This is a genomic window from Curtobacterium sp. MCLR17_055 (assembly GCF_003234305.1).
Lineage (GTDB): Bacteria > Actinomycetota > Actinomycetes > Actinomycetales > Microbacteriaceae > Curtobacterium > Curtobacterium flaccumfaciens.
This window is the reverse complement of sequence record NZ_QKSX01000023.1, coordinates 1-46,496: the sequence shown is the minus strand read 5'-3', so window position 1 is coordinate 46,496 and position 46,496 is coordinate 1. Positions and strand designations below refer to the sequence as shown.

General features: G+C 70.9%; 43 protein-coding genes. 27 read left to right on the top strand and 16 right to left on the bottom strand.

What is annotated here, in order from left to right; all coding sequences use genetic code 11:
- Nucleotides 1-187 precede the first annotated feature (187 nt).
- From DEJ09_RS16560 to DEJ09_RS16540, 5 genes are all read left to right on the top strand, one after another.
- A complete protein-coding gene (locus DEJ09_RS16560; protein ID WP_111089285.1) occupies nucleotides 188-1,744 on the top strand; it encodes a hydantoinase/oxoprolinase N-terminal domain-containing protein in 1,557 nt (518 codons plus the stop codon).
- Nucleotides 1,741-2,925: a DUF917 domain-containing protein gene (locus DEJ09_RS16555; RefSeq protein WP_258373935.1), complete on the top strand. Its 1,185-nt coding sequence runs from the start codon at nucleotides 1,741-1,743 to the stop codon at nucleotides 2,923-2,925. Before DEJ09_RS16560 ends, DEJ09_RS16555 begins: the two co-directional genes overlap by 4 nt.
- A complete protein-coding gene (locus DEJ09_RS16550) occupies nucleotides 2,922-4,046 on the top strand; it encodes a DUF917 domain-containing protein (protein ID WP_111089284.1) in 1,125 nt (374 codons plus the stop codon). Before DEJ09_RS16555 ends, DEJ09_RS16550 begins: the two co-directional genes overlap by 4 nt.
- 91 nt (nucleotides 4,047-4,137) lie before the next feature.
- A complete protein-coding gene (locus DEJ09_RS16545) occupies nucleotides 4,138-5,232 on the top strand; it encodes a DUF917 domain-containing protein (RefSeq protein ID WP_111055261.1) in 1,095 nt (364 codons plus the stop codon).
- Nucleotides 5,229-6,752 (top strand): helix-turn-helix domain-containing protein, encoded by a 1,524-nt coding sequence (locus DEJ09_RS16540; protein ID WP_111089283.1) that lies wholly within the window; start codon nucleotides 5,229-5,231, stop codon nucleotides 6,750-6,752. The genes DEJ09_RS16545 and DEJ09_RS16540 overlap by 4 nt, the downstream gene beginning before the upstream one ends.
- Before the next feature lie 12 nt (nucleotides 6,753-6,764).
- Here the strand turns inward: DEJ09_RS16540 and DEJ09_RS16535 are convergent, their stop codons facing one another.
- Nucleotides 6,765-8,072: an MFS transporter gene (locus DEJ09_RS16535; RefSeq protein WP_111089282.1), complete on the bottom strand. Its 1,308-nt coding sequence runs from the start codon at nucleotides 8,070-8,072 to the stop codon at nucleotides 6,765-6,767.
- Between the two features lie 115 nt (nucleotides 8,073-8,187).
- On the opposite strand from DEJ09_RS16535, the gene DEJ09_RS16530 reads away from it, so the two are divergent.
- The 3 genes from DEJ09_RS16530 (at nucleotide 8,188) to DEJ09_RS16520 (ending at nucleotide 11,569) form a co-directional block, all read left to right on the top strand.
- Nucleotides 8,188-9,321 carry a substrate-binding domain-containing protein gene (locus DEJ09_RS16530; RefSeq protein WP_111089281.1) on the top strand — a complete coding sequence of 378 codons (1,134 nt, stop codon included), beginning with the start codon at nucleotides 8,188-8,190 and terminating at the stop codon, nucleotides 9,319-9,321.
- A 193-nt stretch (nucleotides 9,322-9,514) separates the two neighbouring features.
- Entirely contained in the window at nucleotides 9,515-10,750 is a 1,236-nt protein-coding gene (locus tag DEJ09_RS16525; protein WP_181433396.1) for a toll/interleukin-1 receptor domain-containing protein, read from the top strand.
- A 219-nt stretch (nucleotides 10,751-10,969) separates the two neighbouring features.
- Nucleotides 10,970-11,569 (top strand): hypothetical protein, encoded by a 600-nt coding sequence (locus tag DEJ09_RS16520; RefSeq protein ID WP_181433395.1) that lies wholly within the window; start codon nucleotides 10,970-10,972, stop codon nucleotides 11,567-11,569.
- 39 nt (nucleotides 11,570-11,608) lie between these two features.
- Here DEJ09_RS16520 and DEJ09_RS17975 read toward each other — a convergent pair whose 3' ends face one another.
- The 3 genes from DEJ09_RS17975 to DEJ09_RS16505 all read right to left on the bottom strand — a co-directional run bounded on the left by DEJ09_RS17975 (nucleotide 11,609) and on the right by DEJ09_RS16505 (nucleotide 15,174).
- Complete coding sequence (locus DEJ09_RS17975; RefSeq protein WP_146245760.1) at nucleotides 11,609-12,376, bottom strand: DUF5677 domain-containing protein; 768 nt, start codon at nucleotides 12,374-12,376, stop codon at nucleotides 11,609-11,611.
- 264 nt (nucleotides 12,377-12,640) lie between these two features.
- A complete protein-coding gene (locus DEJ09_RS16510; RefSeq protein WP_111089277.1) occupies nucleotides 12,641-13,828 on the bottom strand; it encodes a lipopolysaccharide biosynthesis protein in 1,188 nt (395 codons plus the stop codon).
- Between the two features lie 35 nt (nucleotides 13,829-13,863).
- The gene (locus DEJ09_RS16505; RefSeq protein WP_111032456.1) at nucleotides 13,864-15,174 is read right to left on the bottom strand and encodes an MATE family efflux transporter; all 1,311 of its coding nucleotides are present in this window, start codon (nucleotides 15,172-15,174) and stop codon (nucleotides 13,864-13,866) included.
- A gap of 161 nt (nucleotides 15,175-15,335) precedes the next feature.
- Between DEJ09_RS16505 and DEJ09_RS16500 the strand changes: the two genes are divergently transcribed.
- Together DEJ09_RS16500 and DEJ09_RS16495 are read left to right on the top strand one after the other, a co-directional pair.
- Nucleotides 15,336-15,926, top strand: coding sequence for a hypothetical protein (locus DEJ09_RS16500; RefSeq protein ID WP_111089276.1), 591 nt, complete (start codon nucleotides 15,336-15,338; stop codon nucleotides 15,924-15,926).
- A 136-nt stretch (nucleotides 15,927-16,062) separates the two neighbouring features.
- A complete protein-coding gene (locus DEJ09_RS16495) occupies nucleotides 16,063-17,139 on the top strand; it encodes a hypothetical protein (RefSeq protein ID WP_111089275.1) in 1,077 nt (358 codons plus the stop codon).
- Nucleotides 17,140-17,570: 431 nt separating this feature from the next.
- Here the strand turns inward: DEJ09_RS16495 and DEJ09_RS16490 are convergent, their stop codons facing one another.
- Nucleotides 17,571-18,908 (bottom strand): uracil-xanthine permease family protein, encoded by a 1,338-nt coding sequence (locus DEJ09_RS16490; protein ID WP_111089274.1) that lies wholly within the window; start codon nucleotides 18,906-18,908, stop codon nucleotides 17,571-17,573.
- Nucleotides 18,909-18,989: 81 nt separating this feature from the next.
- Here DEJ09_RS16490 and DEJ09_RS16485 point away from each other — a divergent pair, with 81 nt between their 5' ends.
- The gene (locus DEJ09_RS16485) at nucleotides 18,990-20,954 is read left to right on the top strand and encodes a M13 family metallopeptidase (RefSeq protein WP_111089290.1); all 1,965 of its coding nucleotides are present in this window, start codon (nucleotides 18,990-18,992) and stop codon (nucleotides 20,952-20,954) included.
- Nucleotides 20,954-21,892: a serine hydrolase gene (locus DEJ09_RS16480; protein ID WP_071404465.1), complete on the top strand. Its 939-nt coding sequence runs from the start codon at nucleotides 20,954-20,956 to the stop codon at nucleotides 21,890-21,892. The genes DEJ09_RS16485 and DEJ09_RS16480 overlap by 1 nt, the downstream gene beginning before the upstream one ends.
- Before the next feature lie 41 nt (nucleotides 21,893-21,933).
- Here DEJ09_RS16480 and DEJ09_RS16475 read toward each other — a convergent pair whose 3' ends face one another.
- From DEJ09_RS16475 to DEJ09_RS16465, 3 genes are all read right to left on the bottom strand, one after another.
- Nucleotides 21,934-23,259 carry a hypothetical protein gene (locus DEJ09_RS16475; protein ID WP_111089273.1) on the bottom strand — a complete coding sequence of 442 codons (1,326 nt, stop codon included), beginning with the start codon at nucleotides 23,257-23,259 and terminating at the stop codon, nucleotides 21,934-21,936.
- A 60-nt stretch (nucleotides 23,260-23,319) separates the two neighbouring features.
- Nucleotides 23,320-23,739 carry a GNAT family N-acetyltransferase gene (locus DEJ09_RS16470; protein WP_111089289.1) on the bottom strand — a complete coding sequence of 140 codons (420 nt, stop codon included), beginning with the start codon at nucleotides 23,737-23,739 and terminating at the stop codon, nucleotides 23,320-23,322.
- Nucleotides 23,740-23,913: 174 nt separating this feature from the next.
- On the bottom strand, nucleotides 23,914-24,108 hold the full coding sequence (locus DEJ09_RS16465) for a hypothetical protein (protein ID WP_111055248.1): 195 nt from the start codon (nucleotides 24,106-24,108) through the stop codon (nucleotides 23,914-23,916).
- Nucleotides 24,109-24,243: 135 nt separating this feature from the next.
- Between DEJ09_RS16465 and DEJ09_RS16460 the strand changes: the two genes are divergently transcribed.
- The 3 genes from DEJ09_RS16460 (at nucleotide 24,244) to DEJ09_RS16450 (ending at nucleotide 28,412) form a co-directional block, all read left to right on the top strand.
- A complete protein-coding gene (locus tag DEJ09_RS16460; RefSeq protein WP_111040031.1) occupies nucleotides 24,244-25,410 on the top strand; it encodes a sensor histidine kinase in 1,167 nt (388 codons plus the stop codon).
- The gene (locus DEJ09_RS16455) at nucleotides 25,407-26,066 is read left to right on the top strand and encodes a response regulator transcription factor (RefSeq protein WP_111022404.1); all 660 of its coding nucleotides are present in this window, start codon (nucleotides 25,407-25,409) and stop codon (nucleotides 26,064-26,066) included. The genes DEJ09_RS16460 and DEJ09_RS16455 overlap by 4 nt, the downstream gene beginning before the upstream one ends.
- A gap of 135 nt (nucleotides 26,067-26,201) precedes the next feature.
- The gene (locus DEJ09_RS16450) at nucleotides 26,202-28,412 is read left to right on the top strand and encodes an MMPL family transporter (protein ID WP_111089272.1); all 2,211 of its coding nucleotides are present in this window, start codon (nucleotides 26,202-26,204) and stop codon (nucleotides 28,410-28,412) included.
- A gap of 104 nt (nucleotides 28,413-28,516) precedes the next feature.
- Here the strand turns inward: DEJ09_RS16450 and DEJ09_RS16445 are convergent, their stop codons facing one another.
- Nucleotides 28,517-29,188: a DUF4232 domain-containing protein gene (locus DEJ09_RS16445; RefSeq protein ID WP_111089271.1), complete on the bottom strand. Its 672-nt coding sequence runs from the start codon at nucleotides 29,186-29,188 to the stop codon at nucleotides 28,517-28,519.
- A 99-nt stretch (nucleotides 29,189-29,287) separates the two neighbouring features.
- Between DEJ09_RS16445 and DEJ09_RS16440 the strand changes: the two genes are divergently transcribed.
- Nucleotides 29,288-29,563: a hypothetical protein gene (locus DEJ09_RS16440; RefSeq protein ID WP_071404469.1), complete on the top strand. Its 276-nt coding sequence runs from the start codon at nucleotides 29,288-29,290 to the stop codon at nucleotides 29,561-29,563.
- Nucleotides 29,564-29,652: 89 nt separating this feature from the next.
- On the opposite strand, the gene DEJ09_RS16435 is transcribed toward DEJ09_RS16440, so the two are convergent.
- Together DEJ09_RS16435 and DEJ09_RS16430 are read right to left on the bottom strand one after the other, a co-directional pair.
- Nucleotides 29,653-30,051, bottom strand: coding sequence for an NUDIX domain-containing protein (locus DEJ09_RS16435; RefSeq protein WP_111089270.1), 399 nt, complete (start codon nucleotides 30,049-30,051; stop codon nucleotides 29,653-29,655).
- A gap of 35 nt (nucleotides 30,052-30,086) precedes the next feature.
- Nucleotides 30,087-31,409 carry a glutamyl-tRNA reductase gene (locus tag DEJ09_RS16430; protein WP_111089269.1) on the bottom strand — a complete coding sequence of 441 codons (1,323 nt, stop codon included), beginning with the start codon at nucleotides 31,407-31,409 and terminating at the stop codon, nucleotides 30,087-30,089.
- Nucleotides 31,410-31,447: 38 nt separating this feature from the next.
- On the opposite strand from DEJ09_RS16430, the gene hemE reads away from it, so the two are divergent.
- The 11 genes from hemE to hemL all read left to right on the top strand — a co-directional run bounded on the left by hemE (nucleotide 31,448) and on the right by hemL (nucleotide 41,313).
- A complete protein-coding gene (gene hemE / locus DEJ09_RS16425; protein WP_111089268.1) occupies nucleotides 31,448-32,584 on the top strand; it encodes a uroporphyrinogen decarboxylase in 1,137 nt (378 codons plus the stop codon).
- Nucleotides 32,581-33,897: an NAD(P)/FAD-dependent oxidoreductase gene (locus tag DEJ09_RS16420; RefSeq protein WP_258373934.1), complete on the top strand. Its 1,317-nt coding sequence runs from the start codon at nucleotides 32,581-32,583 to the stop codon at nucleotides 33,895-33,897. Before hemE ends, DEJ09_RS16420 begins: the two co-directional genes overlap by 4 nt.
- 100 nt (nucleotides 33,898-33,997) lie before the next feature.
- Nucleotides 33,998-34,252: a hypothetical protein gene (locus tag DEJ09_RS16415; RefSeq protein ID WP_017887727.1), complete on the top strand. Its 255-nt coding sequence runs from the start codon at nucleotides 33,998-34,000 to the stop codon at nucleotides 34,250-34,252.
- On the top strand, nucleotides 34,249-34,707 hold the full coding sequence (locus DEJ09_RS16410; RefSeq protein ID WP_071404474.1) for a phage holin family protein: 459 nt from the start codon (nucleotides 34,249-34,251) through the stop codon (nucleotides 34,705-34,707). Before DEJ09_RS16415 ends, DEJ09_RS16410 begins: the two co-directional genes overlap by 4 nt.
- Before the next feature lie 41 nt (nucleotides 34,708-34,748).
- Nucleotides 34,749-34,979 (top strand): DUF3618 domain-containing protein, encoded by a 231-nt coding sequence (locus DEJ09_RS16405; RefSeq protein ID WP_071404475.1) that lies wholly within the window; start codon nucleotides 34,749-34,751, stop codon nucleotides 34,977-34,979.
- A 68-nt stretch (nucleotides 34,980-35,047) separates the two neighbouring features.
- Nucleotides 35,048-35,815 carry a hydrogen peroxide-dependent heme synthase gene (gene hemQ / locus DEJ09_RS16400; protein WP_181433393.1) on the top strand — a complete coding sequence of 256 codons (768 nt, stop codon included), beginning with the start codon at nucleotides 35,048-35,050 and terminating at the stop codon, nucleotides 35,813-35,815.
- Nucleotides 35,812-37,044 (top strand): ferrochelatase, encoded by a 1,233-nt coding sequence (locus DEJ09_RS16395; protein WP_027467028.1) that lies wholly within the window; start codon nucleotides 35,812-35,814, stop codon nucleotides 37,042-37,044. The genes hemQ and DEJ09_RS16395 overlap by 4 nt, the downstream gene beginning before the upstream one ends.
- Nucleotides 37,041-38,093 (top strand): hydroxymethylbilane synthase, encoded by a 1,053-nt coding sequence (gene hemC / locus DEJ09_RS16390; RefSeq protein WP_258373933.1) that lies wholly within the window; start codon nucleotides 37,041-37,043, stop codon nucleotides 38,091-38,093. Before DEJ09_RS16395 ends, hemC begins: the two co-directional genes overlap by 4 nt.
- A 258-nt stretch (nucleotides 38,094-38,351) precedes the next feature.
- Complete coding sequence (locus DEJ09_RS16385) at nucleotides 38,352-38,933, top strand: uroporphyrinogen-III synthase (RefSeq protein WP_258373932.1); 582 nt, start codon at nucleotides 38,352-38,354, stop codon at nucleotides 38,931-38,933.
- Entirely contained in the window at nucleotides 38,930-39,985 is a 1,056-nt protein-coding gene (gene hemB / locus DEJ09_RS16380; RefSeq protein WP_258371260.1) for a porphobilinogen synthase, read from the top strand. Before DEJ09_RS16385 ends, hemB begins: the two co-directional genes overlap by 4 nt.
- The gene (hemL, locus tag DEJ09_RS16375) at nucleotides 39,982-41,313 is read left to right on the top strand and encodes a glutamate-1-semialdehyde 2,1-aminomutase (RefSeq protein ID WP_111089266.1); all 1,332 of its coding nucleotides are present in this window, start codon (nucleotides 39,982-39,984) and stop codon (nucleotides 41,311-41,313) included. Before hemB ends, hemL begins: the two co-directional genes overlap by 4 nt.
- A 48-nt stretch (nucleotides 41,314-41,361) precedes the next feature.
- Here hemL and DEJ09_RS16370 read toward each other — a convergent pair whose 3' ends face one another.
- From DEJ09_RS16370 to DEJ09_RS16350, 5 genes are all read right to left on the bottom strand, one after another.
- The gene (locus tag DEJ09_RS16370; RefSeq protein ID WP_111089265.1) at nucleotides 41,362-42,051 is read right to left on the bottom strand and encodes a hypothetical protein; all 690 of its coding nucleotides are present in this window, start codon (nucleotides 42,049-42,051) and stop codon (nucleotides 41,362-41,364) included.
- Nucleotides 42,052-42,150: 99 nt separating this feature from the next.
- The gene (locus DEJ09_RS16365) at nucleotides 42,151-42,948 is read right to left on the bottom strand and encodes an ABC transporter ATP-binding protein (RefSeq protein WP_111089264.1); all 798 of its coding nucleotides are present in this window, start codon (nucleotides 42,946-42,948) and stop codon (nucleotides 42,151-42,153) included.
- Nucleotides 42,945-44,267: a hypothetical protein gene (locus tag DEJ09_RS16360; protein ID WP_111089263.1), complete on the bottom strand. Its 1,323-nt coding sequence runs from the start codon at nucleotides 44,265-44,267 to the stop codon at nucleotides 42,945-42,947. Before DEJ09_RS16360 ends, DEJ09_RS16365 begins: the two co-directional genes overlap by 4 nt.
- A 3-nt stretch (nucleotides 44,268-44,270) precedes the next feature.
- Complete coding sequence (locus DEJ09_RS16355) at nucleotides 44,271-44,939, bottom strand: GntR family transcriptional regulator (protein WP_111089262.1); 669 nt, start codon at nucleotides 44,937-44,939, stop codon at nucleotides 44,271-44,273.
- Between the two features lie 92 nt (nucleotides 44,940-45,031).
- The gene (locus DEJ09_RS16350; protein ID WP_111028749.1) at nucleotides 45,032-46,009 is read right to left on the bottom strand and encodes an MDR family oxidoreductase; all 978 of its coding nucleotides are present in this window, start codon (nucleotides 46,007-46,009) and stop codon (nucleotides 45,032-45,034) included.
- Nucleotides 46,010-46,496: the final 487 nt, after the last annotated feature.

Below are 46,496 nucleotides of genomic sequence, written 5' to 3'. Positions count from 1 at the left end.
GTGCTGGTTCGTGGAGTGGGGACCGGCCACCCCCGCCGCCTGACCCGGGCGCTCCCCGAACGGCCGGTCGCGTCGCCGCACCCCTGATCCGCGCGACGGCGCGGCCGGTCCCCACTCCACGAACCAGCACCCCCCGCGAAGACCCCGCACCCGCACAACCGCACCCGCACCACCGAAGGGAACCCCCATGCGCATCGGCATCGACGTCGGCGGCACCAACACGGACGCCGTCCTGATGGACGGCAGCACCGTCCGTGCGGCGGTCAAGCGGTCCACCACCCCGGACGTCACCTCGGGCATCGTCGCCGCGCTCGACGGCCTGCGCGAGCAGCACGCCTTCGGCCCCACGGACATCGACGGCGTGATGATCGGCACCACCCACTTCATCAACGCCCTGGTCGAGGCACGCGGCCTCGCCCCCACCGCCGCGGTCCGCCTGGGCCTGCCGGCGACGGCGTCGCTGCCGCCCTTCACGGACTGGCCCGCTCACCTGGTGTCGGCCGTGCACGCGCAGCCGTTCCTGGCCCACGGCGGCCACGAGTTCGACGGCCGCGTCATCTCGGAGCTCGATCCCGAGGAGCTCAAGCGGCACGCCGGTGCCATCGCCGCCGCGGGCATCCGCTCCGTCGCGATCTCGTCGGTGTTCTCCCCGATCAACGACGAGTTCGAGCAGCGCGCGCAGGAGATCATGGCCGCCGAGCTCGGGCCGGACGTGGCGTTCTCGCTGTCGTCCGAGATCGGTCGCATCGGCCTGCTCGAGCGCGAGAACGCGACGATCATCAACGCGGCGCTGCGCGAGCTCGCCGACCGCATCGTCGACGGCCTGTCCGGGTCGGTCACGGGCAGCGGCATCGACGCACCGCTCTTCCTGAGCCAGAACGACGGCACGCTGATGGACGTCGAGTACGCCCGTCGCTACCCGGTCGCGACGTTCGCCTCCGGCCCGACCAACTCGATGCGCGGCGCAGCGGTGCTGTCCGGCTTCGACACCTGCGCGGTCGTCGACGTCGGCGGCACGACGAGCGACGTCGGCGTCCTGACCGCGGGCTTCCCGCGTGAGGCCACCGGCGAGGTCGCCGTCGCCGGCATCCGCACGAACTTCCGGATGCCCGACGTCCTGTCCGTCGGCATCGGCGGCGGCTCCCGCATCCGCGAGGACGGCAGCGTCGTCGGCCCGGACTCCGTCGGGTACCGCCTGACCGAGGAGGGCCTGGTCTTCGGCGGCTCCACCCTGACCGCCACCGACGTGGCCGTCCGCGGTGGCCGTGGTGCGATCGGGGACCCGTCGCTCGTCGCCGGGGTGCCCGCCGAGGTCGCCGCCCGCGCGCTCGACGTCATCGCGGAGCGCGTCGCCGACATCGTCGAGCGGATGCGCACCTCGTCCGACCCGCTGCCCGTCGTGGCGGTCGGTGGCGGTTCGGTGCTGCTGCCGGACACCCTGCCCGGACTCGGCACCGTGCACCGCCCGGAGCACTACTCGGTCGCCAACGCCATCGGCGCGGCGATCGCGCAGGTCAGCGGCGAGGTCGACAAGGTCTACGCGATCAGCGACGGCCGCCGGTCCGCCGTGGTCGACGAGGCCCGGCAAGAGGCCGTCGACCGTGCCATCGCGGCCGGCGCCGACCCCGGCTCGGTGGACATCGTCGACTTCGACGAGGTCCCGATCCCGTACCTGCCGGGCAACGCGACGCGGATCCGCGCCAAGGCCGTCGGCGACCTGGCACTCGGGGCGCTGGTCCGATGAGCGCCACGCAAGCCGCGCCGCGCGCCGCAGCCGCGCAAGCCGCAGCCACACAAGCCGCCCTCACAGCACCCCACCTCACCGCCATCGGCGCCGACTGCTCCGCCCTCGCCCGCGGCGCCGCGATCCTCGGCACCGGCGGTGGCGGTGACCCCTACATCGGACGCCTGCTCGCCGAGGCCGCCGTCCGCGCCCACGGCCCGGTCGAGATCGTCCAGGTCGAGGACCTGCCCGACGACGCCGTGGTGCTCTCGGTCGCGATGATCGGCGCTCCCACGGTGATGGTCGAGAAGCTGCCGTCCGCCGGCCAGTTCGCCGAGGCCATCCGCAGCCTGTCGGCGTTCCTCGGGGTCACCCCCACCCACCTGGCCTGCATCGAGGTCGGCGGCGTGAACTCGACGACACCGATCGTCGCCGCTGCCGAGCTCGGCCTGCCCCTGGTCGACGGCGACGGCATGGGCCGTGCCTTCCCCGAGGTGCAGATGGTGCTGCCGACCCTGTCCGGGGTCAGCGCGACACCGATGGCCCTGGCCGACGAGAAGGGCAACACCGTCGTCTTCGACACGGTGGACAACCGGTGGGCGGAACGGCTCGCCCGCACGGCGACGGTCGAGATGGGCTGCTCCGCGATCACGGCGCAGTACGCCATGTCCGGCGCGCAGGTGAAGGAGTCGTTCGTCCGCGGCAGCCTGTCGCTGAGCGTCCGGCTCGGCGAGACGCTGGTCCGCGCACGCAGCGAGAACGCGGACCCCGTCACGGCGGTCACCGAGGTGCTCGGCGGCACGGTCGTGTTCGAGGGCAAGGTCGCCGACATCGAGCGCAAGACCGTCACCGGGTTCGCCCGTGGCACGGCCCGCATCGCCGGTTCCGGCAGCGACACCGGCCTGGAGGCGGTGCTCCGGTTCCAGAACGAGCACCTGCTGGTCGAGGTGGCCGGCCAGGTCCGCACCACGGCTCCCGACCTCATCATCACCCTGGACGCCGAGACCGGCGAGCCGATCACCACCGAGGCCCTGCGCTTCGGCGCCCGCATCCGGATCGTCACCGCACCGGCCGACGAGCGCTGGCACTCCCCGGACGGCCTGCGCCTGGCCGGCCCGCGGTACTTCGGCTACGACACCCCCGCGGTCCGCCACGACGGCACCACGAGCGCGGGCGAGACGAACACGGGAGCGCACCGATGAGCTGGATCCTCGACGTCGACGACCTGCCCGACCTGGCCCGCGGCGCCGCGCTGCTCGGTACCGGCGGCGGAGGCGACCCCACCATCGGGATGCTCCTGGTCCGTGCCGCGATCGAACAGCACGGCCCCGTCACGATCCTCGACCCGTCCGAGGTGCCCGACGACGCCCTCGTCATCCCCACCGCGCAGATGGGCGCACCGACCGTGGTGCTCGAACGCATCCCCGCCGGACCGGAACCCCTCGGCGCCCTCCGTCGGCTCGAAGCCCACCTGGGCCGGACGGCGACCGCGACGATGCCCATCGAGTGCGGCGGCATCAACTCGATGATCCCGCTGCTCGTCGGCGCCACCGGCGGCCTGCCCGTCGTCGACGCGGACGGCATGGGCCGCGCGTTCCCCGAGCTGCAGATGGAGACGTTCTCGGTCTACGGGGTCCCCGGCAGTCCGCTCGCGATCAGCGACGAGAACGGCCACGGCGTCATCATCGAGACCGGCACGGACAACAAGAAGATGGAGTGGCTCGCCCGCGGGGTCACCATCCGGCTCGGCGGCGTCGCCTACATCGCCGAGTACGCCATGTCCGGCCGCCAGGTGAAGGAGACCGCCGTCCCGCGCACGCTCTCCCTGGCACTCGCCGTCGGTCGGGCCATCCGGGTCGCCCGCGAAGCCCACCGTGACCCCATCGACGCGCTCGCCGAGGCCCTCGGCACGACGATCTACACGCACCTGCGCGAGCTGTTCGACGGCAAGGTCGTCGACGTCGAGCGCCGCACGGTCGACGGGTTCGCCCGCGGTCGTGCCACCGTGCAGGGGACCGACGGCTCCGAGCTCGAACTCCGGTTCCAGAACGAGAACCTCGTCGCCCGGCGCGACGGCCGCCTCGTCGCCGTCGTGCCCGACCTGATCTGCGTCCTCGACGCCGAGACCGCCGAACCGATCACCACCGAGCGCCTGCGCTTCGGGCAGCGCGTCCGGGTCATCGGCATCTCGACCCCCGACCTGATGCGGACCCCGGAGGCGCTCGCCGTGTTCGGGCCGTCGTGCTTCGGGCTCGACGAGCCGTTCGTCCCGGTCGAGGACCTGCACGAGCACGTCCGCCCGGCCGCCCCGGCGGTCGGCTGACGAACGGCCGTGCGCCGGCCCCGGCGCCCGGCCCACGCACCCGACCCCGGGCTCCGGCCCCGGGACGCGACCACGGCAGCAGAATGGACCCATGGACCAGGGTGAGCGGCGGGGCGGCGGTGTGGCGGGCCTCCAGGCCGACGACGCGACCGTCTTCGGACGCGGCACCGCCCTGCTCGGCTGCGGCGGTGGCGGCCGCGTCGACCACATGGTCAGCGCACTCCGCTTCGCGCTCGGCGACCGCAGCGTGCCGGTCGTCGACCTCGACGACCCCGCGCTCGGATCGGTGGTGGCCGTCGGGCTGATCGGGTCGACGACCGTGCTCGAGGAGAAGATGCCGAGCGGCGAGGAGCTGCCGGCCGCCCTCGCGGCGGTCGAACGCTGGACGGGCACCCGTGCCGACGCCGTCGTCGCCGCGCAGATCGGCGGCGTGACCGGACCGGCCGCGGCCCTCACCGCACACGCCGCCGGACTGCCGCTCGTCGACGCGGACCTGGTCGGCCGCGCGGTCCCGCGCATCGACCAGCTGTCGGTCTTCGTCGGCCCGACCACGACGGTCACGGCCGCGGCGGCCACCACGAGCGGGCTGCGGATCGTCGTCGACGCCCGGCACCCCCACGACGTCGAGACCGTCTGGCGCGAGGCCGTCTCGCACAGCGGCGGCTGGGCCGCCTTCGCGATCGGCCCGGTCCCGGTGGCGCTGCTGCGGGAGCGGGCCGTCGTCGGCAGCGTGCAGCGCGCCCTCCGGATCGGACGTGCCGCTGGTGGCGCACGCGACGCGGCGGAACTCGCCGCACTCATCGGCGGCCGGGTCGTCGCGCAGGGCCGGGTCATCGACGTGCAGCGCGAGGGGGACGCGCTCGCGTTCGTGCGCAGCAGCCTGGCCATCCGCGACGCCGGCACCGGCGCGGTCGCCCGGGTCGAGGCGGGCAGCGAGTACGTGCACTGCCTGGTCGACGGCCTGCCGGTCGCCAGCACCCCGAGCGTCATCACGGTCGTCGACGCGCGCTCGCTCGCGCCGGTGGCGACCGACCGCACGCGGGTCGGCAACGAGCTCGCGGTGCTCGTGCTGCCGTCGGCGCCGTGGTGGTGGGCGGACCCCGACCGCACCGCGCGCATGGGGCCGCGGGCGTTCGGCATCGACGCGGACGTCGTCCCCGAGGCCGTGGGCCAGGTGCTCGCGTGAACGCCGTCGGCGACCTGTTCCCGCTCCTGCCGGCCGGCACCCGCCTGCTCGTCGGCCCCGGCAGCACCGCGGTCCGGAGGGTCCGCGGGGTCGTGGGGACCCCGGACCAGGTCGGCCGGTCCCTGTCGCAGGGCGACGACGTCGTCGTGCTGCTCACCCCCGTCGACCGCGCGGACGCGCGCTTCGACGTGCTGCTGCGCCGGGCGTCCGCGGCCGGCACCACCCTGCTCGTCGTCGACGGGGCACTGGAACTCGGCCCCGGCACCACGACGCTCGCCGACCGGCTCGGCGTCGCCGTGCTCGCCACCCCGGACCCGTGGGCGACCTCGGTCCGCCTGCACGAACTCATCGGCACCGGGATGGGGCCGGCGGCCCGGGCAGCCCTCGACGCCTCCCGCGTCGCGCTCGACGCCGGCCCCGAACTCGACGACCTGTTCGCCCGGCTCGACCGCTCGCTCGGCCACCCGGTGCGGTTCCTCGACGCCTCGGGCCTGGCACTCCGCGGAGCCGCCGTCGACGACGCGGCCCGCGCCGTGCTCGTCCGCCGCGCCGGCACCAGCGACGTGCTGACCGCCGAGGGCGTCGACGAGACGCTCGTGGCGATCCCGGTCGGTACCGGCATCGGACCGCGCGCCTGGCTGGCCGTCGGCCTGCCCGTCCCGATCGCCGCCGAACATCAGGTGGTCGCGAGTGCCCTGCAGGTCGCCGCCGTGGCCGTCGGGCACCGGCTGCTGCTCACCCGGCTCGACGACGAGCGCGACGCCCGCTACCGGATGGCGATGCTCGACGAACTCCGCGCGGCCGATGGAGCACCGGCCCCGCAGCTCGTGCAGCGGACCATCGCCGCCGGGTGGCGGCTGGACGCCTGGCACGTCGGTGCGCGGGTGGTCGCTCGGCAGGGCGTCGACCTGGTCGCGCTCCGCCAGCAGGTCGACGCCGCGGTGCGCGCCGAGGGACTCGACGCGGTCGTCGTCGAACAGGCGGACGGCTGGGTCTTGTGGCTGTCGGAACCCGACGAACCCGGCCGGGAGGCAGTGGCCGACATCGCCGGTCGGCTGCGGCGCGCGCAGAACACGCTCCGCACCACCGTGGAGACCAACGTGGGCGTCGGCAGTCTGCAGGCGGGCCCTGCCGGGCTGGTCCGGACGCTCGGCGAGGCCGGCGACGCCGCCCGTCTGGCGGCGAGCCGTCCGGAGTCGGGGCACTTCGTGCACGTCGACCGGCTCGGGCTCGCGCAGCTGCTGCTCGCGTGGACGCAGACGGACACGTTCCTGCCGGCCTCGCGGCAGTTGCTCGCACCGCTCGAACGCGGTGGCGGGGCGCTCCTGACGACGCTCGCCGCGTACCTGGACGCGGAGTCGTCGATCGCCGAGACCGCCGCGGTGCTCGGGGTGCACCGGAACACCGTCTCCGACCGCATCGCGCGGGTGGAGCGGCTGCTCGGGGTGGACCTGTCCGACCCCGAGACCCGGCTCGCCCTGCACCTGGCGACGCGGGCGCGGGCGGGCGACGGCGGCTGAGCGCGGGGTGCGTCAGTTGCGGCTGGTCTCGCTCGTCTTGTCGGTCTGGCTGGCCTGCTCGGTCTCGCGCTTCGTCGTCCCGCTGGTCTTGGCGGTCCCGCGGGCGGGCCGGGCGGCGGCGCCGGTCTCGCGCGCTGCTCCCGAGGCCAGGCCGGCCGCGATGATGAACACGAAGACGATCAGCAGCGCCCCGAGCAGGCCGATCTCCTCACCGAGGAACCCGATCAGCGGCGGCCCGGCCAGGAACGCCACGTAGCCGATCGTCGCGACGGCGCTGACCTTGGCGGCCGCGGTGCGGGGGTCGTCGGCCGCGGCGGACATGCCCATCGGGAAGCCGAGGCTGGCTCCGAGGCCCCAGAGCACGACCCCTACGATCGCGAGCGGCACGCTGTCGATGAAGATGAGCATGCCGAGGCCGACCACCGCGACGGCGGCGCTGATGCGCAGGATCGGCACGCGGCCGAACTTGTCGATCAGTGGGCTGCCGGCGACGCGGCCGGCGGTCATCGCGGCGAGGAACACCGTCAGCACGGCAGCACCGCCGGCGTTGTCGAGCCCGTGGCCGTCGATCATCGCGAGGGGCAGCCAGTCGTTCGCGGATCCCTCGGCCAGCGCCATGCCGAGCACGATCACGCCGATGAGCAGCGTCGAGGGCTGTGCCCAGACCTGCCAGCGGGTGAGCGGCGTCGCGACCGGGCTGGTGTCGGTCGACACCGGCTGCTCGAAGCGGTGCTCGTCCTGGAACTTCGCGACGGCGACGAGCATGGCGGCGCTCGTGATGACGACGAGCACGATGAAGTGCCACGACACCGGGATCTCGAGCTTCTCGGCCAGCGCACCGAGGCCTGCGCCGGCGAGCGTGCCGAGGCTGAACGCGGCGTGGAACAGCGGCATGATCGTGCGTCCGCCGGCCTTCTCGGCGGCGGCGCCGGAGACGTTCATCGACACGTCGCACAGGCCGTTGCCGAAGCCGAACGCGATGAGCGAGATCCAGATGGCGGCGAAGCCCCACCCGAGCGTGACCGCGACGCCGGCGAAGATCATCCCGACCGCCAGGCACGCCGCAGCCACCTGCACGCCCCGCCTCGCACCGAGCTTCGCGACGATGTGCCCGGCGAAGGTCAGACCGCCGATCGAGCCGACGGCCATGCCGAGCACGAGCAGGCCCATCTCGAACGTGCTCGCCCCGAGGGAGTCGCGAACGCTCGGGATCCGGCCCAGCCACGTCGCGATGTCGAGCCCGGACAGGGTGAACACCACGAACACCGCGATGATCCAGGCCTTGGTGGTCGGGACGGTGCGGGTGGACGGCGTCGTCATGGTGGTTCCCATCGTGCTGCGGCGCGCGCGGTGCTGCGCGTTCTGGTGCGTGTCGGTGCTGGTCTTGCGACTGTCGAATCGATTCGACTGCTCGTTCCGGCTACGCTAACGGGCGATGGACGAACCGGCAACAGGACCCGGCGCGTCGCCTTCCCGCGGCGGCGTCACCCGTTCGTCGCGCCCGACGCTGGCAGCGGTCGCCCGTGCTGCCGGGGTCGCGCCGTCGACGGCCTCGCTCGCGTTCAGTGGTCTCGGCCCGGTGTCCGAGGACGCCAAGGCCCGCGTGCTCGCCGCTGCCGCCGACCTCGGTTACGGCGGTCCCGATCCCCGTGCCCGTTCGCTGCGCCGCGGTCGTTCCGGTGTCATCGGCGTCGTGATGGACGAGCGCCTGAGTGACGCCTTCCGTGACCCGGTGAACGTCCTGACGCTCGACGGCATCGCCGAGGTCGCCGGTGCTGCCGGTGCCTCACTGCTGCTCGTGCGGAGTCCGCTCGACGACGAGCAGGGTGCCGGTCCGCTGGTGGATGCCCCGATGGATGCCGTGGTGCTCGTCGGGTGCAACGTCCGGATCGACCCGGCCGTCGCCGTACTGCGGCGTCGGCAGATCCCCGTCGTCGCGATCGAGGCGGACGAGATCGAGGGTGCTGTCCCCGTCCAGCTCGACAACCGGGATGCCTCACGCCGTGCTGCGGAGTACCTGCAGGGGCTCGGCCACGGGGACGTGACCGTCGTGACCCTGCCCCTCGATGCCGCACGCCGCCGCGGCGCGATCGACGCGGCCCGGCAGGACGAGGGCATCGCCTTCACCACCCTCGAGCGACTGCGTGGTGTGCGCCAGGTCTACCCGGACGCCGTCGCGATCGAGACCGCCGGCAGCTCGGTGGAAGAGGGACGTCTCGCCGGTACCGAGCTCTTCGCGCCGGACGGCCCCCGCCCCACCGCCGTCATCGCGCAGAGCGACCTGATCGCTGTCGGGGTGATCTCGGCCGCGCTCGACGCCGGACTCCGTGTCCCCGAGGACGTCAGCGTCGTCGGCTTCGACGGCATCACGGTGGACGACAGCCTGCTCCACCGCACCCCGATCCGGCACCTGACCACCCTGGTGCAGCCCTTCGTGCAGAAGGGCCAAGCTGCAGCCCGTGCCGCCCTGGCCATGCTCGAGGGGGCGGAGCCGCAACCAGCGTCCTTCACCTCGGAGTTGCGGGTGGGGGACACGACGGGGCCGCCGCCGGGGTCACGCGTCAGCTGAGCGGATCATTGTTCTTCCCGCAGCGTGTGTGGGGCAGAGATCGATGTGCGCTCCCGATGTCGGTGGCCCGAGTCGGACTGCCCGAACAACCTGGTTGCGCAACCCGCCCAACGTTGAATTTGCCGGTAGCCCAGAACCGCGGTTTGCCGAGCAGCCATTGACTGAAGTAGGGCAAGACGACCTACCCTCACCTATGGACTACGAGCTGGACAACGCAGTTGGCTTTCTAAGCTACGCGCACGTCGACGACGAGGCTGACGGCGGACGCATCCGACGTCTGGCGAAAGCAATTCAGATGGAGTATCGGGTTCTCACTGGCGAGACCCTAGAGATATTCGTGGATCGCTCTGATATTCGCTGGGGACAAAAGTGGAAAGAGCGCATCGATGGCGCTTTGCAGTCCACGACCTTCTTCATTCCCGTTCTAAGCCCATCCTTCTTCGCCAGCGATGAGTGCCGCCGGGAGTTCTTTGAGTTCTATAACACCACCCGTGCACTTGGTGTTTCAAAATATCTCTTGGCCATCAGATATGCGGCGGTTGAGGACCTAGTGGCGACCAGCCCCAACCAGGCGAAGGCTATCGCTGCCGAAACGCAGTATAAAGACTGGGAGCACCTACGACTCGTCGACGAAGCTGGCGCGGAACACCGACAGGCAGTCAATGATCTTGCTAAGGAGCTTCGTGGCCTGATGCAGGAAGTTCAGCGACAGCCAGCCCACGACTCCGCACCCGGTACCCGGGTACCGGAGGGGGGGAGTAAGGAGGGAGCCGCGCTCGCCGAATCTGAAGGCGAAGACTTGGGCGACCCTTACGGAGACTCGCCCTCTCCCTTAGAGCTAGTCGCGGAGTTCCCGGAGCGAACGCAGGCGTGGACCGTCGCGATGAAGGCGTTTCAGGATGCCGCGGAAGATTTCAACGAGATCCTTCAAGCTGGGACGGCTGACTTGAATCAGAGGTCGACTGACAGCTTCGCTGCGAAGGTCGTCGTCCTCAAGCGCGTGGCTAATGAGCTCGAGTCGCCTACGCAACGCATCGTTGAAGCTGGTGACGAGTACATGCGGACGCTGCTTGGCATCGACCCTTCGTTCAGAGCGCTGGCCGAGATTGGGCATGCGCAGACGACAGCCACCTTGGAGGACCGTGCCGCGCTCACCCAAGCCCAGGAAGCGGTTCGGGGCATGGTGCAGGCGGGAGCGCAAGCTACGGAACAAGTGCGGTCTGCAATCTATAGCGGGCGTAATCTGGCTAGGCTCTCACGCGACATGCGTCCCGCGTTGAAGCGGTACGAAACGGGATCTCAAAACATCATCGACGGCCAAGCAGTGATGCAAGAGTGGGCCGATCTGCTTGATGCGGTTCAATTTCCCGAGGACCAGGCGCCCGCTCGGGAGGCTCTGACGAGTTCTGATAGCGCCGATCCGAAGTAAGACGCTGGCGGCGGCGTCAGGGCTCGGTGCTTGAGCCTTTACGCTCGGCTCGGGGACGGGAGTTCGGGGGCGGCATGGGGCAACTCGCCCTGCCAGGAACTCGCCCTCGCCCTCCTGGTCCTGCTCGGGAGGGTAATTGTGGGATAGCTCGGAGCCCGTCTTTCGCCGATGAAGCGTGTCTCCTCGCATAGGCATAAGGAAGGGTCCTAGTCTCTATCCATGGACCTTGGGTGGCTTGCTGCGAGCGTCGCGGCGGTTAGTGGCGCAGTAGTGACTATCTGGGTGCACCACGCCACGACGCGTTCATCGGAACGGCTAGCGCAAAGTGTGGCCAAGCGCGAGGATACGCGGCGGACGGATGACCTTCTTCGTGAGCGCCGAGTACTAGAGCGCAACGCTGTTTTGGGTCTTGTCGCCGAGTTTCGAGCCGCCCACCGCTACCAGCAGCGTTTCGTGTTCACCGCTTTCCCGGTGCGGATGGATGTCCCGGGTCACGGCTCGGTGACTGAGGTCGTCGAGACAGACAAGCTTGAAGAAGCGTTTCCACTGTGGTGGGAAACGCGCCACGATGGCCTGTCGGTTGACGTGGAATTGATCACTGACGTTCAGTTTCGCGAATCTGCACGTGTCTGCCTTGCTGTTCTCGACGACGTGCGGGAGATTGCGCGTCTTGCGGGCGGGGAGCCCGTCGGCGCGCTTGTTGCGCGGGCGTCATACACCGGTTTCATGGTCCTTGGAGCATGGTTGCGCGAAGAGCCGATCAGCGAGGAGTTTAGAAAGCAAGTGGCCGATTTACGTGACGTGGGTTTGGTTCTCTAGGCAAGGCTTCCCACCGTGATTACGCGGAGTTGCGCACGGTTATCGCGATCGGTAGTTGATTTGCTTGGCTTCCCAGGTATCCATCACTCCGAGTTGGGCGGCAATCTCGTCGAGTGTTGTTTTATGTGGTACACCGGGCATCGTTGTGTCCCACGCGATGAGGGCCTGGAGCAGCGAAATCGCTGCGTGCCCTAGGAGCAGCGCTGCCATGCTGTGCGCCGCGAAGCGACGGTACGTTACCGGAAGGCCCTGGTTTGGGTTGGCGGCTGTATAGAGATCTACGATGTCGGCACCGGCGTGTGTGAGGCCGCTGAGGTAGCGATAAACCAGGTACATGCCTTCCGTGCCGGCGATGGCGTCGAGACGCTGTTTGAAGATGGTGTAGGCCGGCGAGGCAGGACCAAGGTCTCCAACTTGATCCTCGTACTCTTGGCGCCGTGCTTCCCACTCGTCGCTAGCGCCGTCGGCTTTCGCTTCCATCGCTTCTCGAAGCGCTCGAGCACGCGCCTTGCTGCCGTCGCTAAGAAAGTCCTTCCAGCCCTCTGGTACGACCAGCACCCAGCCGGCAGTCAGCGAATCTTCCATTAGGGTGCGTATGAGTGGGACTGCTGCGACGGGTTGCCCGGCCTCGTAGAGAGTGAGAACACCTCGACCACAATCGATAGCGTGTGCAGCGAGTCCTCTCACCAGGACCGTGACCTGAAGATCGATATCCGTTCGCAAGGGGACTGTCTTCCGGCCTGCGTCGTGGTCCCAGATCTCGGCGAGCTGCCGGATGATCGCTCGGTAGTCCGTCGGTGTCGGCATGTCTCGATCCCTAATGGCTGAATTGCGGCAATCAACGTGATTCGTTATAGGTTTGCGCGTTCCGAAAGGATATATGAAGGGCCACGGTCTTGGGGGACGGTGACGCCAGGCTCGCCTAAGAGGAGTGCGTCCAGCTCGGGCGGTGTTACGTGCGCATGGTTCTTCCTTCTCAGGCGCGAAATGGTCTGGCACGTCTGACGCTTGTAGGTGACGCGTTCGGCGGCTTCTGGCCCTCAGCTGTCGGCCAACCGTCCGGTTCGCAGCTCAGCCTCGCCGCACCCCAAGCGCGACCACCGCAACCAGGTTCACCGCACTCCCCACCAGGAATCCGGTGGTCCCACCCGCGACTCCTGCGACGGGCCCGAGCACGGCCATGAGCCCAGCCCCGACGACGAACCCGGCAACTGAGGCAAGGGCGACCTGGCGCGAGCGTCCAGCGGCGAGCAGCAACGCCGCCGGCACGAGCCCGACGGTGAATACCCACACCGCGACCATCAGGTACCGCAGGTCGGCGACGGCAGCGGCACCCTCGGCAGGGTAGACGATCGGCAGGAACCACCCTGCGAGCAGCGCGACCAGGCCGAAGACGACGGCGGACGCAGCAGCGAACCCGACGACGAGCAGCAGCGCTCCGCGAGAGCGCAACGATCCACCATCGGTCCGGTGCGCGAACGCCGGGACGAGCACCTGCCCCAACGCCTGCCCGAGCATCGACGCCGGCGTCGCCAGGGTGAACGCGGCTGCGTAGACGCCGGCGTCGTGCGCCGACGACGCCACCTGCGCCGAGATCATCGTCAACTGCAGCAACCCGTTCGAGGTCACCACCGCCAGCACGTTCCACGCCGCGAACCCGAGCACCCCGGCGGCGGGTTCGTGCGAAGCCGGCGAGAAGCCGTTGCCCCGGGGCCAGCAGGTGATCGCGAACACCGTGTACCCGATGGCCAGGGGCAGCAACACGAAGGGCTCGAGCCGGGCGACGCACGCCACCACGAGCAACCCGAGCGCCAGGACGCTCGTCACGGAGTCCCAGAGCGCGACCCGGGGTGCCCGGTCGTAGCCGAGCTGCGCGCCGCGGGCGTAGCAGTAGAGGCCGTAGCCGACGACGACCGCGGCACCACCGAGCACCATGCCGGGGCCGTTGCCCCAGGCCAGCATGATCGGCACGGTGACCGCCGCGAGCACCACGCTCGACACCAGCATCGACACCCCGAGCAGCCGGTTCACCGCGGCGTCCGACCGTCGACCCCGCAGTGCGATCGCCAGGAACCGCGACGCGGTGTTGCCCGCGGCGTTCGGCCAGAGCAGGGCGACGAACACCGAGAGCGACAGCAGCGCCGTGGTCTGCCCGAGGGTCTCGGTGCCGAACACCCGACCGACGACGACGGTCACGAGCAGCTTCGCGACGCCCTGCACCCCGATGCCGACCGTGGCGAGCACGGCCGACGAAGCCACCGAGGACGACGGTGCCGCAGAAGGAGCAGCCCCGCTCACCGCGCCAACGCCTGTTCCACCCAGCCGCGCCGGTGCGCCCGCACCCCGAGCGTCACCGCCCGGACCCCGATGTACCCGAGGGCGAAGGCCGCCCACAACCCCGCGAGCGTCCCGCCGGCCCACCAGAGCAGCGGCAGGTACACGACGAGGTTCACGCCTCCGGCGATGGCCAGGTACCGCGCGTCCCCGGCGCCGATCAGCACTCCGTCGAGCACGAAGACGTACCCAGCGACGGGCATCCCGACGGCGATGAGCACCAGCACGACGGGCAGGGCGTCGCGCACCGCCTGCGAGTCCGAGAACACCGGCCCGAGCACCCCGCTCACGGCCAGGGTCAGCACCCCGAGCAGCACACCACCGGCGATCCCGAGCAGCACGAGCCGTCGCGTCACCAGTCGCACCCGCTCCGGGTCGCGTCCGCCGAGTCCGTGTCCGACGAGCGCCTGCCCGGCGATCGCCAGAGCGTCGAGCGCGAACGCCAGCGTCGAGAAGACGGTCAGCCCGACCTGCGTCGTCGCCAGCCCGGTGGTCCCCAGCCCGGCGGCGGCCCCGACGGTCGCGAGCATCGCGATCCGCAGCGACGCGGTCCGCAGGAACAGCCATGCCCCCGACCGCAGCGCCCGGGCGACGCCCGAGGCGCCGGGTCGCAGCGGCGCCCCCGACGACCGAGCGGCCCGCACCGCGATGCGCACGTAGACGACGGCCATCGCCCACTGCACGATGACGGTGCCGGCGGCGGATCCCTCGACGCCCCAGCCGGCGCCGTAGATCAGGACGGCGTTGAGCAGCCCGTTCGCGACGAACCCGATGGTGGCGACGACGAGCGGGGTCTTCGTGTCCTGCAACCCACGCAGCAGTCCGGTCGAGGCCGTCACCACCAGGATGCCGGGCAGCCCGATCAGCGAGATGGTCAGGTACGCGGTCGCGGCGGCCGACACTTCGGCCGAGGCGCCGAACAGGTCGACGAGCGGCCCGGCGAGCGGCCACCCGACCAGCGCCAGCACCACCCCCAGCACGAGCGCGAGCCACATCCCGTCGATGCCCGCGTGCACGGCTCCGCGACGGTCGCCACCACCGAGTGCTCGAGCCACGGCCGGGGTCGTCGAGTACGCCAGGAACACCAGCAGCCCGGTCACCGTCGACAGCACGGCGCTCGCGAGCCCGACGGCCGCCAGCGGCGTCGCGCCGAGGTGCCCGACGAGCGCGGTGTCGGTCAGCAGGAACAGCGGCTCGACCACGAGCGCTCCGAGCGCAGGCACCGCCAGCCGCACGATGTCGCGGTCGACCGCGCGCCGCTCAGCGGTCACAGCGGGTCGCGTCGGTCGGTGCACCGACCCATTCTGTCGGCGATGCCGAGTGCGCGCGTTTCGTAGCCCAGCCCCGGATCCCGAAGCCCTTGGAAAGTGAGAATACCTAACATGACGCCGTGTGTTGTCGATAGGCCCATCCACATCGAATGGAAGCACTGATGGCCGACAACAAGATGACGAAGTCCGCTGGGGAACACTGGGTGTGTTCGATGCTCGCCCGGCAGGGTTGGGGTGCCGCGCTGACGCGCGATGGGCTCGCGCGGACGGACATCCTCGCCGTGCATACCGAAGACCTCTCGCGCCCCGCGATCGAGGTGCAGGTCAAAGCGGCTCGAGCAGCCTCCAATGTGAACTACCCACTCGGCTCGAACTCGCAGCAGACGGCGCGCTCGGATCGAGAGTGGTTCGTCTTCGTGAGCCTGCCGGAACAGTCCGACTACGTCTCGGCGCCCCGTTCGTTCATCGTTCCCCGAGACCACGTTGCGGCTGCAGCCTTCATCGCGCATGAAGATTGGCGAACGGACCCCGACGCGGTTCCGGGAACCCGGAACGCGGGTGTCGACAGGTCCCGCGTGCACATCAGCGTTTGGGGTCGGTACGAGGATCGGTGGGACCTGCTCGCCCAGCCGACCTCTGCTGTGCCGGTCATGTTGCCCGCGCGGTTCGAAGACCTCGCCTTCGGAGACCGTGTCGGGCTCCCCGAGGGGCACCCCTGGCTTCTGAATCGGCCCAGTTGGGTGAACGCCTAACACAGCTGTCTCCAATGAACTCTGCTGTCCTGTTCACGAACACATTTGAGATTGGGGCCGAGGGGAACCATCGCCTCCCGCCCGGCCAGTTCCAGATGTCCATCTGACCGCGAGAAAGCAGTGAGGAGACCTCCCTATGGCGGAAACTGTTGAGCAAACGCAGGTACGGCCGACGTCGCAGGCGTTGGTCGAGATCATGGCTTTTTCAGTCCTGCTCTGCCTCCTCACCGCCTTGCTGTCACTCCTGGACCCCGGCGTTCAACGGCTGGGTTGGGGAGGAGTGCCAGGTTGGCTTGACGCCGCCGGAGCGACCCTGATGAAGCACATCGGCTGGTTCCTCGCGCTGCTGATCTCATTACTGCTGAGCTTCTACGTGTTCGTTGGCGGCGGACAGCTGCTCGGATTACCGCACGTGCAGCGGCGGCGGCGAGATCTCGGCTTCATCGCCGAGCTGGCGACCGCGGCGACCGCCGCGCCGTTCGTGTTACTGCTCGTGTTTGCGGCTACGCATCCCGCCGATCAGATGATCGTCCTCGTCCTTGTCCCCGCTGAGGCAGCCATCGTCTTCCTCGGCGCGCAGCTGGGCGGGTTTATCGTATTTGATCGGCAAGAACGGTACGAAGCCGCGGTGAAGAATGCGGAAGCAGCTGCCGCGATACTTAGATCGCTTCGTCCCCGATCGCGTCGTCCAACTTGGCTTGTCATCGTCACGCAGGCGGCGATATTCGGATGCCTGTCATGGTCGGTGGTCTTCGCCTTATATCCGCGAGACCTGGTGCCGCTTCTGCCGCTACTCGGCGCGCTGATTCTTCTGGCGGTCATTGTCACGGCAGTCTTCACCTGGGGTGCGTGGTCCTCGTATGCAGCCGCAGACCGGGTTGGCCGTTTGATGCCTTGGCTGGTCCCTTACGCCGTGGCGGCATTCCTCGTGTTCGGTGCGCTCGCGCAGCCGATGTCCCGGGTCACCGTGGCCTTCGACGCAGCGATTGGCCTCCAGCTCCTCGGGATCATTTGCTCCACCTACGCCGCTATGCGGTATCGCGTGTTGCGGAATTGGAGTGTGCGTGGAGTTGCCCGTCGGCTCGCAGCCCGAGACGTCGTTACTCGGTATGCCAAGGCGTCGCGCGACGGACGCGAGAACAGGCCGACACGAACCGCATCCGAGCAAGTAGCAACGAGCCGCCTGTCGCGGCTTCGCAACCTGCTCCGATGAACCTTCGTGCGCACCGCGGACCGCCGTAAGCTGTAGGCCCGTCGAATCGACGCCGGTTGAATACGGTTTTCCTGAAGATCACTCTTCTTGCGCCAGCGTGAGACGTGGTCCAGTCAGTATCCCCCGAGAGACGCAGCCGTGTCGGCTATCACGCAAGTTCCGCCTCGATCCTTGCGTTCAAAGAGCTCCGCTGACTGAGCAGGCATCCCGGGAAGCTCCACCGCCGTGCGGTCCACAGGGCGACCGCTGGTACCGCGGCGAGCTCATTGAGCTACGACTCGGATGCGGAGCGTCAGGGTGCGCTCAGCTGACAGGCGGGGTGGGTATGACCCCGTCGCGGACTGGAGGCCCGTGGCGGCGCCCGCCACGGGCCTCCAGTCCGGTGGTCCCACGTCGTCAGGCCGGACGCGCGTTCCGGCCGACCACTCGCGTCAGTCGGCGCGCGGTTCCGCGGGGACGGCGCCGGTGGCGGCGTGTGCGGGGTCGGCGGCCTCGGTCGAGGGCTCGTCGGTGCCGCGGGCCCGGCCGATGACGTCCATCACGTGGTAGACGACGATCGCTGCGATGGTGCCGACGATGATGCCGCCGAAGCTCGCCTGGCCGAAGGTGAACGTGAAGTTGGCGATGCCGATGATCAGGGCGATGCCGGCGGTCAGCTGGTTCTTCGGCTTCGAGAAGTCGACGCGGTTCTCGACCCAGATCCGGATGCCGATGATGCCGATCAGGCCGTAGAGCGCGGTGGTGGCGCCGCCGAGCACGCCCGCGGGCACCGAGGAGATGACGGCGCCGATCCTCGGCGACAGGCCGAGCAGGACGGCCGCGATCGCGGCGACCCAGTAGGCGGCGGTGGAGAAGACGCGGGTGGCGGCCATGACGCCGATGTTCTCGCCGTAGGTGGTGGTGGCGGAGCCGCCGCCGACGCCGGCCAGGACGGTCGAGATGCCGTCGGCGAAGAGCGCACGACCGGTGAGCGGCGTGAGGTCACGGCCGGTCAGCTGCCCGACGCCCTTGACGTGGCCGACGTTCTCGGCGACCAGCGCCAGGACGACCGGCACGAACGCCAGGTAGATCGGGAGCTGCGACGGGTCGAACGCGGGAGCGGTGAAGTCCGGCAGACCGATCCACGGCTTGTCGCCGACCTTCGAGAAGTCGACCTGACCACCGATGAGCGCTGCGACGTACCCGACGAGCACGCCGATGACGATCGACAGGCGGCCGATCAGGCCCCTGAACAGGACCGTGACCAGGATGATCGTCGCGAGGGTGATGACCGCGATGACCGGGGCTTCCGTGAAGTTGTCCCGGGCCGACGGAGCCAGGTTGAAGCCGATCAGGGCGACGATCGCGCCGGAGACCACCGGGGGCATCAGCCGGTCGATCCACCCGGCGCCGGCCAGGTGCACGACGAGCCCGACGATCGCGAGCAGCGCACCGACGACGATGATGCCGGACAGGGCGAGCGGGATGCCGCCGATCTTGGTCGCCGCACCGATCGGGGCGATGAAGGCGAACGACGAGCCGAGGTAGCTCGGCAGGCGGTTGCCCGTGATGAGCAGGAACAGGATCGTGCCGATGCCGCTGAACAGCAGCGTCGTCGACGGCGGGAACCCGGTGATCAGGGGCACCAGGAACGTGGCGCCGAACATCGCGACGACGTGCTGCACGCCGAGGCCGATGGTCCGGGGCCAGGTGAGCCGTTCGTCGGGTGCCACGATCGTCGTCGCGGAGACGGTCTTGCCGTCGCCGTGCAGCTGCCACGGAAGTCCCATGCGATGACCGTACCGGCAGCCGTGTGCCGGTGACGACCCGGATCGACCTGCCCCATGGGGTCGGTGGCTATCGTGGACCGCATGACCGACGTCGCACGTGCCTCCGGCATCCACACTGACGAACTCGACCCCGCGGTGCGCCCCCAGGACGACCTGTACCGCCACGTGAACGGGACCTGGATCGAGGCGACGCCGATCCCCGACGACAAGGCCCGGTACGGCTCCTTCACGGTGCTGGCCGAAGCCGCCGAGATCGCCGTGCGCGACATCATCGAGCGCTCGCAGCAGGCCGCCCCCGGCACCGAGGAGCGCAAGGTCGGTGACCTCTTCACCTCGTTCACCGACGAAGCGCGGCTCGAGGAGCTCGGCACCGCACCGATCGAGCACCTGCTCGCCGAGATCACCGAGATCCAGTCCGTGCCCGAGGTCATCGCCGCCGTCGGCCGCTTCGAGCGCATCGGCCTGCCGAGCTTCCTGCAGCTCTTCGTCGACAACGACCCGGGCGACCCCGAGTCCTACGTCGTGTTCCTGGAGCAGTCCGGCCTCGGGCTGCCCGACGAGTCGTACTACCGCGAAGAGCGCTTCGCCGACATCCGCGAGAAGTACCGCGAGTTCGTCGCGGCGATGTTCCCGCTCGCCGGCCTCGACGACGGCGGCGCCCGCACCGAGCACGTCATCGCGCTCGAGACGGCGCTCGCCGCCCAGCACTGGGACAACGTCACGACCCGCGACAGCCAGAAGACCTACAACAAGCTGCCCTGGGCCGAGGTCGCCGCGCTCGCGAAGGGCGTCGACCTGCAGACCTGGTGGCAGGCCATCTACGCCCCGGCCGGCGCCTTCGAGACCGTCGTGGTGCGCGAGCCCTCGTTCATCACCGGCCTGGCCGACCTGCTGAACGACCAGCCGCTCGAGGTCTGGAAGGACTGGCTGCGCTGGCAGGTCATCCGGGGCTCCGCCGCGTACCTGACGAGCGCGTTCTCGGCCACGAACTTCTCGTTCTACGGCACCGCACTCACCGGTGCGCCCAAGCAGCGCGAGCGCTGGAAGCGTGGCGTCTCGCTGGTCGAGGGCGCGATGGGCGAGGCCGTCGGCCGCATCTACGTGCAGGAGCACTTCGACGAGACCTCGAAGGCCAAGATGGACGACCTCGTCGCCAACCTGGTCGAGGCGTACCGGCAGAGCATCACGGCGCTCGACTGGATGACCGACGAGACCCGTGCCCGTGCGCTCGACAAGCTCGACAAGTTCACGCCGAAGATCGGCTACCCGGTGAAGTGGCGCGACTACTCGGCGCTGCCCGTCCTCTCCGACGACCTGGTCGCGAACGTCCGCGCCGTCGCCTCGTTCCAGGTCGACCGCGAGCTCGGCAAGATCGGCAAGCCGATCGACCGCGACGAGTGGTTCATGACCCCGCAGACGATCAACGCGTACTACAACCCCGGCTTCAACGAGATCGTGTTCCCGGCCGCGATCCTGCAGTTCCCGTTCTTCGACGCAGACCGCGACGCCGCCGCGAACTACGGCGCGATCGGTGCCGTCATCGGGCACGAGATCGGCCACGGCTTCGACGACCAGGGGTCGCAGTACGACGGCGACGGCAAGCTCGAGAACTGGTGGACCGAGGCCGACCGCGCGGCGTTCGAGGAGCGTACGAAGGCCCTCATCGCCCAGTACGACGCCCTGGTACCGACCGAGGTGCCCGACAGCCACGTGAACGGTGCCCTGACGATCGGCGAGAACATCGGTGACCTCGGTGGCCTGTCGATCGCGTGGAAGGCGTACCTGCTGTCGCTCGACGGCCAGGAGCCCCCGGTCGTCGATGGACTCACCGGTGCCGAGCGCTTCTTCCTGAGCTGGGCCCAGGCCTGGCGCATGGCGATCCGCCCGGAAGAGGCGGCTCGTCTGCTGAGCATCGACCCGCACTCGCCCAACGAGTTCCGCTGCAACCAGGTCGTGCGGAACATCGACGTCTGGTACGACACCTTCGGCGTGACCGAGCAGGACGCGATGTACCTCGACCCCGCCGAGCGCGTCGCGATCTGGTGATGACGGAGCCGGACGCGGCCCGGTCGTCGCGCCGCCGGCGACCGGACGACCGCCCAGCAGGTGGCGGCCGCGGTCGTGGGCGGCACAGCGGCCGGGCCGACGACCGCTTCACCGCCACCACCGAGGCGCTCGGTGCCCTCGCGCTCGAGGGCGCCGGGGTCAGCGCCTCGGTGATCGACACCTCCAGCGGCAAGGCCCTGCTCGCGATCGACGACACCCTGGTGCAGCCGGTCGCGAGCCTGGGCCGCGTCCTGCTGCTCATCGAGGTCGCCGCCCAGCTCGAGGACGGCCGGCTGCACGGTGACCGCCTGCAGCGCATGGCCCGCGACACCGCGACCGGTGCCGGCCTGTGGCAGTTCCTGCAGGAGCCGACCATGCAGGTGCCCGACCTGGCGACCCTGGTCGGGGCCACCGCCGACGCCTGGGCCATGAACGCACTGCTGTCGACCGTGGGCATCGACGCCGTCCGGGAGCGCGCGGAGTCCCTGGGCATCGAGCGCACGGCGTTGATCGACCGCGTGCGGGACCGCCGCGGCCCGGACGACGCCCCGGACGCCTCTGTCGCACCCACCGGGGAGCTGTCCTGGGTGATGCGTGGACTGGCGCTCGGCGAAGTCGTCGACGAGGCGGTGTCGAACCGGGTGCTCGGCTGGTTGTCCCTGGCGAGCGACCTGAACCTGGTCGCCGGGTCCTTCGGGCTCGACCCCCTGGCGCACCGTGCACTCGACCACGGGTTGCAGGTCGTCGCGGTCACCGGGTCGAGCACCGGCGTGCGGGCGGAGGCGGGGATCCTGCGGGGGCCGGGGTCGTCGGTCAGCTACGCCGTGACCGTCACGTTCGACGACGCTTCGTTGCAGCGGCGGTTGGCCGTGGTGGAGGCGCTGCGGACCATGGGGACCGAGGTGCTTGAGGCGGTGCACGCGCCGGCTCGTCGCTGACGGCGTTCGATGCTGTTCGTGGCGGGTGCGGTGTCTCCGTGTCAGGACCGGGGGACGCAGACCGACTCGGCGCTCAGGCTCAGCCCGTCGACGGTGCCGCGGATGCTCGCCGTGGCGGGGTCCGCATCCGTTGACGACGACCAGTAGTCCCGCCCCATCGCCCGGCCGCTGACCTCGAGGCCCTCCGACGTCCACAGCGCGGTCACGGCGTCGAACGGCTCCTGCGCGTCGTCGACGATCTGGAACACGGGCACGATGCTGAACGCCGTCGCGCGGGTGCCGGTCGCATCGGGTGACCAGGTCGATCCGGGCGGCGCGCACTGTTCGGTGCCCGTGGTCACGGTCGCCGGGACTCCGGCGGCCTCGGCCGAGCGCTCGAGGAACGCCCGGAGCGTCGCGGCCCGGTCGCTGACGTCGGCGGGCACCCACGGGGTCGGCGACGGGCCCGACGTCGGGGTGCCCGGGGCAGTGGCGTCCTGCGGCTTCTCGGCGTCGAGGGGGAGTCCGAGCCAGCCACTCGTCCCGTCGATGCCGACGGAGAACGCGGTGCGCGGAGCGCGGTGTGCGTCGGCGGCTTCGTCCTTCGTCCGGACGAGGACGTCGGCGACGGCACCGGTTCTGTCGCCGTAGATCGACAGGGAAGGCCGTTCGGGCTCGGGAGCCGCTCCGTGCTCGTCTGCGGGTGCCTGCGCAGCGTCGGCGTAGGTCGTGCCCGGTGAGTAGTACAGGCCCTCGACGTCGTGGTCACCGTCGCGGTCGAACCCGTCGATCGTGCGCAGGAGTGCTCGCCCGGGGTGCGTCGCCGTGATCCCCACCGAAACGTCACCACGGTCCAGCGAGGCCGGGTGGCCAACGACGATCGGACGGGCCTGCGCGACGGCGTCGGTGAAGCTGACGCCCGGCACGAGCCAGATCGTGGAACGTGACGGGGTCGCCCACAGCCGGTGCACGAAGGGCTCCGTGCGCAGCCGTCCGGCCAAGTCGACGACGTCGGGGTCCATCGGGTCGACTGCGACCGGCGCCGACGCCCGGCCGCGGGGCACGTCCACGGTCACCGACAGCGTCGTGCCGGTGACGCCCCGCGCTGCCGTGTGCCGGATCCGTTCGGCGACGGCGAGGTCCGTCGTGTCGGCCTGCACCTCGAGCGAGGTGATCCAGTTCTGCGCGTCGTCCTTCGCGTCGACCTGACGGATCTCGCCCTCGGCCGTGTCGACCCCGGGCAACCGCTCGACCCGGGTAATGAGCTTCGCGAGCGCCGGTTCCGACCCGGCCGGCGGTGGTGGCGACGTGCACGCGGCGAGGGCGAGCACGACGCCGAGCGCGGTCGCGAGGGCTGCCGCTGAACGTGTCCGTGCGCGAGCCCCCATGCGTCCGAGTCTAGGAACGGCGTCTCGCCGCCCGGAATCGGTCGCGAGACCCATCCGTGCTCAGCGCAGGAGCACGAAGGAGCGCAGCGGATGGGGTTCGACGTCGTGGACCTCGACGAGGCCACGTGACTCGTAGAACGCTCGCTGCCCCGGCTCGTTGTCGGTGAGCAGGACCGTCTGGCGAACGCCGGCGTACCGCTGCAGGACGGCGTCGAGCAGCGCACCACCGATGCCGGACCGATGCGCGGACGGCAGGACGAGGACGTCCTGCACGTACACGATCGTCACCCCGTCGGAGACCGTGCGGAGCAGGCCGAGCAGGTGGCCGTCGTCGTCGCGGGCCGTCAGCACGGTGTGGGAGCCGGCGATCGCCGCGGTGAGGGCTGCGGGGTCCTGCGTGTACGCGGTCCACCCGACGGCGTCGTACAGCGCCACCAGTTCGTCGGTGCCCGGTCGTTCGTCGCTGATCGTGGTGGTCACGGTGCCCATCGTGCCCGAGCCGGACGCGTGATGCGGCCTCGGGATCACACCGGGGCGACCGTCAGCGATCAGCGGGGTGCGTTGCGCCGGACTCGACCTCGCGCATGGACGCGGTGATGTCGATCGGTCGGGTGTCGGGGAGCGTGATGTCCTCGGGGCGGATGGGATGCATGCTCATGCCTCCTCGTGGTCGATCACGCGTCGGGCGCCGGCTTCGACGCCCATCGCGACGAGCAGGGTCATGAACCCGGCGAAGCGGACGACCTCGGAGACACCCATCAGGGCGGCCCACGCGGTGAGCTGCGGTGCGCGGGTGAGGGAGTGCCGTCGGGCCGTCGGTGCGGACTCGGGAGCGGTGATCGTCGTCATGGGGTGCCTTCCGGTGGGATTGGTGCCAATCCTCCGGATCGGGACGCGGCGCCTCGTCGTCGTCGTCGTCGCGGATCGTCGAACCTACTGCGTCCGCAGTACGTGTCGGTGAGGTGGAAGCAGGAGACTCGGGGGATGACGAACGACGGTGATCTCGTGCTGCCACCGAACCCGTGGTGGCTCCGGTCCCCGGCGCTCCTGCCCGAGCTGGCCGCGGGCCTCGCCGTGGCCGGTGCAGCGGTGGAGATCGTCCGAGTCCTCGTCGCGGGCGCCGGGGTCTTCCCGTTGGTCGGTGTGCTGCTCGGCATCGCCGGTGTGGCCGTGGCTCGTCGCTACCCGTGGCCGGGGGTGCTGCTCACCGTGGTCGGCTGTGCGGTGGCAGCGGTGCAGGGGTGGGACCCGATCGTGGGGTGGACGATCGTGGTGTTCGCGCTGTTCTCCGTCACCCTCCGCGGTGCGGCCCCGTTCCGCATGGTCGTCGCGACCGCGCTGCCGCTCTACCTCGTGGTCGCGGTGGAGTCCGGTGCGGGGCTGGTCAGTCCCGACGCGTTGGCGGCGGTCGCGGCGTGTGCGGCTGCCGGCGCCACGGGGGCCGCGGTCTGGGCACAGCTCCGGTACTGGTCGGCCCTGCGGGAGCAAGCCCGCGAGGCGATCGCGTCACGGGATCTCGAAGCGCGCCGACGCGTGGACGCCGAGCGGCTCCGCATCGCCCGCGACCTGCACGACGTCGTCGGTCACCAGATCGCGGTGGCGAGCATGCACCTGGGTGCGGTCGAGGTCACCGTCGACCGCGACCCGGTGACGGCGGCACGCGCAGCAGGTGACGCGCGTGAGGCGTTGCGGATGGTCACCGCCGAGACGCAGCAGATCCTCGAGCTCCTCCGGTCACGGGATGCCGCTCCGGACCAGACCGTCGCCGGGCTGGGCTCGCTGCCCGCGTTGGTGTCGTCGTTCACGTCGATCGGGCTCGACGTCGTGGCTGACGTCGAGCTGCCGGACGAACCGGTCGCCCCCGTGGTTGAGGTCACCGTCTACCGCGTCGTGCAGGAGGCCCTGACCAACGCACACCGGTACGGGACCGGCCCGGTCACGATCACCGTCCGCGCCGAGCAGGGTCGACTCCACGTGGTCTCCGACAACCCACGCGCGCCGCGGACCAAGCAGACGCAGGGGTCCGGGTTCGGGCTCGTGGGCATGCGCGAACGCGTCGGGGCCGCAGGCGGGACACTGGACGTCGACGAACGACCCGATCGGTTCGTCGTGCACGCCGTGCTGGCGCTGGACGGAAGGAAGCTGTCGTGACGACGATCCTGCTGGTCGACGACCAGGCGATGATCCGCGTCGGGCTCCGCACCATCCTCGAGGCGCACGACGACCTCACCGTCGCCGGCGAGGCCGGCGACGGCTTCGAGGCCCTGCGGTTCCTCGAGACGACGACGGTCGACGTCGTCCTGTTGGACGTGCGGATGCCGGGGATCGACGGCGTCGAGACCACACGCCGCCTCCGTGAGCGGTTCTCCGCCGAGCAGCTCCGCATCGTCATCCTGACGACGTTCGAGCAGGACGAGATCGTGGTCTCGGCGCTCCGGGCGGGTGCGAACGGCTTCCTCGGCAAGACCGTCGGACCCCGCGAGCTCGTGGCGGGCATCAACGAGGTCGTCCTCGGTGGTGGAGCACTCTCCGCGGCTGCGCAGGCCGCGGTCATCGCGCAGGTCAGCTCCCAGTCCGACCGCGTCATCGACACCGATGCGCAGGAACGTCTCCGAGCGCTGACCCCGCGTGAACACGACGTGGTGGTGGCGATCGCCCGCGGTGGCGACAACGACCGGATCGGCCGGGAGATGTTCGTCTCGCCCTACACCGTGAAGACCCACGCCAACCGCGCGATGGCGAAGCTCGGCGTCCGTGATCGTGCGCAGCTGGTGTCCCTCGCCTACCGCGCCGGACTCGTCGACTGACCAGGACCTACTGCGGACGCAGTAGGTCCGTCGCTCCGACGGGACGACGGCCGGACGGAGCGTTGCTCGGAGCATTGAGGAGTACCCGCCGCGACGGTCTCCGCGTGGCTTCCTCTTCTTCTCTCCGGGAGCATCATGCCCAAGGTCCTCGCCGCGATCGGACGCTTCAGCGCCCGGCACCGGCTCATCATCGTCGCCGTCTGGTTGGTGCTCTTCGCGGGCCTCACCGCGGTCACCGCCGCCGGCATGGACACCAGTGCCACCGGCTCGGCCGGCAACACGACCGCCGCCGCGAAGGCGCTCACCGTCGTCAACGAGAAGTTCGACCTCGGTTCCTCGTCGTCGGGCGACGCGAAGACGCTGCAGCTCGTCCTCCAGGCGCGAGACGGAGCGAAGGTCACCGACCAGGCCACCGCCGCCGAGGTGCAGGCAGTCCTCGCCGACGCGAAGAGCCTTCCGCGCGTGCAGACGGTCTCGGACCCGTTCGCCCAGCGGAACCCGATGGTCTCGAAGGACGGCACCACGGTCATCTCCACGCTGACCTTCTCCGGCGTCACCGAAGCGAACCAGGAGAAGACGTACGACACCGTCCTGGACTTCGCAGCAGACCACCGTGCTGCCTTCCACGCCGAGGTCGGCGGGCACCTGTTCGGGGACACCTACGCCACCTTCGGTCCCGGCGAGGTCATCGGGATCCTGGTCGCGTTCCTGGTGCTCTTCCTGACGTTCGGTTCGCTCCTGGCCGCCGGAGCGAACATGCTCGTCGCGATCTCCGGGGTCGCCGTCGGGACGGTCGGTGTCCTCGCGTACTCCGCGATCAACCCGATCCAGGGGACCACCCTGACGCTCGCGACCATGCTCGGCCTCGCCGTCGGGATCGACTACACGCTGTTCATCCTCACCCGGTTCCGCTCGGAGCTCCGCGAGGGGCGCAGTGTCGTCGACGCGGTCGCCCGGGCCACCGGCACCGCGGGCACCGCAGTCGTGTTCGCGGGCCTCACCGTCATCATCGCCCTCGTGGGTCTCGTCGTGACCGGCAACGAGGTCATCACCGTGATGGGCTTCGCCGGAGCGTTCAGCGTCCTGATCGCGGTGCTGATGGCCCTCACGCTGCTGCCCGTCCTCCTGGGGACCCTCGGTTTCCGTGCACTGCCCCGGAAGCAGCGCAAGCTCCTCGCCGCCGGTCAGCCGATCCCGCAGCGCCCCGCGAACCGCAAGAACTTCCTCCGCGGGTGGGCCAGGTTCGTCACCGGACGCCCGTGGCTCGCACTCTTCGGCGCCGTCGTCGTCCTCGGGCTCGTCGCCGCACCGGTCCTCGACATGAAGACGGCCTCCAACATCCCCGGTGGCTCCGACCCGACGTCGTCCGAGCGGAAGGCCTACGACCTGATCGTCGACGAGTTCGGCGGCATCCAGTCCCCGTTGCTCGTGCTCGTGCAGGGCGACGACGTCACCAGCAACCTCACCGCGGTCGAGGACGAGATCACGGGCCTCGACCACGTCGAAGCCGTCGTCCCCGGCCAGGTCACGAAGACCGACGACGCCGCACTCCTCACCGTCATCCCGACCGGCGGTCCGATCGCCGAGAGCACGAAGCAGCTCGTCACGGACATCCGCGACGAGACCACGGCGATCAGCGGCGTGCGCGTCGAGGTGACCGGCGAGACCGCGATCGGGCTCGACGACACCGCGCAGATGAACCGGGCACTGATCACCTACATCATCGTGATCGTCGCGCTGTCGTTCCTGCTCCTGATCGTGATGTTCCGATCCCTGCTCGTGCCCCTGTTCGCCACCCTCGGGTACCTGTTCTCCGTCGGGGCGGCGTTCGGTGCATCGGTCGCGATCTTCCAGTGGGGCTGGCTCGACCCGCTCATCGCCGCACCCCAGGGTGACCCGATGTTGAGCCTGCTGCCGATCATCCTGGTCGGGGTCCTGTTCGGGCTGGCGATGGACTACCAGGTGTTCCTCGTGTCCCGGATGAAGGAAGAACACTCCCGTGGGCTGAGCCCGAAGGACGCCGTGTTCTCCGGGTTCACCAAGTCCGGCACCGTCCTCGTCGCAGCAGCCACGATCATGGCCGTCGTCTTCGCGGGCTTCGCCACGAGTGAGATGGCCGTCGCCGCGTCGATCGCCGTCGGGCTGCTCGTCGGGGTCCTCGCAGACGCCTTCCTGGTGCGGATGATGATCATGCCGGCACTCCTCACGCTCTGCGGGGAAGCAGCCTGGTGGATGCCGCGCTGGATGCAGAAGGTCATCCCGAACCTGGACACCGAGGGCCACGGACTCGACCGGGCTCCCGAGCACGACCGGGGGACCGGGGCCGTCCCGGTGCCGGTCAGCTAGTCGGCCAGCACCTCAGGACCGAAGGAGCCGTCCCGCTGCGATCGCAGCGGGACGGCTCCCTCCGTGGCGGCAGCAGCCCGTGCTCGAGACCGGCCGGCTGACCGCTACGAGGTCGCCTGCCCCTCCGGCACGAACGCCTGCACGGACAGCAGTGAGGCATCGGCCGACGCACACGCCTGGTAGTCGGTGTCCTTCACGAACAGGGACTGCTTCGACCCGGGCGGGTACACGCGGAAGCCGTCCGGGGTCTCGGGCGAGCAGTCGCCCGCCGAGTAGTTCTCGGCCCGGACGATCTTCAGCGGTGCGACGGCGGTCTTGCCGGGAGCGAGTGTGACGGTCGGGTGCGGGGAACTCTTCTCCGCGACGGCCGCCGCTCCGATCTGCTTGCCGCTGCCGCCCCCGACGAACGAGACGCCGGGCCACCCCTGCACGGTGCAGGTCGTCGACCCGGTGTTCTCGAGCACCAGGTGCACGATGACGCTGCCGGCGGCACCACCACTGCCGGCCTCGATGCGTCCGGCGAGCGACGACACCGCGCACCGGTCGCCGGAAGACGAACCGGTGGACGGCCCAGAACCGGACCCGGAGGACGGTGCCGCGGAGGCGGACTCCTCCGACGACTGCGGGGTGGACGCCGACGCGGACGGCGACGGTGCGGGCGCCGTGACGGTCTCGGTGGCGGCGGGCTGCCCGTCCGAGGCGCACCCCGCCAGGGTCCCGACGGCGACGAGCCCGGTCACGACGAGCAGGAACTTCGATCGGCTGCTGCGTTGCATGGTGCACAGGCAACCACCGAACGCCGCATCCGGTTCGGTCGGCGTCCAGGGACCCCGGGCACACTCCGAGGCAAGCAACCCGAGCAGCGGAGGTCGGACATGACGGGCAAGCACGAACAGGCACGAGGCGACGAGGGTCGCGCGGACGGGGTCGAGCCCCGGGCCGGAGCCTTCACGGACAGCGAGATCCCGGGCGAGGAGCACGTCGAGTCGACGGAGCCCGTCGGCGAGTTCGTCTCGAGCGACATCCCCGGCGAGACGCGTCCGACCGGAACCGGACCCGATGGCGAGTACGTCGACTCGGACATCCCCGGCGAGGCCGAGCCGGCCCAGAACGGCGAGGTCGGGGAGTACACCGACACCGACAAGGCCTGACGAACCCGAGCCGATGCGAGCCCATACTCAAGGATGAGTACTCATCCTTGAGTATGGGCTCCTCTGCGTCGTCGCTCTGCGCCTGACGGTCAGTCGATCAGCTCCGCCGCCACCAGGCGGCGGAGCGTCTCCACGCCCGCAGGCGGGCAGCGGTCCGCGTCGGCGGAGGTGATCCACTCGACCTCGTCCACCTCGGCCGAGGCGACGGGCGTGGCGGAGTCCAGCGGGCCTCCCGGCCGGACCAGGAACAGCGTCATCGCGACCATGGTCCCCGGAGCCTGCCCGTGGGCGGGCTCGAGCACGACGCCGAACGGGTCGACGTCGTCGGCGGTGAGCCGCAGGCCGGTCTCCTCGTACGCCTCGCGCACGGCGGCTTCGACGTCGGTCTCGTGCGGCTCCGCCTTGCCGCCGGGCAGGTAGAGCACGTCGCGCGCGCGGGCGCGCACCATCAGGACGCGTCGGTCACGCACCAGCAGCAGCGCACTCACGCGCAGCGTGGGTGGTTGCGAGCCTGTCTGGAGGCTCAGCTCGCGTCCGCCTGGTCGTCGCGATCCGAGGCGGTCGGGTCCAGTGCCGTGCGGTCGGCCAGCGGGACGACGGGCGACGGCAACTCCGGCTCGGCCTCCGGCCGGACGCCGTACAGGGAGTCGATCGCCCCGACGAACTCCTCGCCGCGACCGGCGCGACCGAGCTCACGAGCGCGGACCGAGGGACGGTGCAGCAGGACGCCGACCAGGTGCCGGAGCGCCCGCTCGGTGTGCTCGACGGACTCGCCGTCGGCGTCCGCGCGGCGCTTGGCCCGCTCGATCTCGTCGTCGAGGATGTCGAACACGTGCTTGCGGAACGCCACGAGCGCCGGGGTCGTCGACTGCTCCATCGCCTGCGCGCGGAACCGGGACACGGCGTCGTCGACCATCGCGCGGGCCTCGGACTCGGCGTTCAGCTCGGAGATCGGGGCGTGGATGCTGATCGTCTCGAGGTCGAGCAGTTCGACGCCGTCGACACCGGCGGCCGCGGGGTCGACGTTGCGGGGGAGTCCGAGGTCGATGACGATGCGGCGGACCCCGTCGTCGAGGTCGGCCGGTGCGACGACCGGGACCTCGCTCGAGGTGCAGGTGATCAGGATGTCGCTCTCGCCGATGGCCTGGCGCAGGTCACGGGCGGCGACGAGGTCGTGCTTCGCGGCGAACCAGGGCGCCCGGCCCGAGGGCGAGAACACCTGGATGTTCGTGGCGCCGCGGTCACGCAGGGCGGCGATGGTGGTGGCCGCGTAGCTGCCGGTGCCGACGAGCAGCACGCGGGTGCGGGCCCAGTCGGTGACCCGCGACGAGGCGAGTTCGAGGCCGAGGCGCACGAGGGACCGGCCGGCGGCACCGATGCGGGTGCGGGTCTTGACGCCGCGCGAGGTGTGCGCGGCCTCTTGGAACAGGCGCTCGAGGTCCGAGGTGGTGGTGCCGTTCGACCGGGCGTCCTCGAGCGAGCGACGGACCTGGCCGGAGATCTCGGTCTCGCCGACGACGACGGACTCGAGACCGCTCGACACGGCGAACAGGTGCTGCACGACGTCCTTGCCGTCCAGCACGTTGACGGAGTCCAGGACCTCGGTGGCGTCCAGGTCGCTCGCAGCGGCCACGGCCTGCACGGTGGCGGAGACGGCGGACTCGCTCTCGTCGCCCGCGATGTCGAGGTACGCCTCGAAGCGGTTGCAGGTCGCGAGGACCACTGCACCGTCCAGGACGCCGGCATCCGTGACGAGTCGGCTGGCTGCCGCGGGTGCACCGATGCTCAGTCGCTCCAGGAGATCGAAGCTGGCGTTGCGATGCGACGCCGTGAGACAGATGAGCACGTAGTCAATGGTAACGCGCTCGATGGGAGAATCATCCGGTGACCGAAGCGACGACCACATCCCTCCCCGACTCCCACCCCCTGGCATCAGGGCGGACGAGTGGTTCCCGCCTGGTGCGGGCCCTGCGGGGTGACCGTCCGGAGACGCTCCCGGTGTGGTTCATGCGGCAGGCCGGACGGTCCCTTCCGGAGTACCGGGAGCTTCGGATCGGCACAGCCATGCTCGACGCGTGCCTCGACCCGGAGATGGCGTCGGAGATCACCCTGCAGCCGGTGCGCCGGCACGGGGTCGACGCGGGCATCTTCTTCAGCGACATCGTCGTGCCGATCAAGCTCGCCGGTGTGGAGGTCGAGATCGTCCCCGGTCGTGGCCCGGTGCTCTCGTCGCCGATCCGCACCCCCGCTGACGTCGACGCCCTCGAGCAGCTCGACCCCGCGGCCCTCGCCCCGATCGAGCAGGCCGTCCGACGCACGGTCGAGCATCTCGGCGACACCCCGCTGATCGGCTTCGCGGGGGCGCCGTTCACCCTCGCCGCCTACCTGGTCGAGGGGGGCCCGTCCAAGGACCACATCCGCGCCCGCACGCTCATGCACGCCGACCCCGAGACCTGGTCGCGGCTGCTCGCCTGGGCCGCCGAGGTGTCCGGGATGTTCCTCCGGGCGCAGGTGCTCGCCGGGGCCTCGGCCGCGCAGCTCTTCGACTCGTGGGTCGGGTCGCTGTCCCGCGCCGACTACGTCCGGTCCGTCGCCCCGCACTCCGCCCAGGCGATGTCGCACGTCGCCGAGCTCGGGGTGCCGCGCATCCACTTCGGCGTGGGCAGCGGCGAGGTCCTGGCCGACATGACGACCTTCGGCACGGACACCGTGGGCGTCGACGCGGTCGGGGTCGACTGGCGCCTGCCGCTCGACCAGGCGGTCCAGCGCGTCGGCAACGGGGTCAGCGTGCAGGGCAACATCGACCCGGCGATGCTCTCGGCGCCGTGGGATGTCCTCGAAGCGCACGTCCGCGACGTCGTCCGTCGGGGTGGCGCCGCACGGGCCCACGTCGTGAACCTCGGCCACGGGGTCCCGCCCGAGACCGACCCGGACGTCCTGACCCGCGTGGTCGAGCTGGTCCACTCGCTCGGCGACGGCCGCGCGGACGACGGTGCAGCGCAGGACGGAGCCGGCGCGTGACCGACGTCGTCGTGGTCGGCGGCGGGATCGCCGGGCTCGTCACCGCCCGTGACCTCGCCAAGGGCGGCGCCCACGTGGTGCTCGTCGAGTCCTCGGGTGCGCTCGGGGGCATGATCCGTCGGCACACCGTCGGCGGGATCGACCTCGACATGGCGGCGGACTCCTTCGCCACCCGCACGGACGCCGTCGGCCGCCTGGCGATCGAGCTCGGACTCGGCAACGACGTCGTCGCCCCCGACCCGCGCGGCGCCTGGCTGATGACCCGCGACGGCCGGACCTCCCCGATCCCGGCGACCGGACTCCTCGGCATCCCGAGCACCCCGATGGCCGCCGACGTGCTGGCCGTGGTCGGGCAGAAGGGCGGCCTGCGCGCCCAGATGGACTCGCTGCTGCCGGCACCGGTGGGTGCCAAGGCCTCCTCGCTCGGCGAACTCGTCCGCCGGCGCATGGGGGAGCGGGTGCTCGACGACCTCGTGGTGCCGATCGCCGGTGGCGTGCACTCCACCCACCCCGACCAGCTCGACCCCGACCGGGTGGCCCCGGGCCTGCGCGCCGCACTGCTGCGCGAGGGCTCACTCGCCCGGGCCGTCCTGTCGCTGCGGGCACGCGCGGCCGCCGGCACCCCGGTGCAGGGGATCCGCGGGGGGACGGTGCGCCTGGTGGACGAGCTCGTCGCCGACCTGGAGACCTACGGGGTCGAAGTCCGGCTGCACACCCGGGCGACCCGCATCGAGGCGCACGCGGTCGAGATCGTCAGTGCCGAGGGCACGACCGAACGGCTGCCGGCCCAGCACACCCTGTCCTCCGTCGCCGACCCGGAGCGCACCGCCGCCCCCGACCGGACGGGCATCCAGCTCGTCACGCTCGTCGTCGGCCAGCCCGAGCTCGACGCCGCCCCGCGTGGCACCGGGATGCTCGTGCACCCGGACGCGCAGGCCGTGTCGGCGAAGGCCCTCACGCACGCGACGGTGAAGTGGCCGTGGCTGGCCGACGTGGCGGACGGACGCCACGTCCTGCGGCTCAGCTACGCGGCCACCGCGACGGACCCTGCGGGCGTCGCCACGAGCCTCCCGGTCGACCCGACCGACCCCGTCGGCAGCCGTGCCCTGCAGGACGCGTCCACGCTGCTCGGTGTGCCGATCACGGCCGACCGCGTCAGCGGAGCCGCACGCGTCGATTGGTACGGACCGGACCTCACCGCGGCCGGGCTGGCCGAGGGCGTCGTCGGGATCGGCGAGGCCTCGACCGGACGCGGCCTGGCGGGGATCATCGCCGCCGCTCGGAAGGCAGCCGACGAGATCCTCGGTTCCTGAGCGGACCGCGCAGCCCCTGAGGGCTACTGTTGGTGAGACCGCCGGACGTATTCCGTTCGGTGCATGACCACCGCACAACCAATGCACGGAGGAATCGCACATGCGCGGAAAGCTCCTGTTCGTCGCCGGCGCCGCACTCGGGTACGTCCTGGGATCGCGAGCCGGACGGGCGCGGTACGAGCAGATCAAGACCGTCAGCGGCAAGGTCTGGAACAGCAACGGCGTCCAGAAGGGCGTGCACGTCGCCGAGGACTTCATCGCCGACAAGACCCCGGACGTCGCCGAGTTCATCGGTGAGACGACCAAGAAGGCCGTCCGCAAGGTCGGCCAGAAGAAGGACACCACCACCTCATGACCGACACCCGCGATCGCAAGTCGCGTTCGCTGTTCGGCCTGGTCGGCGACGTCCCGAAGCTCGTCAAGGGCCTGGTCAAGGGCGAGATCGACCTGCTCAAGGCCGAGATGCTCGCGAAGGCGAAGATCTTCGGCCTCGCAGCTGGTCTGCTGGTCGGTGCGCTCGTCGTCGTGCTCTACGCGATCGGCGTCCTGCTGACCGCAGCCGTGATGGGCCTCGCGACCGTGATGCCGGCGTGGCTGGCCGCACTGGTGGTGGCCGTGGTGATGCTGATCATCGCCGCGATCCTCGGCCTGATCGGCTGGAAGCGCCTGAAGAAGGGCCTGCCGATCACGCCGAAGCGCACGATCGCCAGCGTCAAGGACGACATCAACGCGGTCAAGGGCCTCGGCAAGAAGCCGACCCCGCCGACGCAGTACGGCAGCCGCAAGCCGGACGTCGACGGCCGCTCCTGAGCGCCGACAGCCCCGACAGCCGCACCACCGACGGAGGAACCGTGACCGACCCGCACGACGATCTCGCTGCTCGCGTCGCCGCGACCCGCGCCCAGCTGTTCGACACCCTCGACGCGATCGAGGACAAGCTCAACGTCCCGAAGCAGATCGGGATCGCGGCGTCGAAGTTCAAGCGCGGCCTCGACGAGAAGCCGGTGCCCTACCTGGCCGGTCTCGCAGCCGGTGTAGCGGTGGTCGGGGGTATCGTCGTGCTGGTGCTCCGACGGCGGTAGACCGCCCGAGCGCGGTCCACCGGATGCGGGGCGGCCAACACCCTGGCAACCGATAGGACAATGGATCCATGAGCTCCGACGCGCCCACGAACACCGGGCCCGTGCCCGCGCACGACCACCCCCACACGGAACCCGCCGAGACCGGTCAGCCGGACTCCGGGATCGACCCGAACCTGCTGACGGCCTACGCCCTCTGGGCCGTGTTCCGCCGGCCCCTCGGTCCGGTCCACCGCGTCGGCGACGACGCCGTGGCCGAACTCGACACCGTGATCGCCAGCGCCGCCGAGCGCGGGGTCACGATCCGTGGCTTCTACGACGTCTCGGCCTTCCGTGCCGATGCCGACGTCATGGTCTGGCTGCACGGCGACGACGCACAGACCATCCAGGCCGTGCTGCGCGAGATCCGTCGCACCGGCCTGTTCCAGGACGCCGAGCCGGTCTGGCACGTCATGGCCATGCACCGCGAGGCCGAGTTCAACAAGCGGCACACCCCCGCGTTCCTGCGTGGCAAGGACCCCGAGGCGTGGATCACGGTGTACCCGTTCGTCCGCTCCTACGAGTGGTACCTGCTGCCGGAAGAGGAGCGCTCGAAGATGCTCCGCGACCACGGCATCGCCGGCGCGAAGTACCGCCGCGTGCTCACGAACACCATCGCGACCTTCGCCCTGAGCGACTACGAGTGGATCCTGCCGCTCGAGAGCCCGGACCTCGTCGACCTCGTCGACCTGATGCGCGATCTCCGCTACACCGAAGCGCGCATGCACGTGCGCGAAGAGGTCCCCTTCTTCACGGGTCGTCGCGTGACGACCGCCGAACTCCCGGAGGTGCTGTCATGACCGACACCAGCATGATCACGAACGGCCAGGTCCTCGCCGCCACCCCCGCGGCGGCGTCCGGGCCCGAGCACGTCGAGACCCCGACCGCGTACGACGCGATCCTGCTCGCCGGCTTCGGCGGCCCCGAGGGTCAGGACGACGTCATCCCCTTCCTGCGCAACGTCACCCGCGGCCGCGGGATCCCGGACGAGCGCCTGGAAGAGGTGGCGCACCACTACCGCCACTTCGGCGGCGTGAGCCCGATCAACGCGCAGAACCGTGCGCTCAAGGCCGCGCTCGAGGCCGAGCTGGCGTCGCGCGGCATCGACATGCCGGTCCTCTGGGGCAACCGCAACTGGGAGCCCTACCTCGAAGAAGCCTTCACCGAGGCGGCGGACAAGGGCTACACGAAGCTCGTCGCCATCGCCACGAGCGCGTACTCGTCGTTCTCGAGCTGCCGGCAGTACCGCGAGGACTACGCCCGCGTGCTGAACGAGACCGGTCTGATCGACACCATCCAGATCGACAAGATCCGCCAGTTCTTCGACCACCCGGGCTTCGTCCGTCCGTTCATCGACGGCGTCCGTGACGGCATGGCCCGCGCGATCGCCGAGAACGAGGGCCTGGACGTCGCGACCGAGCTGCAGGTGCTCTTCTCGACGCACTCCATCCCCTCGACCGACGCCGCCCGCTCGGGCCCCGACTACCGCGGGTTCGACGAGCACGGCGCGTACGAGGCGCAGCACCTGGCCGTCGGCGAGGTCGTCCTCGACCAGGCCTGGGCCGAGCTCCTCGAGCAGCCCGAGCACGCCCACCTGCAGGGCACGTCGAAGCCCGCCTGGAAGCTCGTCTACCAGTCGCGCTCCGGCCCCCCCACGCAGCCGTGGCTCGAGCCCGACATCAACGACTACATGAACGAGGACCTCAAGGGCGGCCCGACCCGTGCCGTGCTGATCGTCCCGCTCGGCTTCGTCAGCGACCACATGGAGGTCATGTGGGACCTCGACGAGGAAGCCACCGAGACCGCTGGTGAGCTCGGCTTCTGGTCGCTCCGCACGCAGACCCCCGGCATCGACCCGGCCTACGTGTCCGGTCTCGTCGACCTGGTGCTCGAGCGGGTCAACGGCACGCCCAAGGCCGAGCGTCCGCACATGACCGACATCGGCCCCTGGTACGACGTGTGCCGTCCGGGGTGCTGCGAGAACGTGCGAGCGGGGTTCAAGCCCGCCGCCGCGGGCGTCGCTCCGTGACCGACACGACCGTGAACGACCCCAGCGCCACAGGGCCCGACGGCCCGACCCCGATCCGGCTCGGCACCCGTGCCAGCCGGCTCGCGGTCGCGCAGTCGCAGGACGTCGCCGACCGCCTGGCGAAGGCGGCCGGCCGCCCCGTCGAGCTCGTCACCGTCACGAGCGAGGGCGACACGAACCGTGCCTCCCTGGCCTCGCTTGGCGGCACCGGTGTCTTCGCCAGCGCCCTGCGTGAAGCGCTCGTCGCGGGCGAGGTCGACGTGCTGGTGCACTCGCTCAAGGACCTGCCGACCGCGCCGTACCCGGGCCTGACGATCGGTGCCGTGCCGAAGCGTGCGGACGCCCGTGACGTCCTCGTCGCCCGGAACGGCGCCACCGTCGACACCCTGCCCGAGGGCGCGAAGGTCGGCACCGGTTCGCCCCGTCGTGCCGCGCAGCTCCGTGCGCAGCGCCCCGACCTCGACGTGGTCGACATCCGCGGCAACATCGACACCCGCCTCGGCCGGGTGGACGACGACCTCGACGCCGTGGTGCTCGCCGCCGCCGGGCTCGGCCGCATCGACCGCCTGTCGGCCGCCACGGAACTGCTCGACCTCGGCTTCTGGCCGAGTGCTCCCGGACAGGGTGCGCTCGCGGTGGAGATCCGGTCGGACGAGACCGACCGTGGGCTGCTCGCCGCACTCCGCAAGATCGAGCACGCCCCCACCCGCCTGACGGTGACGGCCGAGCGCGAGGTCCTCGCCAAGCTCGAGGCCGGCTGCTCCGCCCCGATCGGTGCGACGGCCGTCGTGGACGCCGAGCTCCTGCTCGTGTCTGCGACCGTCTACCGCCCCGACGGCACCGAGTACCGCACCGCGTCGCACGCGGCCGTGCTCGACGGTTCGGCGCAGGAGCGTCTCGACGAAGCACTCGCGGTCGGTGGCCGTGTGGCGACCGAGCTGCTCGAGAACGGCGCCGCTGACCTCGCCGACCTGGCGACCACCGTCGCCGAGGACACCACGGGCGGGCCGTACACCGCGGGCCCCGGCCTCGCGACGCCGGCCGAGTAGGCGGTCACCACGGAACCCTCCACCACCGCGACGGACGAGGCGCGACCCCCGGTCGTCCTCGTCCCGCGTGGCGGTGCGTGGGGGGACCGGGTCGCCGAAGCGGCGCGGGCCCGAGGGCTCGCGCCCGTCGTCGTCCCCCTCATCACGGACGCTCCGCCGTCCGACCCTTCCGCGCTCGATGCTGCGGTCCGCCGCCTGGTCGCCTCCGGTGCGGCCGGGAGGCCCGGATCGCCCGGTCCTGTTCGTGACAGAACCCCCGTGGCTGGTTACGCATGGGTGGTGGTGACCAGTGCGACGGCCGTGACGGTCCTGTCGGAACGCATGGCGGGCCTCCCGGCCGGGGTGCGCGTCGCCGCGGTCGGCGAGCCGACCGCCCGTGCCGCGCGCGCTGCGGGCTGGGTCGTCGACCTGGTGCCGGACGAGACGTCCGCAGCCGGCCTGGTGCAGGAGTTGCCGGACACCGACGGCACCGTGCTGTTCCCCCGCTCCGAGATCGCGGCACCCACGCTCGCCGACGGCCTCCGTGCCCGCGGCATCGACGTGGACGACGTGGTCGCGTACCGTACCGTGGGGACCGGCGACGAGCCGATCACCCTCGAGACGGCGCCCGCTGCGGTGCTCGTGACGAGCGGCAGCGTCGCCCGCGAGATCGCCCGCCGGATGACCCCGCTCGACCCCCGCACCATCGTGGCCTGCATCGGCCCCGGGACCGCGACCGACGCCCGTGCGGCCGGACTCCCCGTGCACGCCGTCGGACGCACCCGGTCCGCAGAAGCCCTGCTCGACGCCGTCGTCGAGGCACTGAACCCAACCACCCCCCACCAGGAAGGTCACCCGTGACTGGACGCTTCCCCCAGGTCCGCCCCCGTCGGCTCCGCGCCACCCCCGCGATGCGACGACTCGTGGCCGAGACCCGGCTCCACCCCGCCGAGCTCGTGCTGCCGATGTTCATCCGCGAAGGCGCGACCGACGCCGTGGACATCTCGAGCATGCCGGGGGTGCAGCAGCACTCCCTCGACTCGTTCCGCCGCGCGCTGGTCGACGCCGCATCGGTGGGTGTGGGTGGCGTGAACCTGTTCGGCGTGCCGACCACGAAGGACGCCACCGGCTCCGGTGCGACCGACCCGGACGGGATCCTCAACGTGGCGATCCGCGTCGCTCGGCAGGAGGTGGGGGATGCCCTCGTGGTGCAGTCCGACCTGTGCCTCGACGAGTTCACCGACCACGGACACTGCGGTGTGCTCGCCGCCGACGGCTCCGTCGACAACGACGCCACCCTGCTGCGCTACCGCGACATGGCGGTCGCACAGGCCGAAGCCGGTGCCGAGCTGGTCTGCATGAGCGGCATGATGGACGGCCAGATCGCCGCCGCACGTGACGCCCTCGACGGCGCCGGACACAGCGGCACCGCGCTGCTCGCCTACGCCGCCAAGTACGCCTCCGCGTTCTACGGTCCCTTCCGTGAGGCCGTGTCGTCGTCGCTCGTCGGTGACCGCCGGACCTACCAGATCGACGCCGCGAACGGTCGGCAGGGGCTCCGCGAGGTCGAGCTCGACGTCGACGAGGGCGCCGACATCGTGATGGTGAAGCCCGCGATGAGCTACCTCGACGTGCTCGCCGAGACCGCTGCGACCTCGCCTGTGCCGGTCTGGGCGTACCAGATCTCCGGCGAGTACGCGATGATCACCGCAGCAGCGCAGAACGGGTGGATCGACCGCGACGCCGCAGCGATGGAGTCGCTCGTCGGCATCAAGCGCGCCGGTGCCGACGCGATCCTGACCTACTTCGCCGTCGACATCGCGCGGAAGCTCAACGAGGAAGCGGGCCTCCGCACCTCGGGCAGCACCGCGGACGTCGCCGGCATCGCCTCGACCGGGAAGGCCCCCGAATGACCACGAACGACCAGCTCTTCGGCCGTGCCAAGAACGCGATCCCGGGTGGCGTGAACTCCCCGGTCCGCGCCTACGGGTCGGTCGGCGGCACCCCGCGGTTCCTGGTGTCCGCGAAGGGCGCCTACGTCACCGACGCCGAGGGTCGCGAGTACGTCGACCTCGTCGCGTCGTGGGGTCCCGCGATCCTCGGGCACGCCCACCCCGGCACGGTCGAGGCCGTGCAGCAGGCCGCCGCGCGCGGACTGTCGTTCGGGGCGTCGACCCCGGGGGAGACCGAGCTGGCCGAACTCGTGAAGCAGCGGGTGTCGGTGGACGGCGACGGCCCCATCGAGAAGCTCCGCATGGTGTCGACCGGCACCGAGGCCACGATGACCGCGATCCGGCTGGCCCGTGGCTACACCGGTCGCGACCTGCTCGTGAAGTTCGCCGGGCACTACCACGGGCACTCGGACTCCCTGCTGGCCGAGGCCGGCTCGGGCGTCGCGACCCTGGCGATGCCGGGCAGTGCGGGCATCACCGCCGAGACCGCCGCGCAGACCCTCGTGCTGCCGTACAACGACCTCGACGCCGTCCGCCGGGCCTTCGACGAGCACTCCGAGCGCATCGCCGCCGTCATCGTCGAGTCGGCCGCCGCGAACATGGGCGTCCTGGCACCGGAGCGCGGCTTCAACCGGGCACTGGCGCAGATCACCCGGTCGCACGGCGCGCTGCTCATCGTCGACGAGGTCCTGACCGGGTTCCGCGTCGGCGCTGCCGGCTGGTGGGGCCTCGAGGCGTCGAAGGTCGTGCCGGACGGTGCCGGGTGGAAGCCCGACCTCATCACGTTCGGCAAGGTCATCGGCGGTGGCATGCCCCTCGCCGCACTCGGCGGACGGCGCGAGGTCATGGACTTCCTTGCCCCGCTCGGGCCGGTGTACCAGGCGGGGACCCTGTCGGGGAACCCGTTGGCCGTCGCCGCCGGCATCGCCACGCTGCGGGCCGCGACGCCGTCGGTGTACGAGTCGCTCAACCGCACCGCTGCCGTCATCTCCGCGGCCACGTCGGAGGCCCTGTCGGCCGAGGGCGTCGCCCACACCGTGCAGCGCGCCGGCAACCTGTTCTCGTTCGCGTTCACCGAGCAGGCACCGCGGAACTACGACGACGTGCGGGCGCAGGACGTGTTCCGCTACGCGCCGTTCTTCCACGCGATGCTCGACGCCGGGGTGACCCTGCCGCCGAGCGTCTTCGAGGCGTGGTTCGTCACGGCCGCACACGACGACCGTGCCGTCGGACGGATCCTCGACGCCCTGCCCGCGGCCGCGAAGGCTGCTGCCGCCGCGACCGCGTGACGGGCGCGGAGGCTGCTGCCGCCGCGCCCGCGTGACGGGCGTCGGGGCTCAGGAGCAGTCGGCCTTCGTGAAGGTCGTGTCGACGGTCTTCGACGAGCCCTCGAACTTGTACGTGTACCGCATGTCGACGTCCTCGTCGAGGAGCTTCTTCGTCTCGCTGTTCGAGCAGAGGTTCGGCCCGACAGCGTCGCGGATGGCCCCCTCGGTGATCGAGGCCGGATCGACGTTCGACGACACCGTGTAGTCGTAGTGGATCGCGGCGCCCTCGGCCTCGATCCCGGTCCACGTCGTGACGGAGTCGACCTGCTTGGGCAGGTCGCTCTGCTCGCGGATCTGCTCGACGGCCTTGGAGACCTTCTCTTCCGTGGAGTCGCTGAAGGCTGCGTTGAGGCCCTGGCGGACGAGGAAGGCCACCACCACGGCAACGACGACGCCGAGCACCGAGATGAGGACGCGCTTGCCGCGGGAGGACGACGACTTGGGCGGGGGAGCGTAGGGAGCGGCTCCGGCGGGGGCGGGGGCGGCCTGGGCGCCAGGCTGGCCGGCGGGCTGCTGCGGCTGCTGCGCGTAGGGCTGGCCGGCGGGCTGCTGCTGCGTGTAGGGCTGGCCGGCGGGCTGCTGCTGGGGCTGGCCGACGGGCTGCTGCGGGTACTGCTGGCCGTTCGGCTGGCCGGCGTTCGGCTGCCCGGCGTTCGGCTGCGGCTCGGACCCCGGGTAGGGCGGCGGCGTGTTCGTCATGGTTCCCCCTGGTGACGGTCCGCGGCGTGACACCGTGGTGCGGTGCCGGGTCCCTCCCCGACACGGGCCGCGGACACTGAACAGCCATTCAAGCACGCGTCAGGCGGATCGGCGTGCCGCCCAGCGCCCTTCCGACCGCAGGATCGCGAGCGGGAAGTCGAACGCGTGCGACACCGCCGACGACGTGATGACCTCGTCCGAGGTGCCCTGGGCCACGACGGCACCGTCGCGGAGCAACATCGCGTGCGATGTCGAGGCCGGCAGGTCCTCCAGGTGGTGGGTCACCATGACGCTGCCCAGCTCGGGGTGCCGGTGCCGCAGCGCGTCGACGGTCTCGAGCAGGTGCTCCCGTGCGGCGACGTCGAGCCCGGTCGCCGGCTCGTCGAGCAGCAGCAGCTGGGGTTCGGACATCAGGGCACGGGCGATGAGGGCGCGTCCTCGCTCACCCTGCGACAGCACGGGCCAGCGGGCGTCGCGTCGTGCGGTGAGCCCGACGTCGGCGATGTGCTGCTCGGCCAGCGCGACCTGCTCGGCCGAGGGGTCCCACCGCATCATGAGGTCCGTCGTGCCGGTCAGCCCGGTCAGGACCGTGTCGAGCACCGTGAGCGGCGAGAGCATCCGGTGCCGGGGGTCGACGTGGCCGATGTGCTCCCGGAGTTCGCGGACGTCGACGCGTCCGAGCCGGCGGCCGAGGACCTCGACCGTGCCGGCGGTGGGGTGTCCGGTCGCGCCGAGGACGGCCAGCAGCGTGGACTTGCCGGCGCCGTTCGGTCCGAGCAGCGCCCAGTGCTCCCCGCGCCGGACGGTCAGGTCGACGTCGTGCAGCAGGTCGCGGCCGGAGCGCGTGACGCGGACCCCGGTGGCGTGGATCAGGACGTCGTCGTGCGGGGCGGTCATGACCCCATCGTGCCCCACCGGGCCGTGACGTCGTCCACGTGCGCCCGTGCGACGTCGACGAACCGGCGGGCCGCGGCCCGGGCGGCACCGACGTCTCCGCTGCCGGCCGCTGAGTCGAGCGCCAGCCAGAGCGCTTCAGCGTCCCACTGCCGGAACGCCGGGGCCTCGGGCAGCGCGTAGGCGAGCCGGGCCATCGAGAGGCGGAGGGCCTGCCGCGTCCAGCGGTTGCCGGACTGCTCGGCCAGGAACCGGGTGACGGCGAACGCGCTCTCCGTGTACCGGTGGTCGCGCACCTGGCCGTCCGCCCGCGCCCGTTCGACGAGCGCGCGGAACTCCTCGAGCGCGGGTCCCTGCAGGCCGGGCAGGACGTGGACGGCACCGTGCGTGAAGACGCCGGGGAGCAGTTCCATGGTGTCACGCCAGGTCGCGAGCGACGGTTCCACGATGCGGTACCGACCGCCGTCGTCCTCGACGAGCCCGAGGTCGTGCAGCCAGCGCAGCCCGTCGAGGACCTGCTCGGGTGGAGCACCGGTCCGTGTCACGAGGTCCTCGAGCGTGTGCCTGGACCCGACCGCCAACGCGTCGGAGCGGACGTCGCGGAGCAGGGCGCGGCCGACCGGGCCGACACGCTGTTCGGTGGTGTCGTCCGCCGAGCGGCTCGTCCGCGGGACCCCGACGTTCCGCCGGTGGATCTCGAACAGCCCGTCGATGACCTCTGCCGCGGTGGTCGCGACTGCCGGGTCGCCGGTGCCCACGGCACGGCCGGTGGTCACGAACCACGCGTGCACGTCGTGGACCGACCAGGTCTGGGTGGGGACGCGTGCCCATCGCATCCGCTCGAACGCACGCAGGCCCAGGCTGCGCACCAGGGTGTTCGGGGAGTGCTCGAACCAGAACTGGCAGGCGGCGGAGAACGCTGTCGGGTACTCCGGCAGCCGGAGGGCAGCGGTGGTGCGAGCCCGCGCGACCCGGCGATCGAGCTCGGCGTGCAACTCCGGAGTGAGCGCCGGGATCGTCGCGCGGAGGGCCGGGCCGACCAGGGACACCCAGAAGTCCAGTGTGTCCGAGAGGTCGGCGTCCGAGAGTTCCTCGTACCACCACGTGCCGTCCGGGCCCCGGGACAGGATGCCGAGGTCCTCGAGCCGAGCGGCCGCTGCACGGACGCGGCCGCGGGACGTGCCCCACTCCCAGCTCAGTGCTTCGAGGTCGACGGCCACGGGCCCGCGGGGGCCGGTCCGGACGTGGGCGAGCAGGGACGCGTAGGCGTCGTCGTTCGCCGCCGCCCAGGGGTCGGCGTCACCCCACTCGCCGGCGACCACGGGTCAGCCGCGGTCGGCGCGGACCGCCTCGATGTGCTGTTCGAAGTTGCGGGTGAGGGCGCGGCCGGCCTCGGCAGCGCCTTCGCCGTCGCGCTCGCTGAGTGCTTCGCGCAGGATCGAGAAGAACGCCTCGGACCCGTACTGCTCGAACGCCGGCGTGGGGTTGAGCGTGAAGCGGACCCGCTCCATGGCACCGACCGCAGCGTTCTGCACCAGGGGGTTGCCGGAGTGCTCCACCGCGAACTCGATGATCTCGGTGAGGGCGCCGCTGAAGCCGTAGTCCCGCACCTTGCGCATGCGGTCGGCCTTGTCGAGCAGAACGGTGAGGGCTTCGACGTCCTCGTCGCTGTACTCGGGGACGCCCCAGCGCAGGCTGAGCTCGAAGAAACCGGCGGTCGCGCGGGTCGCGGTGACCCAGTCCTCGAAGGTCGGGGTGGCGACGCGGGTGTACCGGTTCGCCTCCATCTCGACCAGGCCGATGTCGACGAGCTTCGCGATCGCCTCGCGGATCGGGGTGCGACTCACACCCAGCCACTGGACCAGCTCGTCGTCGTTCAGGCGCTCGCCGTGCTGCAGTGTGCCGTCGCGGAGGGCCGCGAGCATCTTGTCGTACACGACGTCGCGCAGGAGCTTCCGGGGAGAGCTCTCCACGGTGGACTTGGGGACCGGCATGTCATCTCCTCGAGGACGAAATCGACACTCGAAATCCTAGCGTGCCAATATGCAAACGTTTGCTAAATGAATCGCTCGGAAAGCACGCCGGATCAGCCCGTGACGGCGACGACCGTGCGTCCGTGCACCCGTCCCGCGACGACCTCGGCCCCCACCGCGATGGCCTGCTCGGGCGTCACCGTGCGGGTGACGTCCGCCAGGAGCGCCGCGTCGAGGTCGGTCGCCAGTCGGTCCCACGCCCGACGACGGAGCTCGAGCGGGGCGTCGACGGAGTTGATCCCGAGCAGCGACACCGACCGCAGGATGAACGGCAGCACGGTCGTCGGCAGTGCGGAGTCCTGCGCCAGCCCGCACGCTGTGACGGCACCACCCCACCGGGTCGATGCCAGCACGTTCGCCAGCGTGGCCCCGCCGACGCTGTCCACCGCTCCGGCCCAGGTGGCACGCTGCATCGGCTTGCCCGACTCGGACAGGGTGCCGCGGTCGACCACCTCGGTGGCCCCGAGCCGGCGGAGCGAGTCCGTGTTGGCCGCGCGACCGGTCGACGCCGTGACCCGGTACCCGCGGGCCGCGAGGAGTGCGATCGCCACGGTGCCGACCCCGCCGGATGCCCCGGTCACGAGCACCGGCCCGTCGTCCGGCGCGACGAAGCGCTCCAACGCCAGCACACTGAGCATCGCCGTGAAGCCCGCGGTGCCGATGGCCGCCGCGAACGAGTCGTCGATCGCCTCGGGCAGCACGACGAGCGACCCCGACGGCACCACGGCCTGCGTTGCCCAGCCCCCGTGCCGGGTCTCACCCAGGCCGGCGCCGTTCAGCACCACACGGTCACCGATCGCGACCTCGTGCACGCCCGGTCCGAGCCCCGACACCGTGCCGACGACGTCGATCCCCGGCACGAGCGGGTCGAGCCGGGCGACGCCGGGGTTCCGCGCGAGGGCCAGGCCGTCCTTGTAGTTGACGCTCGAGTACGTGACGTCGACGAGGGCCTCGCCCTCGGCCGGATCCGGCAGGTCGACGTCGGTGACGGTGGGCGGGGCTGCACTGGACACGAGGACTGCGCGGGTCATGCGCCGGACGCTACCCCGGGCCTCCCGGCCTTCGGTCCGTTCTTTCCCAGAACGCGCGCGATGCCTGGTGGATTCGGGCGTACTGGATCAGAAGAACCGACCAGGTACGCCCGATTCGACCAGGTACACCCGATTCGACCCGGTACGCCCGATTCGACCCGGCGCGGAGTCGGCGGACCCGACGGGCTGCCCGTTCTTTCCCAGAACGCGCGCGATGGCTGGTGGATTCGGGCGTACTGGGGCAGAACAACCGACGAGGTACGCCCGATCTGACCAGGTACGCCCGATCCGACGAGGGACGCCCGATCTGACCCGGCGCAGACTCGGCGGACCAGTCGGCCTGCCCGTTCTTTCCCAGAACGCGCGCGATGCCTGGTGGATTCGGGCGTACCTGGCCAGAAGAACCGACCAGGTACGCCCGATCTGACCAGGTACGCCCGAAACAGCCCACCCGCCCCAGCCCAGCCCAGCCCCGCCCCGCCCCAGC

Excerpts from the sequence above, each read along its gene's own strand:
- DEJ09_RS16490 (WP_111089274.1), bottom strand. The coding sequence starts at position 18,908 with ATGGGACTTCCGTGGCAGCTGCACGGCGACGGCAAGACCGTCTCCGCG.
- DEJ09_RS16560 (WP_111089285.1), top strand. The coding sequence starts at position 188 with ATGCGCATCGGCATCGACGTCGGCGGCACCAACACGGACGCCGTCCTG.
- DEJ09_RS16480 (WP_071404465.1), top strand. The coding sequence starts at position 20,954 with ATGACGGAGCCGGACGCGGCCCGGTCGTCGCGCCGCCGGCGACCGGAC.
- DEJ09_RS16450 (WP_111089272.1), top strand. The coding sequence starts at position 26,202 with ATGCCCAAGGTCCTCGCCGCGATCGGACGCTTCAGCGCCCGGCACCGG.
- hemL (WP_111089266.1), top strand. The coding sequence starts at position 39,982 with ATGACCACGAACGACCAGCTCTTCGGCCGTGCCAAGAACGCGATCCCG.
- DEJ09_RS16485 (WP_111089290.1), top strand. The coding sequence starts at position 18,990 with ATGACCGACGTCGCACGTGCCTCCGGCATCCACACTGACGAACTCGAC.
- DEJ09_RS16395 (WP_027467028.1), top strand. The coding sequence starts at position 35,812 with ATGACCGACACCAGCATGATCACGAACGGCCAGGTCCTCGCCGCCACC.
- DEJ09_RS16440 (WP_071404469.1), top strand. The coding sequence starts at position 29,288 with ATGACGGGCAAGCACGAACAGGCACGAGGCGACGAGGGTCGCGCGGAC.
- DEJ09_RS16350 (WP_111028749.1), bottom strand. The coding sequence starts at position 46,009 with ATGACCCGCGCAGTCCTCGTGTCCAGTGCAGCCCCGCCCACCGTCACC.
- hemQ (WP_181433393.1), top strand. The coding sequence starts at position 35,048 with ATGAGCTCCGACGCGCCCACGAACACCGGGCCCGTGCCCGCGCACGAC.
- DEJ09_RS16550 (WP_111089284.1), top strand. The coding sequence starts at position 2,922 with ATGAGCTGGATCCTCGACGTCGACGACCTGCCCGACCTGGCCCGCGGC.
- DEJ09_RS16525 (WP_181433396.1), top strand. The coding sequence starts at position 9,515 with ATGGACTACGAGCTGGACAACGCAGTTGGCTTTCTAAGCTACGCGCAC.
- DEJ09_RS16460 (WP_111040031.1), top strand. The coding sequence starts at position 24,244 with ATGACGAACGACGGTGATCTCGTGCTGCCACCGAACCCGTGGTGGCTC.
- DEJ09_RS16475 (WP_111089273.1), bottom strand. The coding sequence starts at position 23,259 with ATGGGGGCTCGCGCACGGACACGTTCAGCGGCAGCCCTCGCGACCGCG.
- DEJ09_RS16535 (WP_111089282.1), bottom strand. The coding sequence starts at position 8,072 with ATGACGACGCCGTCCACCCGCACCGTCCCGACCACCAAGGCCTGGATC.
- DEJ09_RS16495 (WP_111089275.1), top strand. The coding sequence starts at position 16,063 with ATGGCGGAAACTGTTGAGCAAACGCAGGTACGGCCGACGTCGCAGGCG.
- DEJ09_RS16410 (WP_071404474.1), top strand. The coding sequence starts at position 34,249 with ATGACCGACACCCGCGATCGCAAGTCGCGTTCGCTGTTCGGCCTGGTC.
- DEJ09_RS16465 (WP_111055248.1), bottom strand. The coding sequence starts at position 24,108 with ATGACGACGATCACCGCTCCCGAGTCCGCACCGACGGCCCGACGGCAC.
- DEJ09_RS16500 (WP_111089276.1), top strand. The coding sequence starts at position 15,336 with ATGGCCGACAACAAGATGACGAAGTCCGCTGGGGAACACTGGGTGTGT.
- DEJ09_RS16545 (WP_111055261.1), top strand. The coding sequence starts at position 4,138 with ATGGACCAGGGTGAGCGGCGGGGCGGCGGTGTGGCGGGCCTCCAGGCC.
- DEJ09_RS17975 (WP_146245760.1), bottom strand. The coding sequence starts at position 12,376 with ATGCCGACACCGACGGACTACCGAGCGATCATCCGGCAGCTCGCCGAG.
- DEJ09_RS16355 (WP_111089262.1), bottom strand. The coding sequence starts at position 44,939 with ATGCCGGTCCCCAAGTCCACCGTGGAGAGCTCTCCCCGGAAGCTCCTG.
- DEJ09_RS16555 (WP_258373935.1), top strand. The coding sequence starts at position 1,741 with ATGAGCGCCACGCAAGCCGCGCCGCGCGCCGCAGCCGCGCAAGCCGCA.
- DEJ09_RS16370 (WP_111089265.1), bottom strand. The coding sequence starts at position 42,051 with ATGACGAACACGCCGCCGCCCTACCCGGGGTCCGAGCCGCAGCCGAAC.
- DEJ09_RS16365 (WP_111089264.1), bottom strand. The coding sequence starts at position 42,948 with ATGACCGCCCCGCACGACGACGTCCTGATCCACGCCACCGGGGTCCGC.
- DEJ09_RS16415 (WP_017887727.1), top strand. The coding sequence starts at position 33,998 with ATGCGCGGAAAGCTCCTGTTCGTCGCCGGCGCCGCACTCGGGTACGTC.
- DEJ09_RS16520 (WP_181433395.1), top strand. The coding sequence starts at position 10,970 with ATGGACCTTGGGTGGCTTGCTGCGAGCGTCGCGGCGGTTAGTGGCGCA.
- DEJ09_RS16530 (WP_111089281.1), top strand. The coding sequence starts at position 8,188 with ATGGACGAACCGGCAACAGGACCCGGCGCGTCGCCTTCCCGCGGCGGC.
- DEJ09_RS16445 (WP_111089271.1), bottom strand. The coding sequence starts at position 29,188 with ATGCAACGCAGCAGCCGATCGAAGTTCCTGCTCGTCGTGACCGGGCTC.